The sequence below is a fragment of the Clostridium sp. genome (assembly GCF_032576335.1).
Classification (GTDB): Bacteria; Bacillota; Clostridia; order Oscillospirales; family Acutalibacteraceae; genus Faecalispora.
This window is the reverse complement of record NZ_JAWFXC010000013.1, coordinates 1-57,671: the sequence shown is the minus strand read 5'-3', so window position 1 is coordinate 57,671 and position 57,671 is coordinate 1. Positions and strand designations below refer to the sequence as shown.

Genomic DNA, 57,671 nt, shown 5'->3' with positions numbered 1-57,671 from the left:
TGTTACCGTCTTTTGGCCGCAGAAGGTCTTTTCCTATTTAGAGCAGTCAGCTTCGTCTGTACTAAAGGAGGGGCTAAAGCCCTTTCAAATTCCTTCTGAAATGCTATGGGGCAATACAAGCGGCGCCATTGGCACCACCGCCGTGTTGGTAATTGCCGCTTGTGCAGTCTATTTAATCGTGAAGAGAACCGTAAATTGGAGAATTACCGTTTGCTTTTTGGCAGCCGCAGGGCTAATGTCACTGCTTTTCCCACGCATCATGGTAACGCCCCTTACTTCATTAAAATATGAAATGCTATCCGGTTCGTTACTGTTCTGCGCGGTGTTTTTAATAACGGATCCTGTAACATCACCCCGCACACAGGTGGGCAAGGCAATTTATGGTGCTGTTGCCGGCGTGCTGATTATGCTGATGCGCCGTTATGGCGCCTTTGAGCAGGCGGCATGCTTTGCGGTGCTGCTTATGAACGCGATTTCTCCTGTCATTGACAGCTTTGTGATTGCCATTCTAACGAGAAGGGAGGCAAGGCGTAGTGAGCAGCAATAAAAAGAGGACCAAGGCACAGCCGCAGATTATGGAAAAGGGAAGCCGCAAAAGTGCTTCGCGGGGCTCAAAAAAAACAATGCAGCAGCGGTTGGTGAAAGAAAGCATCGGTATTTTTCTGAATGGTTTCGTGTATCGTAACCCGGTTGCGCTTGGTGCGTTGGGTCTCTTCCCCGTAGTTGGAGCAGGGTATAGCATGGAGAATGCGGCCGTGCTCTCTCTCATGATGTTGGTAATGATGCTGCCAGTCTGCCTGATTAGCGGGTGGCTCAAAATACCGGTGTGGATACGTCCCGCCTTGGTTTTGATTCTTTCTGGTATTCTGTATATTCCTGCAGCTTATCTTACCAAATGGCTATTACCGCAAGCCGTATCTGCTCTGGGGCTATATGCGATTTTGATGATTGGCAACTCCATTGTGCTTTCTCGTGCGAATGACTATGCTCCAACGCATATTTCGTTAGCAGTGTTAATGGATTCTTTCGGCTGTACGGCTGGCTTTTCCGCCGTACTATTTTTGGTTGCCGCATTCCGTGAGATTTGGGATAAACTCGTTGCAAAAACGGGCGGCGTGTACCATGCGGGGGCATACCCGCTGGTTGGGTTCTTACTGCTTGGTATGATTGCGGCTCTGATTCAGCACATGAATGCGAAACGCTTGGCGGCAGAAAGGAAGGCGAAGCAGTAATGGAAATGGCAGCACAGTTATTTCTTTTTGCAGTTTTGGCGATTACCGCGCAGAATGTGATTTTCTGTGGGGGAATTGGCTTTAGCCGCGTACTGCGTGCGGCACGCAGACCTAAAATTTTGCTTTCTTATGCAGGCCTATTGAGCTTGTTTACGCTTCTTTCTGCATGGCTTGGAATCGGAATCAATAAGTTGATTCCCGGAATGAGCCCCATTGCTTTTTACCGCCCAGCTGTTTTTGCAGCGTGTGTTGCGGTTTTGTATTTGCTTGTGGCTCTTATATACCGCGTATTTTTTGCGGCACGTTATAAAAGGTTGGAGCCTGTGTTTTCATCCTCCGCTATTAATTGCCTGGTTTTGTCGATGCCCTTTATTCAAAGAGTATTTCGTATGAATGAATGGCAGATTACCGGTTACGCAATTGGATCAGGTGTGGCGTTCTTTTTGGCGGCGTTGGTTTTATCTCATGCGATGGAGCGGTTGAAAAATCCCGATATGCCAAAAGCGTTTCAAGGTTTGCCATCGGTGTTTTTGTATGTAGGTATTTTATCGCTTGCGATGTTTGGTTTTGCAGGAGGGAAGGAAAGGGTGAAAGTAGGCAAAGGCCTTCCAAAGGGAGAGTATCGATTCTCTCCCTTTGGATTCCCTCTCAACGACCAAAGGCTCTGCCTTTGGAATCCGGGTGAGCTCCCGCTCTGCATCTGTTTTCCGCACAGGAAACAAGCCTGTGCGTTGCAGATTGCACGTAAGGTTTTGCTTTGCCGCTCGTAAATAAAAGAAGTACCTAGCTACCGAACATCTTTCTGCGAGTTAAAGAGAGCGCTCCAAAAATGATTTTCAATTAAATAAAGAATAAGAATAAATTTGGTTTTCAACAGAAAGTTAACAACTTGTTGAAAACTCTCTTAAAATCTTCAAATAAAAAATCCCCACTCTCAAAAAGAGCAGGGGATTTTACGTATTCCTATAAAATAATTAAAGGTTTTCTTCTAAGAAGCGTTTTATATTCCGAGCGCCTAGCTCTAAAACCAGATCCAGCGTTTTGGGCAAGTGAAACAGCCCTGCAATGTGTGGTGTTAAAATCACATTTTTCTCCTGCCACAAAGGGTCGCTTGCCGGCAGAGGTTCGGGGTCACAAACGTCGGTCACAAAACCGCCAAGGTGCCCGCTATGCAAAGCGGCCAGCACATCTTCTTGATTCACGGACTTACCACGACCTCCGTTAATCAGTAACGCACCCGGCTTCATCAGCCCCAGCCGGTGCTTGTCCATAAAATGATGCGTCTCTTTTGTATACGGTAATGCCATTGCCACTGCATCCGCTTTGGGGAGAAGCTGTTCCAGCTCATCAAGTGTGTGCATTTCATCAAAAGCTTCGTCTGGCGAACCGCCGGAGCGCTTCACACCAATGGTATAAGAGCCAAGCGCTTTGCATAATCGGGCATAATGGGTACCAATGTCTCCTGCGCCAATTACCAAAACCTTCATGGAGGAGAGCGATCGCACCTCGCCTTCATCCTTCCACAAGGATTGCTGCTGATTGTCGCGGTAGAGGTGCAGTTTTTTACAAAACGCAAGCGTGAGAGCAAGCATGTGCTCTGAAACGGCAACTCCATAAGCGCCGCTCGCGCTAATCATGTTACAGTTGGGCGGTAGAATGCCATCGGCATCGTATTTATCACTGCCTGCGGTTCTCAATTGCAGCAGGCGCAAATTCGGCAGCTTGGCCAGCTTTTCGGGCGGCGGGTTGCCAAAAATAATCTCAGCCTCATAAAGCTGTTCCTCACTTACCGTCTTAAAGGTGGCATAAGTAATTGCCGTACCGGGAATGCTTTGTTCCAGGCGCTCTTTTTGCGAATCGGATAAACGCGTTAAAACCAAAACCTTTTTCATGTAGACACTCCCTAAAGCAATAATTTAGTAGTGAATCGAATCCAGCATTTTGTCGAGTACCGCTTGGTCAGAGGTAAGGCACTTGCCGTAAATCACGGTATTGTTTACTCGGCTTACCCGGTAATAAAGCTCACCGTTTGTTACCGTATACTTTGCGTATGGGGTGGAGTCTAAATTTGTGGGCTTGTTGCCGCCGGTCTGAATTCCATCTTTTAATGAATTGTACATCCGCAGAGCAACACTGTCGTCTGCAAGAGCGGCGTAATACAGCTCATTACCGCTTTTATCGGTTGCACTCATGTAGCTTTTTGCACCGTTGAGCTGTGCGGTATTGTCAGTTACGGTGTAGCCAGCCCCTTCGGCCATGGTTTTAAAATCGTTTGCGTCTACGGCGGTGCGTGCAGAGCAGCTGGTCATAGCCAATGCCAGCACAAGCACCAGCAATGCAGATGAAAGAAAAAATCTTTGTTTCAACGGGAGTTCCTCCTGTGTATTGGGTAAATTTTTTTCAAGTGCGACGAATTATGTGAAAATTTATTTGCGACGATACACGTCTTTATGGCGTATATTATACACCAAAATGGGGCAAAAGAACAGCGCATTCCTCTGATTCAATTGTTAAAATCCTCCATAGGAATTCCTTGGCGGAATTGGTAACCGCATGAATAACAGAAAAGAGAGTGCGGATAATAATTACAAATCAAAACGCAGGAGGGAGTATTATCTTGAAGGCAACAGGAATTGTCAGAAGAATTGATGATCTGGGTCGTGTCGTAATTCCGAAAGAAATCCGCCGTACTCTGAGAATCCGCGAGGGCGATCCTCTTGAGATTTTTACGGATGCTGAGGGTGGCGTTATTTTTAAGAAGTATTCAGCAGTTGGGGAGATGTCTGCTTTTGCAGCACAGTACGCAGATGTTCTGAGTAAAATAGCAAATCGACCGGCTCTAGTGTGTGACTGTGACCATGTGATCGCAGTAGCGGGTGCATCCCGTAAAGAGTATATGGAACGCCGTGTTTCGCAGGATTTGGAAGAAACCATGCACGCTCGCCACACGTATGTGCGTGACCAGAACAGCCCCCCGTTACAGCCGGTTGAAGGAATTAACCGTGCGGCGTCGGTGGTGTACCCCATCATTGCATCAAGCGACGTTATGGGAGCGGTTGTACTGCTCGCGGGGGATTCCTCCGAACAGCCCGATGCAAGCGATATTAAGCTCACGCAGGCCGCGGCTTCGTTTCTGGCGCGGCAGATTGAAAACTGAAATTAAAGTTGCATTTTAAAAAGTATTATGCTATACTAATTTGAGTAAATAACGGTGAGGATGAAAGAGTGGGGTGACCCGCTCTTTTGTTTGTCTATGAGGTGAAAGCGTTGGCTGCAAAGAAAAAATCAGGGAATACCGTATCTGCTGTTTGGGCTTTGGCAGAGAAGGCCGCAAGCGGCACAGGCGTTACAATTTGGGATGTTCGCTTTGTAAAAGAGGGAGCAGATTGGTTTTTGCGCGTATTTCTCGACAAACCCGAGGGTATTAGTATGGATGACTGCGTAATGGTCAGCCGTGAGCTGAACACCCTGCTGGATGAAGAAGACTTAATTGAGCAAAGCTATTGCCTGGAGGTTTGTTCTCCGGGAATTAACAGAGAATTGACCCGCCCGGAGCATTTTGAGCGTTTTACCGGCTCGCCGGTGCGGGTTAAATTGATTCGCCCGCTGCCGGACGGCCGCCGGGAGCTTAACGGGGAGCTGCTCTCTTTGGCAGATGGAGAAATCCGCCTGCAAGTTGATGAGGAAGAAGTATTGACCATAGCCCAGAAAGACAGCGTCTCGGTGCGCCTGTTGGATGACGATTTTGAAGAGGAGTAAGGTTAGATGAACAGCGAAGTTTTTGAGGCTTTGAATTTGTTGGAAAAGGAACGTGGCATCCCGGTCGATTTTATGCTGGATAAAATCAAGAAAGCGATTTTAACCGCCTGTAAGAACAGCTACGGTAACGAGGATGCGCTCATCAACATGGATGCCGCCCGCGGCAATTTTGAAGTGTTCCTGCGTAAAATCGTTGTAGAGCAGGTGGAAGACCCGGGCAAAGAAATTTCGCTGGCGCAGGCTAGAGAAATCGACCCCTCTGCAGGTATGGAAGATAAGGTCAACGTAGCGCTCAATACCAAGGAGTTTGGCAGAATCGCTGCACAAACTGCTAGAAATATCATTCGCCAGGGCATTCGCGACGGCGAGCGCGGGCAAATGATGCAGGAGTTCCAGAGTAAAAATCAGGAGCTGGTAAGCGCATTGGTTGAGCGTGTAGACCCCCGTTCGGGAGCGGCTACCCTTAAAATTGGCAAGGCGGAAGCCGTGCTGCCCAAAAGTGAGCAGGTTGGCGACGAGCAGCTGCGTGAGGGTGACCATATAAAGGTTTATGTAGTGGATGTAAAAGAGACAGAAAAAGGCCCCCGTGCTATGATTAGCCGTACGCACCCCGACTTGGTGAAACGCCTTTTTGAAACCGAAGTGCCTGAAATTTATGACGGCGTAGTTGAAATTAAAGCCGTTTCCCGCGAAGCAGGTTCCCGCACAAAGCTTGCGGTGCAAAGCCACAACGCAGACGTTGACGCGGTTGGCGCGTGCATTGGTGCCAGAGGCGCCCGTGTTTCGAATATCGTCAATGAGCTTGGCGGCGAGAAAATTGATATTGTGGAGTACAGTGAAGACCCCGCTCAATTTATTGCTTCCGCCCTTTCTCCGGCAGACGTTGTTTCTGTTCAGGTGGCAGAGGATGGCTCTCGCGTATGCCGAGTCACTGTGCCGGATAGCCAGCTTTCGCTTGCCATTGGCAACAAGGGTCAAAACGCCCGCCTTGCCGCAAAGCTAACTGGCTGGAAGATTGACATTAAGCCCGAAAGTGGTTTTTTTGGCGAAGAGCCGGCAGCTGCTGAAAAAGCAGAAGTAATAGAGGAAGAATAACATAAGGCAATCGGCCGGGGAGCCTCCCATCCCATGTAAACAGGGAGAGAAGCCGCGCAACTGCGCGGGAAGGAGTAAGTGTAGTATGATGCAAAAGCGCGTGCCCCTGCGTATGTGCGCAGGCTGCGGAGAAATGAAACCGAAAAAAGAGCTGGTACGAGTGGTTAAAGCCCCGGATGTGAAAGATGATTCTGGGCAGGTCACTGGGCCAGGGGAAATTTCGCTGGATTTAATCGGCCGTAAACCCGGGCGCGGTGCTTATGTATGTAAGGATATAAATTGTCTGAGAGCGGCGCGTAAGTCCAAGCGGTTTGAGCGGGTATTTTCCTGCGCTATACCGCCGGAGGTGTACGACCGCCTGGAGGAGGAGATCGGAAAATGACAAATCGGGTTCTCTCTCTTTTAGGTATCGCCCGGCGCGCGGGCCGGCTCAGTTTGGGTCATGATGCCGTAGACGAAGCCTTGAAGAAGAGAGAAGCAAAACTGATCGTATTAGCGCAGGATGTTTCTGCGCGCACTGCCACCCATGCGCAAAAGGCGGCTCAGCAGGCTGAGGTGCCTTGCCTTGTACTTGCAGATGGCATGGATGAAATCGGTATGGCAATTGGCAAAAAAATCGGTGTGATTGCAGTAAACGATCAGGGATTCGCTAAGAGGTTGACGGAGCTGGCCAATGAGGCGGCAGACAAACGGGAGGGATGAGTTAATGATGATGAAATACAGGGTGCATGAAGTAGCGAAAGATCTTAACGTACCGAATAAGGTTGTATTAGATATTATTCAAAAGTATTGCGATGAAACCAAAAAACATATGACTGCGTTAACCGAGAAAGAGCTAGATATGGTGTTTGAATCCATTACCCAGCAGAAAAGCACAGGCTCTTTGGACGCCTATTTTGCAGATAATGCGCAGAGCGCACCGCAGCAGCCTGCCGCAGAGGCAGTACAGCCCGCAGCGGCGGCACCCGCGCAACCGGTACCGGTAGTGGCACAGCCTGCGCAGCCCGCACAACCGGCTGCACAACCGGCACAGCAGCAGCCGCCCGTGCGCAAGGCCGTAAAGCCGGGTAAAATTACACCGGTAGGCCCCAAACCAACTGCCCCTCAGGGTCAGCAACAGGGTCAAAACCGCCCGCAGCAGAGCCAGCAGCGCCCTGCTCAGCAGCAGAACCAGCAGAATCGTCCCCAGCAGAATCAGCACCACGGCCAGAATGCACAGCCGCATCAAGGCCATGCTCCTGCTTCCTCTTCCGCTGATTCCAATGTGGTAAGAAAGCCCCAGGGTCGTATTGTAGACACTCGTACCTCTAATGTAGAGCTCGACCGCTATAATGAAAAGTATGACCGTATGGCTTCTGAAAAAGTGAAGACAGACAACGTTGTGAAAAAGCAAAAGCTCACACAGCGTAGCTCACAGTACCGCGGCAAGCCCAGAAACGCACGCCGTGAGACCGAGGGCGAGCGTTTGCGCCGTATTGCACAGGAGCGCAAGCAAAAGCAAATGACGATTACCATTCCAGAGGAACTCACCGTCAGCGAGTTTGCACTTCGCCTGAAGGCAACCGCAGCAGAAGTCATCAAAAAACTGATGGCGATGGGTGTGTTCGCTACTGTAAATGATACCATTGATTACGATACCGCCTCTCTTGTTGCGATGGAGTTCCATGCAAAGGTAGAAAAAGAGGTTGTTGTAACCATTGAAGAGCAGATTATTGACGACAGTGAAGATGAGGATGACAACCTGATTGCCCGTGCACCTGTTGTAGTTGTTATGGGTCACGTTGATCACGGTAAAACCTCATTGCTTGACGCCATTCGCAATGCGAAGGTAACTTCTTCCGAAGCAGGCGGCATTACCCAGCACATTGGCGCCTACCGCGTTGAGGTGCAGGATCGCCCCATTACCTTCCTCGATACCCCTGGTCACGCAGCGTTTACCACCATGCGTGCTCGTGGTGCACAGGTAACCGATATTGCAGTTTTGGTTGTTGCTGCCGATGACGGCGTTATGCCCCAGACGGTTGAGGCAATCAACCACGCAAAGGCTGCGGGCGTTTCTATCATCGTAGCGGTTAACAAAATGGATAAGCCCGCTGCAAACCCCGACCATGTGAAGCAACAGCTTACAGAGTATGGCCTTGTTGCGGAAGAATGGGGCGGCGATACGCCGTGCATCCCGGTTTCTGCCAAAACACAGCAGGGCATCGATGATTTGTTAGAGATGATTCAGCTGGTTGCCGACATGAAGGAGCTTCGTGCGAACCCTGAGCGTGCTGCAAAGGGTACGGTTATTGAGGCTCGTTTGGATAAGGGCCGCGGCCCCATCGCAACTGTGCTGGTGCAGAACGGCACCCTGCATGTGGGCGATATTGTTGTGGCTGGCTCCAGCGTTGGCCGTGTACGTGCGATGATGGATGACCGTGGTAACCGTGTGCAGGAAGCGGGACCCTCTATGCCGGTCGAAATCACCGGTCTTGGAGAAGTTCCCTCAGGTGGCGATACACTCAACGCAGTATCGGATGAGCGCTTGGCTCGTGAGCTGGTTGAACAGCGCTACAATGAGCAGAAGGAAGAGCAGTTCCGTGCGCAGACGAAGGTCACGCTCGACAACCTGTTTGACCAAATGCAGCAGGGTGAAATGAAGACTCTTCAAGTCATTGTGAAGGCAGACGTGCAGGGCTCTGTGGAGGCGGTTCGCCAGTCTCTGGAGAAGCTCACGAACGAAGAAGTTCGCGTAGCCGTAATTCATGGTGGTGTTGGTGCCATTAGCGAATCCGACGTAATGCTTGCAAATGCTTCGAACGCCATTATTGTCGGCTTTAACGTTCGCCCCGATCCCATTGCCGAAGAAAACGCAAAGCGTGACGGCGTGGATATGCGACTGTACCGCATTATTTATGACTGCATCGACGAGATTGAATCTGCAATGAAGGGCATGCTTGCTCCGAAATTCCGCGAGATTGCTCTCGGCAAGGCAGAGGCACGTGAGATTTACAAAATTACCAATGTGGGCATCATTATTGGCGCTCATATTACATCCGGCAAACTGATCAGAAACGCCCAGGTTCGCGTGGTGCGTGACGGAATCGTGATTACCGAGGATAAGATAGCCTCTCTGCGCCGCTTTAAAGACGACGTTAAGGAAGTGGCAGAGGGCTACGACTGCGGTATCGGTTTGGATCGCTTCAACGATGTAAAGGAAGGCGACATTCTGGAAGCTTTTGTTATGGAGGAATACCGGGAGGATTAAGGAATGCCGAGCCATAAAATAGAACGTATTACAGAAGATATTCACCGCGAGCTCACGGCAATTTTCCGTGAGCTGAAGGACCCTCGTGTTCAGGGCGGCCTTATTAGCATTGTGCGTGTGGATGTAACGAACGACCTTTCTTACTGCACTGTTTTTATCAGTGCAATGGAAGGAATGGAGAAAGCGAAAATTGCGGTAGAAGGGCTAAAATCGGCTGGCGGCTATATTCGCCGTGAGCTGGGGCTTCGCCTCAAGATTCGCCATGTGCCTGCACTCTTGTTCCGTGCTACGGATTCGATTGAGTATGGCGCAAGTATCAATAAGCTTTTGATGGATTGGAAAGACGGTGCAGCAGAAAACGGGGAGGAGCACGATGATTGATCTTGATCGCGCGGTTTCTCTCCTGCGCGATGCGCAGGACATTGAAATATTAAGCCATCATTTCCCAGATGGAGACACGCTGGGCTGTGCGGCGGCGCTTTGCCATGCACTGCACCTTCTTGGCAAGCGTGCCCGTTGTACCTGTGCTGACCCCGTTTCAGAAAAATACAGTTTCTTATTCGAAGAGATTGAGAAGCAGGAATTTCCCGCCAAATTTGTGGTAAGTGTGGATGTGGCAGATATTAAGCTGCTTGGTGCCGGATCAAGTGATTGCACGGGCGATTTATACCGGAATCACAACGGATACTGGTTGCTTCCGCTATACCAATGTAACGGCTCGCACGCATGAAATTGCCGCTCAAGTCATTCGTACTGGAATCAATGCCGCAGACATTAACCGAGAGATGTTCGAGACCAAAACGCGTGCTCGCCTTGAAATGGAGCGCAGTGTACTGGATTCGATTGAGTTTTATTTTGATTCACGCTGTGCAGTTATGCGCATTAGCCGTGATATGATTGAAACCTCCGGAGCTGATGAAGGCGATTTGGATGGCCTTTCGGCAATTCCTCGCCAAATCGAGGGCGTTTTGGTGGGTGTTACCATGCGGGAGCGCAAAATAGGCGGCTATAAAGTTTCTCTGCGTACATTGCCACAGGTAAATGCGGCAAAAATATGTGCAGAGTTTGGCGGCGGCGGCCATATTGCGGCGGCAGGCTGTACCATTGAAGAAGACTTTGAGCCAGCCCGTGAAAAGATTCTAACTGTAATTGGTAAGGTTCTCGAAACAATGTGAGGTGACCCCGATGGACGGAGTCCTAATAATTGACAAACCCTGCGATTTTACCTCGTTCGACGTGGTTGCGGTGGCGCGCCGCATTTGCAGGGAGAAAAAGATTGGCCATACCGGTACGCTCGACCCAATGGCAACAGGTGTTTTACCCCTGCTTTTGGGAAAAGCAACCCGTGCTGCTTCTTTGCTGGAGGATTCCGATAAGGTGTACTGCGCGGAGTTTCGTTTTGGAGTGGAAACGGATACGCAGGACAATACCGGCAAGGTGCTTCGCCAAAGCGATACACCGGTAAGCCGTGCGCAGTTGGAAGCCGTTCTTCCCCAGTTTCGGGGGGAGATTATGCAAACACCGCCCATGTATTCGGCAGTGCGAAAAGATGGCAAGCATCTTTATGAGCTGGCAAGGCAAGGGATTGAAGTGGAACGTGAGTCCCGCCCGGTAACAATATACCGGCTGGAGCTTTTGGAATACAATGAGCATGAACGGCAGGGCAGCCTGCTGATTGAGTGCTCAAAGGGAACGTATATCCGCACACTTTGTGCAGATTTGGGACAAGCTTTGGGTAGCCTAGGTATTATGATGTCACTGCGTCGTACTCGTGCCTGTGGCTTTTCTCTCGAGCAGGCTTTGCCGCTTGAAGAGGCTCGCTCTTTAGCGGAAGATAACCAGCTTAGCGGCAAAATTTTGTCGGTAGAAAGTTTGTTTCATCATTTACCGCAGGTTTCCGTAACTGCTGCGCAGAGCGTACGCTTTCAAAACGGCGGAGCGCTTGCGCTAGAGCGTTTGCGGCTCAGCAGCCCGTTGGCACCGCAAGCACGCTTAAGAGTGTATTCTCCGGCAGGGGAGTTTTTAGGGCTGGGTCAGGCAAATGAGGAAACGCAGGAGCTTGCCGTGCTGCGACTGTTTTGCAGTAGAGCAGGAGAATAAAAAACCGAATGGCGCCGGTTTCCCATGTAAAAACGGTATGATTGCGCTGGTCAGGAGGTTTTTGTTTGAGATTACAGGTGTTCCATGATTTGAAACAGATAGCACCTTCAGAAAGTGCAGTGGCGATGGGCGCTTTTGACGGAGTTCACCTAGGCCACAGAAGAGTGATTTCGTGCGTCACATTTACAGCTCGTAAGCTTGTGCCAACGGTTTTTACCTTTGACGCCAGCCCGCAGGAGCTGCTAAAAGGGGAGGGCGATTTGCGCCTGACCTCGTGCGAGAGCAAGATGCGTGTGTTAGAGGGCTTAGGCGTTCGCCGGGTGTACATGCCTCGGTTTGAAGAGGTAAGGTTGCTTTCTCCTCACGATTTCGTAGAAAAAATATTGCATCATACCCTGCGCGCAAAAGAGGTAAGCTGTGGCTTTAATTTTCATTTTGGCTGTGGCGGTACAGCTGGCAGTAATGAGCTGCGAGAGATTTGCGCGGAGTTTGGCATAGAAGTTTCGGTTGTGCCTGCACTTACGGTAGACGGTGAGCCAGTTAGCTCAACGCGTATTCGCAAGGCACTGCTTTTAGGGGATGCGACGGAAGCCGCTCGTCTTTTGGGGCGTTTTTATTCCATCGATTTCCCAGTGGCGCATGGGCGCCAGCTTGGCAGGCAGCTTGGAGCACCAACCATCAACCAGCCGTTCCCTCCGGGGTTCCTTGCACCGCGGTTTGGCGTGTATACCTCTGTGGTAACAGTAAATGGAAAGCGGTATGCTGGTGTTACCAATATTGGTATTCGCCCCACAGTTGGCTCAGACGGTGTTTTAGCAGAAACCATGATCGATGGTTTTTCGGGTGATTTATACGGTCGCCGCGTACCCGTAGAGCTGGTTTGTTTTTTGCGTCCAGAGCAGAAGTTTGACAATTTAGACCAGCTTCGCGAAGCGATTCTGCGGGATGCGCAGACCGCCCGCAGCTTGGCTGCTCCCTATTTACAAACACAGGAAGCTATGATATAATCAGTAGGTTAAATTGCCCCTTACCCGGAACAAGGAGTAAGCCCCTTTGGGGAGTTCACCAGCCTTATGCTGGGTTTGAGGGTACAATAGGTGCGTAACTCGCACGGAAGGGTGGAAAAAAACATGTTAAAAGAAGAAAAACAGCAGATTATTGAGCAGTATGCTCTACACGAGGGAGATACCGGCTCCGCCGAGGTTCAAATTGCGATTCTGACTAAGAGAATCAACGATTTGACCGATCACCTCAAGATTCATAAGAAAGACCATCACTCTCGCCGCGGTTTGTTGAAAATGGTCGGCCAGAGAAGAAGTTTGCTGAAGTACCTGACAAAGTCCGATATTGTGCGTTATCGTGTCATTATCGAGAAGTTGGGCATTCGTAAGTAATAGCACGCTGTTTCGGGCAGACGGCTTTTTTAGCCGTCTGCCTTTTAGGCATATTTACGCAAAACCTTAACTAAGAAACGGGAGGTTTCGGGTTTTAGCAGTGAAACGAGTTCCCAACATTTTTTGCGTAGGAATTGGTTTTATTGCTAAGCCTGCTTCCCTCCTGGGCATAATGTAGTTGAAGTGACAAGGAGGATTATTTGATGTTCGAGAATTTCAAGGTATACGAAACCGAATTCGCAGGCCGCCCTCTGGTGGTTGAGACCGGCAAAATGGCACAGCTGGCTAATGGAGCGTGCCTTGTGCGTTACGGCGAAACGGTGGTTCATGTGGCAGTAACGGCTTCTGCCAAGCCCCGCGACGGTATCGACTTTTTCCCGCTTTCTGTTGATTTTGAGGAAAAGCTCTACGCCGTTGGTAAAATCCCCGGTTCTTTCATGAAGCGCGAAGGTCGCCCTTCGGAGAAGGCTGTATTGGCTTCTCGCGTAATTGACCGCCCCATTCGCCCCTTGTTCCCCAAGGATATGCGCAACGACGTTTCTGTTGTATGCACCGTTATGTCGGTAGACCCCGACTGCTCACCTGAAATTGTTGCCATGGTAGGTACCTCCATTGCCATCAGCATTTCAGATATTCCGTGGAGAGGCCCCATCTCTGCTGTTTCGGTTGGTTATGTGGATGGCGAGCTGGTCATCAACCCCACTGCCGAGCAAAGAGAAAACTCCAAGATGGCTGTCACCGTTGCTTCTACTGATTCCCGCATTGCCATGATTGAGGCGGGCGCAGAGCAGGTAAGCGACGAAGTAATGTATAATGGCATTATGGCGGGTCATGCCGCCAACCAGCAGATTATTGAGCTCATCAACAAGATGAAGGCAGAAATCGGCAAAGAGAAGTTCAGCTACCCGAGCAACGAGCCGGATGAGGACATGCTCAATTCCATTAAGGAATTTGCCATTGAAGACATTCGCCTTGCATTGGATACGGATGATAAAACAGTACGCGATGCTCGACTCAAGCCCATCTACGAAAAAGTGCATGAGAAGTTCGCCGAGATTTACCCCGACAGTGCGGCTAAGATTGACGAATGCCTCTACAAAACTCAAAAATATGTGGTTCGCCGTTGGCTGCTCGACGAGCGCAAGCGTGTGGATGGTCGTGGAATGGATGAGATTCGTCCTCTTGCGGCTGAGGTTGGCCTGCTGCCCCGCGTACACGGCTCCGGTATGTTTACACGTGGCCAAACACAGGTGCTCACCATTGTTACCCTTGGCCCGGTTACAGACCGCCAGCTTTTGGACGGCATCGATGAGGAACAGTACAAGCGCTATATGCACCACTACAACTTCCCCTCTTATTCCGTTGGCGAAACAAGACCCAGCCGTGGCCCCGGCCGCCGCGAAATTGGTCATGGTGCTCTGGCAGAGCGCGCCTTGCTGCCGGTGATTCCTCCCGTTGAGGAGTTCCCCTATGCGCTGCGCTTGGTTTCTGAGGTTCTTTCTTCCAATGGCTCCACCTCTCAGGGCTCTGTGTGCGGCAGCACCTTGGCTCTCATGGATGCCGGTGTGCCGATTAAGGCACCGGTTGCTGGTATTTCCTGCGGTTTGATTACCGAGGGAGACCGCTGGATGACCATGGTAGATATTCAGGGCCTCGAAGATTTCTTCGGCGATATGGACTTTAAGGTTGCCGGTACCCATGAGGGTATTACCGCTATTCAGATGGACCTGAAAATCGATGGTCTTACTCCGGAGATGGTAAAGGAAGCTTTGGAGAAAACCCACACTGCTCGCGATTATATCCTCAACGATATCATGCTTCCGCAGATTCCCGCCCCGCGTGAGGAACTCTCGAAGTATGCACCGAAGATGCTGTCTACCGTGATTCCTACGGAGAAAATCCGTGAGGTTATCGGTTCTGGCGGAAAGGTGATCCAGAAAATCTCCGCTGAGTGCGGTGTTAAGATTGACATTGAAGATGATGGCCACGTATTCGTATCCGGCATTGACATTGACAATTGCCGCCGTGCGATGACCATTATCGATACCATCGTAAATGACCCGGAAGCCGGTGCAATTTACAATGGTAAGGTAACTCGCATTATGGACTTTGGCGCATTTGTTGAGATTGCTCCCGGTAAAGAAGGCCTTGTTCATATCTCTCGTCTCGATGTGAAGCGTACCGAAAAAGTGACCGATGTTGTCAATGTTGGCGATGAAGTTATGGTTAAGGTACTTGAGATTGACGATAAGGGTCGCTTGAACCTTTCCCGTCGTGATGCCCTGATTGAAGTTGAGGGTCTTGTACCGGAAAACGAGATTTCAGACGCACCTCGCCGTCCTGCTCCCCGCAGAGATGACCGTCGTGACGACCGCCGCGGCAGCAATGGCTTCCGCCCCAATACCAATAAGCCCCGCGAGTAATCGAGTTATATAGTTAAATGCTTTTATAAAAATCGTGCTCCCCACTTTGTGGGGAGCCGTTTTACTATATCTTATGTTTCAATTATTTTACTAAGGAAAGGGAGCTGACGATGAATCAGGAAGATGGGCCAATCGCAACCTTTGTTTATGTACAAACGGGAGAAATGCGTAAAAAGCATGAAGCTTTCTTAAACGAAGTTGCAAAAAGTGTTAAGCCAAGTGAGCGAACCTTTGAACAAATGCTTGCTTACTTTGTTGAAACGTATCATGCTGTTCCTACGGAATTACCGAAAGCACGAATGAGAGAATTAAAAGCAAATGTGATTGTGAGTTATTTTCCGGAGCTTTTGCAGGAAGATAGAGAAAAAGAGCTTACTCCGGAAGAAAAGCAGCATTACCGCAGAAGAAGCGATTCGTTCATTCGAGCTTTGAAATATCCGGAGGAAAAGCTAGACCTTGAATTCCGCACGTTTCTAATACCCCAAAAGCCGAAAGTAAAGAAAGCGAAAAATCGAAACGCTGCGGCGCAGCTTACAGATATAGATGACCAGTCTATACTGGAAGTAGAGATGAAAACGGAATACATGTCCGCCTGGAACGTAGAGGAATCTATACTCGATGATTTATGTGTCTGGCGTGGGGTAGCTCAAAGCGATATGGATGAAAGATCACCCCGATTTATTGAATATGCAGAGGCGTTGAAGAGGCTAAATAGAATTAAAAAATGAATCAAGCGGCAAAAAAAACTTAAATTGTATGAAACAATCCTTAGAATAATACTAATTTGGATAATTGCAGAACGTATTACTATTACAATCGAGGATAAAAAACTTAGAATCAAATAAGTAAAACTTTGCATTCAAATTAGTTTCGGTAAGAAAAAATTGGAGGTGCAAGCATGAAGAAGAGAAATCGGCTCGTGTACGTCGTACTTGCAATTATTTTGGTCGAGTCTATCGGAGTAGGGATTTATATAAACTACGGCAGGGATTATTTTCGTGTTTTTCGGCTAAATTGGAATATTTCGTTGCCCACAAATGCAAAACAGCTGTATGAAATGCAAAGTGAAGCAAATATTCATGGGGATGGCGAGCGTTACCATGTGTTTCAGTATGACAAGACTCCAGATTTTCCTGCGGAAATGGTACCTGTTACCACGGTTTCCCAGGAAGAGAGGGAAGATGTGTACAAAATATTGTCCAGTGGAATCACCGTGGAGGAGAAATATCTTCCCGACTTTGACGGTGTAACACTCAGAATAAAGGCAGTAAAAAAAGGCAGTACGAGAATGTACTTATACTATGTAGAATCCTCTCAAACCTTGTACATCATAGAACATTTTATATAATCAACGCAGTAAATATAGTGTTATTTCAAAAAACGGCTCTGAAGCAATCAGAGCCGTTTTTTTGCTATTTACTGTGCTTTTTACACGGGGAATTCCCAAAAAGTTTTCACTTTTTTCACGGCTTTATCCCTTGTGAGATATTTTGAGATAAGGTATAATACTACATAAGACCATCGCGATGGACGAATTATGTTAAGTTAGGGAATGGAAGGTATATTAAGTGAGATGAAATCCCCGGGCTGTATTTGGCAGCTAATTTGGCGGGGATCAGAAAGGAACTATTTGATGTTTGAACGAATACAGGCAATCGATATAAAGCTGCTGCGTTTGATTCAAAGAAGAATGCGGTGCAGCCTATTTGATGCGATTATGCCGTATATTTCTTTAGTCGGCAATGTCGGTGCAGTTTGGGCCACAGTGATGGTGTTGTTTTTTATGATGCCGCGTTACCGCGAAGCAGGTGTTGTTATGTTTTTTGTACTAGCCGCCTGCGGTGTTTTAACAAACTTTGTTTTAAAACCTCTGGTGGCTAGGCCAAGGCCGTGCCATACATATACGGATGTAAAATTGCTTTTGAGCTGCCCAACGGATTACTCGTTTCCGTCCGGCCACACCATGTCTTCCTTTGGGGCGGCTTTAATTATCTTCTATGCGAACCATGCGATGGGTATTGCTGCTTTTGTGTTTGCTTTTTTAATCGCATTTTCCCGTCTTTATTTGTTTGTGCACTACCCGTCAGATGTTTTGACTGGTGTTGTTTTGGGTTTATCCGCTGCAAGTGAGCCTCTTGTGTTGGTATTTGCCGCACTGTGCGCTTGTGTGTATTGTGGCAAAACACGTTACCGCAGGGGGCAGGAAGAGACTACTGCAGGCATTGGGGAATCCTCTAAAATTTAGCGCTTTTATGTTTGTTGAGCAGGTTTACCCTGTTTTGCATATGGATAGTAGCAGGAAAAGGAGTGAAAGGAATGTCTGAAATCACACAAGCCAAGCGTATCGTGGTGAAGGTTGGTACTTCTACCTTAACATACGATAATGGCAAGGCGAATTTCCGCACGATGGAAGAACTCTGTAAGGTTTTGAGCGACCTTCAGAATTCTGGTAAAGAAATGATTCTGGTTACCTCCGGTGCGGTAGCGGTCGGCATGAGCAAGCTGGGGTTAAAGGAACGACCGCGTGAGATTGAGAAAAAACAGGCAGTTGCGGCTGTTGGCCAGTGTGAGCTGATGTTCCTTTACGATAAATTCTTTGGGGAGTTTAATCACACGGTGGCGCAGGTTTTGCTGTCAAGCGATGTAATGACCGAGCAGATTAGCAAGAGAAATGTGCAAAACACGTTCCGCGCTCTGCTCGACATGGGTATTATTCCGGTAGTAAATGAAAACGATACCGTGTCAATCGATGAACTGATGGGCGCACATATTGGTGATAACGACACGCTTTCTGCTACGGTGGCAGTTTTGGCGGATGCAGACCTGCTGGTACTGCTGACCGATATTGATGGCCTATACGAGGCCGACCCCAAAAAGGATCCCAATGCAAAGAGAGTTCCACGTGTAAAAAAGATAACCGATGAGATTAAAGTGCTTGGCGGTGGGGAAGGCTCTGCAAGAGGAACCGGGGGAATGCGTACCAAAATCTCTGCGGCAATGGTTTCAACCGCAGCAGGGATCCCATGCGGCATCATTGACGGCGCTGCTCCAAGGGACTTATACCGCCTGTTGGCAGGGGAAGATTTGGGGACGATATTCGAAGCGGAATAAAAACACATCGCGCGCGCACGCCCCATGCCTGTTCGGCATTGGTTTGTCCGGCTTTTTAAAAGCCGGGCAAAGGCAAGCCCCCAAAGGGGCCTGCCGGCGGACGCGCGTTTTTTCCATCTTTGCGATTGGCAAAGAATAGAGAGTCGGAAAACATTTATCTATGAATCTCTCCAACAGAATGGAGTGGTTTCTCATATTGAAAGGGGAAAGCATTATGACAAAGCTGCAAGAGATGGGCCAAAAAGCCAAAGTGGCATCCCGCGTGCTGGCAACAGCCGGTGTAAAAAAAGATGCGGCTCTTTTGAGCATTGCGGATGATTTGGTTGCAAATGTGGACAAAATAATTACAGCAAATAAATTAGACTTAGAACAGGCACGAGCTGGTGGTATGAGTGAATCCATGCTCGATCGCCTCACTTTAAATGAAGCACGAATCAAAGATATGGCGGAGGGTGCTCGGCAGGTGGCGGCACAAACAGACCCCATCGGCCGTATTCTTTCAGGTGAAGTACGCCCCAATGGAATGAAGATTGAAAAGGTCGCCGTTCCCCTTGGTGTAATCGGCATGATTTATGAGGCTCGCCCCAATGTGACGGCAGATGCGGCAGTGCTGTGCCTGAAAGCTGGCAATGCGATTATTTTGCGCGGAGGAAAAGAAGCCATTCACTCCAATACCGCTATTACAGAGGTGATGCGTGATGCTGTGGAGAACGCTGGTCTACCCCGTGACAGTGTACAGCTCATTGAAGACACTACCCGCCAAAGCGCAGTGGAGCTAATGGCTCTTACCGAGTATCTTGATGTACTCGTTCCCCGCGGCGGTGCTGGGTTAATCCGTTCCGTAAAAGAAAACTCCCGTGTGCCTGTCATTGAAACAGGTGTGGGTAACTGCCATGTATATGTAGATGAATCTGCTGATTTGGAGATGGCGGCAAATATTATTTTTAATTCCAAGACCTCCCGTCCCTCCGTTTGTAATGCAGCAGAAACACTGCTGGTTCACAAAGCAGTAGCAGAGCAGTTTTTGCCTGTGGCAAAAAAGATGCTGGATGAGAAAAACGTTCAACTTCGTGCCGACGAACGCGCGTTACAAAGCTTGGGTGCATGCGAAACTGTGATTCCTGCAGTAGATGATGATTGGGCAACTGAGTTTTCAGACTATATTCTGGCGGTTCGCGTGGTAGATTCACTCGATGAAGCAATCGAGCATATCTCCAAGTATTCCTCCGGTCACAGTGAAGCAATCGTTACAAAAGACTACGGCAACGCCCGCGCGTTTACTTCCCGTGTGGATGCTGCTGCCGTGTATGTGAATGTGTCTACCCGGTTTACGGATGGCGGGCAGTTTGGCCTTGGAGCCGAAATCGGTATTTCTACACAGAAACTGCATGCCAGAGGACCCATGGGTGTAAACGAGCTGACGTCTCAGAAGTTTATCATAACCGGTGACGGGCAGATTAGAGTATAAAAAGGAGAGGCCATGAACGCAGAGCAAAATGAAAAGAATCAGGAAAATGCCGCGGAACACGGTGAGCTTCCCGAAGAACTAGTGGAAGAAATCGATTTTGACCGCTTTGCTGAGAGTAAAAAAAGCGAAGAAAACCAGGTTTCGACCGATTATCGATCCGCTTACCAAAAAAAGTCAGATAAAAAGAAGAAGTCCTCCAAACGCAGTCCGGAAGAAAAAAAGGTGCGCGCTGCACTGGAAGCCGCTGAACAGGCTCGCCTGAAGGCTCAAAAAGTTGCGGCCGATTTTGCGCAGGCGGCACAAGCGCCGGACCCCGAGCCAGAGCCGGAGCTAGATGACTTTTTGCCGGAAGGTGAGTCCGCAGAGCACGACGATATTCTGCTAATTAAAAAAGCTACGCTTACTCCGGAGGAACAAGAGCAGGCAGAGGCTGAAAATACAGATGAAACTGCGGTTATAGTAGCGGAGCAAACACCATCCTTGCGCAGGCGTGGTAAATACCGCTATGGGATTGGGGTTGGTGCTTTGGTGATGGTGCTTGCCTTTGTTGGCCTCTCCGTTCTTGTGTGGGGCGTTGGACGCCAAATTTACCGTGCGGCGACCGATGACACACAGCTTCGAGCTTACGACACTTTTCTATCACCCATCGTAATGCAGGATCCCGAACCGTTTGAGAATGAGGAAGAAGCAAATGCGGAAATGGTAATGAAGGCGTCACTCTGGCGTGCCGTTACACAAAACGGGGCGCAGTACAACAGCTACGACGACCAAGGTCGTACGCTTGTTCCTCTGGGCGATGTGGTTGATGCCTGCCATGCTCTGTTTGGTCCCAATTGCAACCTGCAACCGTCAAATCCGAAAGAAGAAACCTTCTTTGAGTACGATTCGCAGCAGAACGTATTCCGTGTGGCACCGTACAGCTCGCAAAGCAGCTTTGCTCCCTATACAATAAGCAGTAAAAAATCGGGAGATACGGTTACACTTCGTGTTGGTTATGTGGTTGGCGATTGGCAGGATGCTACCGAAAGCTCGAGTGCTTCCCCCGAGCCGGTAAAGTATATGCAGTATATCTTAAAGAAAACAGCGGATGGCAAAAGCGAATACGTGGCGGCTGTCCGTGCTGAAAAAGCGTCTTAAAATAGTGAGCCCGGGCCATATGGCCCGGGCTCATCTACAAAGAAATGTATTTTGCTGCCATGTAGTTTCCATATACGGAGTATGTTTTGTGTTAATCAAATAATTAAGTACATTAAAGCAAAAATGAGACCGGTGTCTGCCTTTTCAGAAACAAGAATTAGGATAAGAACCAGTATAAGCGTACGCTCGCCGTCTTGCAGCAGGCTGTCGAATAGGCTGTTAAGAGAACTTGCCTGCGGAAGTGATGATAGATCCGGCAGTAACGAAGGGGGAGCCGGAGCCGAATGGGAAGAGGATGGCTGTGAATGGTTTTGCTGCGAGTGCTGGCTGGCTTCGTGTGCAGGGCGCTCCTGTGGAGCGGTCGACTGGGAACGGTTTAGGCTTTGGTTTGCCCGACTTTGCATCTCACGTACCCTGCGAATGGCATCTTGCTGCATTCGCTGCATGTCGTTTGTTTCGTTGCTTGCCACTTTATAATCCCCCTTCCGTTATAAGATTCCTTGCCCACGCAGAATTGGCAATAGGCGCAGCATGGAAAGGATTTTAATTGCTTCATCCGCTTTTTTCTGCCGTTCTGCCCCAAGTAAAGGCCGTAGGGCGTGCAATAAGCGAGTGTTGTTATCTTCTTGGCGGAATGCGGAGAGCAACGGCAGAATCTTTGTTACGGTTTGCAGTATATCTCCATCCAATCCGCCACCGCCACCGCCGCCGCCTAATAGGCCGGAAAGAGCGCCCAGCCCGCCGCCGTTATTCCCGCCTAATAGCCCCGATAGTGCGCCCAACCCATTTGCCCCTCCAAGGCTTGAGAGTAGAGTGGCGATTTTTGCGGTATCTAGCCCGCCGGCTGCACCGGGGGACTGCGGTATGTTCCCGCCGCCCGGGGGGGTGGCACCGGCGTTTCCCAAAAGACCGGCTAAACTACTTAGGTCCAGCCCTTGCAGGGGGTTGTTATTGGCAGGTGCATTTTGCCCCGGAGGCGTGGGGGTATTAGGCATGGAATTCCCCAGCCCCAGCGAGGCGGCCAAACTGTTCAGTTGCTGCATGGCCTGTGGGTCGCTGAGCACCTCGTTGATTTTGCTGGTGAGATCATCCATTCCCTCACACCCTTTACTTATTTCTTACCGTTTAATCGGCGCATTAAATCTTGTGCCTGTGGTGAGCTAATTAGCTTTTGAATCGCTTGCTGATCATTTAGCACTTTTTGTAGAGCGGCTGCGTCGTTTGGGTTCATATTCTGCATTAAACCGGCTAAATTGCCGCTGGCGGCTTGCTGTTGTATTTCCTCCGGGCTCTTGCCAAGGTGCTGTGCCAGCATGTTTAGCAGGACCTGCTTATCGTTGGATTGATTCGATTGCATTGTTATCACCCCTTTTCCTATCATATGAATCATTGGTTCGGGATATGAAAACGAAAACTGTGTGGACACGTTAAAATCTCTGTTTTTTCTGCAAGTAATATTATTTTATTCTCTCAAAGCAAAGAAGTTACAATCTGTCGAGCGTGGACAAAGCAGAACACATCAATCAAAGGAACAAAATGAAGGGAGTTACCATGAGAATCTTAGTTATGTCAGATACACACGGGGATCAGCACACCTTGCATCGGGTGATTTTGTCACAGCCAAAAGCAGAAGTAATCATCCATTTGGGAGATGGCTGCGATGATATAGAGGACGAACGCTACTTGTACCCCGATAAAATGTTCTTGCAGGTTCGTGGCAATTGCGATTGGTGCTCTGCTCTTCCTCCACTGGGTGAAATTCAGTTAGAGAACCGCAAGATTTTTTATACACATGGTAATTTGCATAGCGTTAAATACTCATTGGATGAAATCAAACTCGCGGCTCGTTTGCAAAAAGCAAACATCTTGCTGTTTGGGCATACGCATGTGCCGTACACGGAGTACGAGAATGGCTTATATATCATGAACCCCGGCTCACTGCGAGGGGCAGATGCGAGCTATGGTATTGTAGACATAACACCGCAGGGAGTTGTAACAAATATAATTCGTGCAAACGGTAAATAAGAGCGGAGTAAAAAGAGGGGAAGTCCTGTTTAGTACCACCTTGTTTCGCATTGACAAAACGGTGTGCCGATGCTACTCTATGGGTATAGAAATTAACGTCTTTAAGTCGGGCGAAAGGAAAGGAACGTACCAGATATGACAGAATATGAGAGATGGCGCAATACCCCTTTGGAAGACCCGAAGCTGACCCAAGAATTGGAAGAAATTGCTGATCAGCCGGAGGAGATTAACGACCGGTTTTACCGCAACTTGGAGTTTGGTACGGCTGGCTTGCGCGGTGTGCTCGGCGCAGGTACCAACCGGATGAATATTTACACGGTTCGCAAGGCAACGCAAGGGCTGGCAAATTACTTAAAAAAGAAAAAGACCGGCGGCTCGGTAGCCATTGCGCATGACAGCCGTATTAATTCTGAGCTGTTTGCAAGGGAAGCAGCAGGAGTTTTAGCGGCTAGCGGCATTACGGCACACCTCTACCCAGAGCTGATGCCCACGCCCGCATTGTCCTTCGCAGTGCGTTATCTGCACTGCGATGCAGGCATTAATATTACAGCCAGCCATAACCCCGCAAAATACAACGGTTATAAAACATACGGCAGTGACGGCTGCCAAATCGCACTGGAAATGGCAGACCGTGTACTGGATGAAATTAATAATCTCGATATTTTTAGTGATGTAAAACATATCTCTTATGAGGAAGGCGTTCAAAACGGCCTGATTCAGATCATCCCCCAAAGGGTAACGGATGCGTACATTGAAGCCGTAAAAGGGCAGAGCCTTCTGCACGATGTGGACGGCGGCCTAAAAGTGGTGTATACGCCTCTAAATGGAGCGGGGCGCATGTGTGTTACACGTGTTTTAAGTGAAATTGGGTTTAACGATGTCACGCTTGTTGCCGAACAAGCAGAGCCGGACGGGAACTTCCCGACCTGCCCTTACCCAAATCCGGAGTTCCGCGAGGCCTTGCAAAAGGGCTTGGAGCTCAGTGAGCGGTTGCAGCCCGATTTGCTTTTGGCAACTGACCCAGACAGTGACCGCGCAGGTGTTGCGGTTCGCCATAATGGGGAGTTTGTGCTCATCAACGGCAACGAGATGGGCGTTCTTCTGCTCGATTTCGTCGCCCGTATGCGCCGTAAAAATGGTACGATGCCGGAACACCCTGCGGCAATAAGTACAATTGTAAGCACCGATTTAAACGAAGCCGTTACCGCCGAATATGGCATTGAGCTTTTCAAGGTTCTTACCGGCTTTAAGTTTATTGGCGAAAAAATTGGGGAGCTGGAAGCCAAAGGACAGGAGCACCGCTTTATTTTTGGTTACGAAGAAAGCTATGGGTATATGTCTGGCAGCTATGTGCGTGATAAGGACGCTGTAAACGCCAGCTTGCTGATATGTGAAATGGCACTTGATTACAAACGCAAGGGAAAAACCCTGGTAGATGCTATGAATGATTTGTACCAAAAGCATGGCTATTATATCAATGACCTGCTTAACTTCGTGTTTGAAGGGCAGGATGGTATGAATAAGATGGCCGCTATGATGGATGCTCTGCGAAAAGAAGCCCCCGGCCAAATTGCAGGCTTTGATGTAGTTGGCCACAGCGATTACGAAACTCGCATTTGCTTCGATGGCGACACACAGACCCCTATTGACCTGCCAAAATCCAATGTACTGGAATACCGTATGGAAAACGGCTGCAAGTTGATGGTGCGTCCCTCTGGTACAGAACCAAAGATTAAAGTATACCTATCCGCTTGTGGTTCGAACCGTGAAGAAGCTCTCGCACTCACAGAGAAGCTGAAAGAAGCGGCTCCCAAGCTGTTAGGAATTTAATTGTTAAAATTTTGTTTATATTGTGTAAAATTCTCGCTAAAGTATTGACATATTAGATAGGCGGAGTTATACTATAAACAAGTTATACAGGACAAGACAAACGGAGTCTGCGCGATATATTCGAATTAGCGCCATGCGAAAGCATACCGAGCCGGCATTCGGCCGGAACGGGCAGGCCTGTATAATGCAATGAAAATGTTGCAGCTAGGAGGAATCCTAGCTGCTTTTTGTTTCATATTTTATAAAACTAAAAATTTGCAATAAAATAAAATTGGTTCTTGTTTATTTGTTAAATACAAGTAAAATTTTAAATAGAGTATTGACAAATAGGATAAGTAGAGTTATACTATAAACAAGTTATACAGGACAAGACAAACGAGGTCTGCGCGATATATTGGAATTAGCGCCTGCAAAAGCATACCAAACCGGCATTCGGTTGGGGCGGTAAGGTCTGTATAATCTACATGCTGATTTAGCAGTTAAGAGAAATCTTAACTGCTTTTTTGTTTTATAAAGAATATCTAGATATTTTGCCCTTAGTTTTGTTTTTCGTTTTTAAACTTAAATGAATGAAGATAAATATAAGAGGAAGCAAACGCGGAGCAGCCCATATTGGCCGTAATAAGGGCTTTCCAGTAGCAGTGGGTTATGCCCGCAAATAAAACCCCACCGATGGCGTTGGTGGGGTTTTATTATGTTCGGGCTTTTTGTTGTTTTCAAAGCAGAGGAAACGTTCCTTTCTATTGCCGAGGCAATGCCACAGGTAGTATAATAACAAGTATAGTAGAAATTGCATTAGAGCTGATTCAAATATAGCGGGCAAGCAAGACCCGCACAGAACGGAGAATAAGGAATGGATGGCTTTCGGAATTGGACGCTTACGGTAAATGGCGAACCCCATGAGGTCGGTATTCGGTTTGGGCTGTTTCGTGCAACCGTACATGTGGATGGTCAACGGCGTGCGGCAAAGAGCAAAAATATGTTTGTACGGGTAATCGATGAAGATGTATCGGTAGATGGAACCGATATTCACATTATCGCTATGGGGAACCGGGTGGATGTAGCGGTGGATGGAATCTATTTAAAATCAGGGAAGCCGTATACCTCCCTTACGCAAATTCCCATTTGGGCTACGGTGATGGTGCCGGTATTAATGGCTGTCGGCCTCTTTTCGTTTGGGGTACTGGGGTTTGCTTTGGGGCTTTTGGCGGGTGTGTTTGCACTCCATCACTCGGTTCCTGTGGCAGGGAAAAGCAGGCTGCCGTTGTGTGCAGTGATTTATGTGGTTACATTCGCTCTTCAAATTGCTGGTGGAATTTACTCTCATACTTGGCTTTAACGACAAAATATTTGAAAACAGAAATCGATTATGTTAGAATAGACTAAGTTAGATGGAATATTTAAATCATCATACAGAAGGGACAACTCTCCATGAAATACGTAGTTTTGTTGTGCGATGGAATGGCGGACTATCCGGTGGAGGAGCTGGGTGGTAAGACCCCCATGCAGGCCGCTCATAAGCCCTATATGGATTCTCTTGCAAAGAAAGCGCAGGTCGGCTTGGTGAAAACGGTGGCGGACCATTTAAAGCCCGGTAGCGATGTTGCAAACCTCTCGGTTTTGGGGTACGACCCCGCCGTGTATTATACTGGCCGTTCTCCTCTGGAGGCAGGAAGTATTGGCATTGATATGAAGCCAACGGATGTATCTTTCCGCTGTAATTTGGTTACCCTTTCGGATGAACCGGAGTACGCCGACAAGACGATTTTGGACTACTGTGCCGATGATATTTCTACCGAAGAGGCCGAGGTGCTTATCGCGTATTTGGCTGAGCATTTCGACAACGAGGAATTTAAGCTGTACAGCGGCGTAAGCTACCGCCACTGCCTGATTTGGAACGGTGGCACGCTGGAGATTGGCACCTTAACCCCCCCGCACGATATTACCGGCAAGCCGATTCGGGAGTACATACCCGCACACCCCAATGCGGCAAAGCTGTATGATATGATGGTGAAATCGTACGACCTGCTCAAAGACCATCCGGTAAATCAGGCACGTGTTGCTCGCGGCCAGCGCCCGGCAAATAGCATGTGGCTGTGGGGTGAGGGCGTTCGTGCGCAGCTTTCTGCATTTGAAGAAAAGTTCGGACTGAAAGGCTCTATGATTTCTGCGGTGGATTTGCTCAAGGGCATTGGTAAATTCTCCGGCATGAACGTGGTGCACGTTGAGGGAGCGACCGGTTATATTGACACCAACTTTGAGGGAAAAGCGCAGGCGGCAATGGATGAGCTGGCAAATGGGCAGGATTTTGTATACATCCATGTAGAGGCTCCAGATGAATGTGGACACCGCCACGAAATTGAGAACAAGGTAAAGTCGATTGAATATATCGATAGCCGTATTTTAAAGGGACTGCTCGAAAATTTAGAGCAATACGAGGATTACAGCATACTGGTGGTGCCGGATCACCCAACACCACTGGCTTTGCGTACGCATACCAATGACCCCGTACCGTTCCTCATTTACCGCAAAGACCAGCCGACAACCGGAGTAGAGTGCTTCTCCGAGGAATCTGCGGCAGCAACCGGCTTGCGTATTGACACAGGCCATTTGCTAATGGAAAAATTTATAAAGGGTTAATTTCGCCTTAGGCGATTTTTCCCGGTAAAAAAGCGCGGAAGGGAAAGTCTCCCTCACGCGCTTTTGTATCATTCTTTGTTAGTCAAGGCAAAATGATTGACCGCTATGGGTAATGACTTCAACCTTGTTAAGGTATTCCTTTGCTTGTGGCTGACGGTTCAGCCAGTCAAATACCTCGTATTGGTCACGAAAATGCATGGGCACAACGTGTTGGGTATGTGTAGAACGCATGAAATAATCCAAGCCTTTCCAGTACGTTGCCTCCAGCCGTCCATCCAGCGGTACAAATGCTAAATCAATGTGCTCACCGGCAATGCAGTCGATTTGCTGCTTGTAATCTTGCTCCATTTGGCGGCGGTATGCAGTGCTTTCGCCTTCCCAATCCCAAAAGTTCAAATCGCCTGCATGGTAAATGGTACCCTCGGGCATGCGAATCAAGAACGCGACCCCTTGGTCGGTAGAGAGAAGGGTGCGAATGGTAAGCCCATTCCACTCATACTGTTTGCCAGCTTGTACGGTTAAAATCTGCTCACTGGTAAAACCCGGCGTAAAGGGCACGTCATCAGAAATTACAAAATGAACGTTTGAAATTTTATTCTTAATTAAAAAAATACTTTTATCAAAATGGTCATAATGTGCGTGGGAAACAAATACCGTTAACGGCAGCCCAAAATCACGGATTTGTTCCAGGTCAAGTTTGCCAGACTCCAGCGAACCAACTTTCGGCTCACCCACATAAGGATAATAATCAAATAAAAAGCATTGTGTTTCTGTCTTTAAAACAAAGGAACTGTTATACAAATACCATCCTTGCAGCTTCATAAATGTCACCTTTTTCCATCTTTTTACTGCAATCGTATGCAGTCTTGTTCACCAATTTATTGAATTGAGGCTATTTTACCATAAAAATGCCTTAGGGGAAACAGAACCTTTATACAAACTACTGTTTTATATTGTTTCCAGTGTAATAACCTTGACTTTAGAAAAATATAAAATTATTATATATTTAATCTCATTAACAATTTTGTTTTCAGTAACATGCAAAATTATGACTATTCTGTAAAATTCTGAAGAATAGAGCCTTTGGATATGAAATCGATTGATTTTATTTCAACATTGGTGTATTATTGTACTAATAAAATAATACAACTTGAGTAGGGTTTCTCATTTTTCCATTGGAGGATTACGCCGTGAAAAAAAAGAAAATACTTATTATTGCGGGAGTCGTAGTGGTTGGAATTGCGGCTGCGTATGCCCTTTTCTCTCCCAAAGGCCCTGTGGCAACACCTGTGCAAACAGAGACCTTGGCACAGCAAACATTGCGCGGTACCGTTGAGGCCAGCGGTAATGTGCAAAGTACAGATTCCGTTTACGTTTACGCTGAGGTTTCAGCGCCAATTAAAAGCGTGCCGGTAAAGGTAGGAGATAAAGTGACAGCCGGCCAACTGTTAGCCAAGCTGGATGAAACAGACCTACATAACAACTTACAGCAAAAGCAGATTGCTCTTCGCACCGGTACCCAAAGCTCGCAGCAGCGAATTCAAATTGCAGAGAAAAGCTACCAGGATGCGAAAAACAATCTGGATCAAGGGCTGAATACTCAGATAAATGCCGCGCAAGACCAGGTGACCAATACTCAGCGCACGCTTAGCAAAGCGATTGATGACCGAGATGTGAATCAGGCTCGTGTCGATCAAGAAATGAAAAACCAGTTGGTGTCTGCAAATGCCGCTCTCGATACGGCAAAGAGTGCCTATGAGCGTGCAAGTAAGGAATACAACGATGCTAAGAAAGAGTTTAAAGACCGCCTTAAAGACCTCAAAGATGATCTGAAAGATTTAAAGAATCGGAAAGAAAGTCAGGAACTGATTGATGCAAAGCAAAAGGAAATTGACGACTTTGAGGAAGAAAACGGAATCACAAATGAGAACACCGGTTTCAAATCTTTAAAAGTACTGCGTCAAGCCCAAGAAGATGCTCAGCTTGCTTACAACAATGCACAAAAATCTCTTAATGCCGCCTCTATCGACGCAAAGAACGCGTCTACAGATAAGATGAAGAATTATGTGAAAGCAGTTGAGGATGCTCAGCTTTCTTACGACAGCGCCGTACGCTCTTTGGAGGCCGCGCAAACTGCTGCCAATCAATCCATTAACAGCGCAAAGGATGCCGTTAACTCTGAAAAGATTGCGGCAAACACCGAATCTCTTCAGGCTGATATTCGCACGCTGAACGATAACCTGAAGAAATGCACAGTAACAGCGCCTACCTCTGGCACCGTTACCGCTGTGTATGCGGAGGAAAATGCAACCGCAAATGGTCTTATGTTTACCATTGAGAATACACAGGGCCTGCAGGTAAAGGTAAAAGTGAAAGAATATGACCTTACTTCCGTGAAAGAGGGAATGAAGGCTATTGTTACCGCAGACGCCACAGGCAGTGTGGAATATGAAGGCATTGTGCAGAAAATCGCCCCTGCGGCGGTTGGCGCTGGCTCATCAAAATCCACTGCAGCGGCCGCAACTACTACAAACAATAACGTAGAATTTGAGGCAGAGGTTCTTATTCAAACCCCCAACACACCTCTGCGAATTGGTATGACTGCCAAGGCGAAGATTATTACGCAGGAGAGATCCAGTGTTCTGGCGGTGCCCTATGATGCACTCACCACGAATGAGAAGGGGCAGACGATTGTATATACCCCGCAAAAACAGTCAGATAATACGTATCAGGCAGTAGCAATTCCGGTAACGACGGGTGTGGAAACTGACTTGGCCATTGAAATTACCGGTGAGGGGCTCACCTCTGGAATGCCGGTTATTACGGACGCGAAATCCATGTCTCCCGGAATGCTTATTACAGTGACGAACGGCGCCTCCGCTTTGGCAGACGCGGTGAGCGGGGCATCCGGGGAGGCGTCGTAATGAGCAGGAATACCATCATTGAAATGCACAACATTGTAAAAACGTATTACCTCGGCACCCCGAATGAGCTGGAGATTCTGCACGGAATTGATTTAACAGTTTACGAAGGCGAGTTTGTTTCGATTGTTGGTGCGTCCGGCTCTGGTAAATCGACACTGATGAACCTGATTGGCGCGCTGGACCGCCCCACTGCCGGAGAGTACGAGCTAGACGGCGTTCCAATACGAGAAATGCCGAGTAACCAGCTTTCCGATATTCGAAATCGAAAAATTGGTTTTGTGTTTCAAACCTTTAACCTCATTCCGCGCTCTACTTCAATTGGTAATGTGGAACTGCCCATGTTGTATGCAGGGGTACCCCATTCCCAGCGGATAAAGCGGGCAAAGGAGCTGTTAGAGCTCGTTGAGATGTCGGAGCGCGGGAAGCATATGCCAAACGAGCTTTCCGGCGGACAAAAACAGCGTGTGGCGATTGCCCGTGCTATGGCAAACGACCCTGCCCTTATTTTGGCGGATGAGCCTACGGGTGCGCTTGATAGTGCTACCGGGCGTTTGGTTATGGATTTGTTCCATACCCTGCATGAAAAACAGAAAAAGACAATCGTGCTTATTACGCATAACCAAGAGCTGGCGGAGGAAACGGATCGCATCATCACCATCCGCGACGGATACATCGTAAGCGATGTGGATAACCGGGATCGTGCTCGCCTCCCAGAAGAGGAGGCGGCAGTATGAATCTAATGGAAAATGTTCGCCTAGCAGTAGCGGGCCTTATCTCAAATAAGATGCGTGCACTGCTTACAATGCTCGGCATTATTATTGGTATTGGTTCGGTTATTGCGATTTCATCTGTTGGTAAGGCAATGACTAGTTCCGTAAGCGAAGCGCTTGAAACCTTCGGAATTACGAATATTCAGGTTTATGTATCTCCCAAAGATAATGCAAGAAGCATGTCTATGGATGAAGAAGACATGATTACCGATGAAATGCTGGACAGATACGTGGAGCGGTACGGCGACCGAATCAACGGAATAGGCCTTACCCGCAGTGTTGGTTCCGGTACGATTAAGTTTCGAGGGGAAACCTATAAGGTAGATGTTTCAGGAGTAAACGCTGGTGCTTCGATTACCAAAAATGTGAAAATCAAAAGCGGCCGGTTTATTACAGACCGCGACGCGAAACGGGGTAATAATCTGGCAGTTATTTCTGAAAAGCTCGCTGTGCTCTTATTTCCCGGGGATCCCAATCCTTTGGGTAAGGAGATAAAGGTATCTCTCGATTCAGGGCGTGAGACCGTAACCATCATTGGAATTTATGAGGACGCAAGCGTTGAAAGCGGCACCATGCAAATGATGATGGGGCAGAGTGATACTACTAATATGTATTTACCATTGGCTGCGGCCACACGGATTGCTAATTCTGACGATGGATACAGCACTTTTATGGTAAGCGCACTGATGGGGTCGAACTACGCGAAGATTACAGCGGACACTATGGATTTTTTTAATAATAATTATTACTCTAAAAATGAAAAAGTTATGATTCGTGCGGTCAGCCTTGATTCTGAGCTTTCTGAAATGAATAATATATTAAGTACCATGTCTCTTGCCATTGCGGTAATTGCAGGTATTTCGCTCTTAGTTGGTGGTATTGGCGTTATGAATATTATGTTAGTATCGGTAACGGAGCGTACACGCGAAATTGGTATTCGCAAGGCATTGGGTGCAAAAGACAGCGCAATTCGCATTCAGTTTATTGTGGAATCGATGATTATTTGCGTGATAGGTGGTATTTTGGGTATTATAACCGGCGGTGCGCTTGGGTATTTGGGTGGTATTTTAATTAAGCACCCGGTTGTGCCCACCATTAGCTCTATTGTAGTGGCGGTTGGGTTCTCAATGGCGATTGGCTTGTTCTTCGGCTATTACCCGGCGAACAAGGCTGCAAAGCTAGACCCCATAGAGGCACTGCGTTACGAATAAAAAAGGAAGCTAAGTTCTTTGAGCGAAAAAACCCTCTTCTAAACGGAAGAGGGTTTTCTTTACAAGCGAGCGGCTGACATGAAGAGGCACTCCAGATATGGTGAAAGACTTATTAGCCAATTAAAAAAATACATATAAATAATATATAAAAATATTTAATTTTTTGAAATAAAAGTATTTACATTGCCTTTTAAATGTGCTTTAATATTATTGGAAGTAATTATGACGATTTGCAAATTACTTCCCCTCCATATGCTCATGGGGTATTTTACTACTGATTTAATGTAATATAAAAAATGCTTTTTACGGAAATCCACAAAACTTAGGGTGCTACCATAACAAGCGATATCAACTATATCGAACACAGCTGATTATCGGAAAGTATTTCTAACATTATAAGCAGGGGAACCATCACTCTCTCTATACAAGGGTATGATGGAGTTATAATGGAATAGTATACTGAGACAAAGGCTATTGTTATGGAAATGTATTCTTCAAAACGAGGATAGGTGTTCATCACCTATCCTCGTTTTGCATTAATGGTAATCTTCTCATGGGTAAGGAGAAGCTTGCAACGCAAAAAAAGCATCATCAGATATGGTGATGCTTTTTTATGGAAGCTGTTATTTGCAAAAATCCTTGATACGATATTTAGCGCGCAGCAAAGCAATCAGCCCCCATGAAATAGAAAGAGTCGGCATACTGGCAATCAGGATGGCCCGAATGGGGGAGATTTCTGTAAAACAGATTGGTCCGAAAAAAATCATGAATGTAATCAGCATAAGCAGAATTAGAACAATTTTTTCCTTTTTAGTGTTTGGTGGAGTCAAAAAGATTTTGACCAAATCCATTTTTACGATTTGCTGTGCTTCTTTTTTCATAATAATGACCTCCCAATCGCTTGTTCGGCGAGTTCAGCCAGTCTTCCGGAATGGATGAATTCTCGCAAATATTCAATGTGAGGATGCAGGAAGATATCTTGATCAATCGTAGGTACATGTTGACTAATTTCAGCCAAAATTTGTGCGGTAACTGGGCTGCGAGCAAGTGATTCATCGATGAACACCTGCGATTCATAAGCAGAGAGAAGCTCAATAGCGAGAATGTATTCCAGCTTTTCTGCAATTAGAATCGATTTTTTTGCAGCATTATAGCCCATCGCCACATAATCCTCTTGATTACCGCAGGTAGGAGTATTATCGATTGTAGCGGGAGTTGAGAGAATTCGCATATCGTTTAAAAGACCAGCCTGCGTGTACTGCGGAATCATCAAACCGGAGTTTAGGCCGGGATTTTTAATGAGAAACCATGGACTACCGGAGAGTGTTTCATCGATCATTCGATTGTTGCGGCGCTCCGACATTTTAGCAAGGCAGGTTGCTGCAATGCAGGCGCTGTCCATTTCCATTCCCACATAGGAGGAATCTGGATTACAAGCGGAAATAACATCTTCTTCTCCTGGTTTGCTCCATATAATGGGGTTATCACAACAGGCGTTGATTTCAATCTCAATGGTTGTGCGGGCATCAAGAAGATTTTTTTTGGAGGAACCGTGAAGCTGTGGGACACAACGAAGAGAAAGTGCATCTTGAATGCGGGCGTTTTTGAAATGTTCAATAACCTCAGAACCTACCAGAAGTTCACGAATATTAGCTGCGGTTTCTTTCTGGTGCGGGTGGGGGCGAACCTGCATGACTCGATCATCAAAAGCTTGAATTAATCCTTTGGAGGCTTCCAATGTGATGGCGGCTATGACATCCGCTGACTTTGCCGCATTGAGCAGGTCGTATAGGGAAAGAGAAGCCAATGCTGTAACAGAGGTTGTTCCCGAAACCAGTGCAAGCCCTTCTTTTGAGCTAAGCTCTATCGGTTCAATCCCCGCTGCAGCTAGCGCTTGAGAACCCTGCAGCAGGCTGCCATTCCAATATGCCTTACCTTCACCAAGTAGTACCAGAGCCATGTGTGCCTCTGGGCACAGGTATCCCACAGAGCCTTCACGGGGAATCCAAGGAATGAGATTGCAGTTAAGGAATTCACGGTATTTTTCTAGTATTAAAAGACGAACCCCGCTGTAACCTTGCCCTAAGTTTTGCAGAACCATCAGCATGGTTGCCCGCGCTTGCTCCGGGGTAAAGGGTTCCCCCACGGAGGTAGAGTGAGAAAGAATGATATTACGTTGTAACTTTGCCGTTTCTTCCTTTGTAATCGCTTTGGTGCATAGAGCCCCAAAGCCAGTGGTAACGCCGTACATAATGCGGTTTTCGTCCACCCATTTTTCCACGAGGGCGCGGGAACGGTTGACCCGTTCCCGATATTCCTCAGAAAATTCCACTTTTGCTCCGTGGCGTGCTACAGCAATAACGTCTTCAAGTGTAAGCGTGCCTCCCAGAATAACCGGTTTATGATAAGTTTTCTGCACAGACTTGCTCCTTTCCGGCCTCTTGGTCAGGTTCTTCCACCATATCTACACTTTCTACAATATCTTCCCGTGTTCTTTTGTCTAGGAAGAATACTTTAAACGTAGAGGCAACCTGAAGAACATAGACAAACAATACGGCAAATCCGCCGCAGGCCGCAAGGTATTTTACACCGTCAACGCCTTGTTCACCGCCTCCAAACGCCACCATAATAGCAGCAATTAGACCGATGGTAACACCCCAAAGGATTTTTAGCCAAGTGGCAGGCTCTTCGTCGTGGCGAGATTCTTTGGTGCAAATGGAAGAAATTGTAGTTGCCATGCCGTTTGCGGTGTTGGCGTACTCCGCAATCAAAGTAATAATTACAATTGGGATAAATATGACGCTTAAGGGTATGTGTTTTAAGAATTCCCACATGCCGGCTACCGCACCGTTCTGCTGAATGATGGATACCATGTCTGCAACACCGGTGGTCTGCCAGTCAAGAGCAGTTGCGCCCCAAATGCTGAACCACACTATACTGAAAACGGAGGGTGCAATCCAGTTTACAACAAGGAACTGCCGAATGGTGCGCCCGTAAGAGATGATTGCAAAGAAAATACCCATAAGAGGCGCGTAGGCAATCCAAATTGCCCAGTCGTACATTGTCCACCAAGTGACCAATGCCTCGCCGCCCATGACGTAGGGGTCAAAACCCCAAGACCAGAAGTGGTCGAGCCAGTAGCCCATACCAACGTTCATCATGTTCAGAATGTAAAGAGTTGGCCCGATTAGAATGAGGGCGGCTACCAAGCCGTAAAAGATTTTTGAAGTTAAGTCAGCCAGCCATTTAATTCCTTTATCAATACCTTGAACTGAAGAGACGGTAAACGCTACGGTAATCACGGTTGCAAGTGCAAACCAGAGGATGGGCCCCTGTGCAATGCCGTAGGCTGATTGTAAGCCGCTGCCTACCAGTGCAAGACCAGCACCCAGGGAAGAGGCCAAGCCAAGAACAATAGCCAGAACGGATAAAGTGTCGATTACATCGCGAGCAAGACCACGAGTTACTTTCGGCCCGAATAGGGGGGTAAGGGAAGCAGATACCGAAAGCTCCTGCTCACGGTTAAAGTACAAATACGCAATGAGCACGCCGGAAAGCGCGTACATGGCGTACGGCACAAATGACCAGTTATAGAACACACGACCCATTGCAAAATAGGCAGCTTCGGGTGAGCCGGGCTTAATTCCTGATGCAGTAAGCTCACCATAGATGTTACCAAAATAAATGAGCGGCTCATTGGCACCATATGTAATGAGTCCCGTTGCAATTCCTGCGGTAAGTATCATTGCAAACCAAGAAGCAAACGAGTACTTGGCTTTGGCCTGTGGGCCGCCAAAACGAATATTACCAATTTTAGAAAAAGTCATAATCGCAATCATAATGAGAGTAAACATTGCAATTAGTTGGTAAAGCCATGCGAAGTTCTTGAGGGACCATTCGAAAACAGTATAAGTTGCACTGGTAAGCCATTCGTTATTAATTAGGCCAAGTAATGCCGCTCCGCCTGTAATAACAAATGAGGGAACAAAAACCCCTAGCCGAAGAGGTTTGCGTATTTTGGTGTCTGTTTCTTTCATGCTATTTTCCTCCTTTGAAGTGACCTGTGTACCCTCCGTCAATACCCGCGCGCGATATTTTTGTGCCAGTACAGGGTCGTTTGTGCTTACACTTTTTATTATAGCAAGATCCATGCCAACTAAAAAATACAATAAATAACAGAAAAAAACAGAAGATAATGGCGGTTTTTATCGGTTTTACGCTAATGTGAGAAAGTGATGATTCTGTAAATTGCGGCCAAACCGCAAAATGATTTGGCACTATGGCAAACTATTTTGCACTCATTGACCGCTATGACGGCTTGTGCTATGATTTGTTCCAATGAGTTCATTCTCTGTAAATCGGGGAGGTGCGGGTTATGAATATGGCCGATGTAGCCATTGTGCTGGATGAAGAAAAGCGGATTCGATCCATTGACTGGATGAATAAGGAGACAAAAAACAGGTGTGTGCAGGTTTGGTCCTCTTTTTTAAATCAGCCGTTTTCCTTATTGTTTTCTCAAGTGGATTATTGCCGAAGCCAAGGGGAACTAAGCTGGAACGAGGAGATTTTTGATTTCATCTGTTGGGATTCGGGCTGTGGTATGGTGTATTACCTGAAAACACACACCGACAGTGATTTCCTTTATCAATCCGCACTGGAGAAGGTAACGGACGGGGTACAGATTTACGACAAAAATGCAGGTCTGGTTTATCTAAATGAAAACAGTAGAAAAATCTCCGAAATTCCCAATGGATTTTTCGTTAGAGGGAAACACCTGCTCGATATGTACAACGTGGAGGAATCGGTGAGCACCGTTCTCACGTGTTTGCGAACAGCCGCTCCCGTGCTCAATCGGTTTGATATCTTTAAGACGACGACTGGCAGTGATGTAGCCACAGTAAATACAGCGTATCCTGTTTTTCAAAATAAGGAGTTGGCTGGCGTGGTGGTTTTTGAGCAGAATCTGGAGGTTGTAAAGGCACAGATTGAGTGGCTGGAGAAAGTTCGTGCAGCACTTTCCGACCAAGAGGAAAAAACAACATATGCCAGATTCTCCGGTTACACCTTTAGCAATATCATCGGTACTTCCCAAAAGCTGGTGGATGCAGTCAATCTTGCCAAACGGGTTGCGGCTCAAAACAGCAATATTCTTCTGGTAGGAGAAACAGGCACCGGCAAAGAGGTATTTGCGCAAAGTATTCATAAGTACAGTTCTCGAAAAGAAAAGAAATTTGTGGCAATCAATTGCGCAGCCATTCCAGACACATTGATTGAAGGGGTCTTTTTCGGCACACAAAAGGGTGCGTTTACCGGCAGTACCAATTCCGTTGGCCTTTTAGAAGAAGCCGATGGAGGCACCTTATTTTTGGATGAGTTGAATTCAATGAGTCTCTCGATGCAGTCGAAGCTTTTACGTGTGATTCAGGAAGGGACATTTCGGCGAATTGGTGGAAGTCAGGATAAAAAGACCGATATTCGTTTTATATCTTCCTGCAATGAACCACCGGCGCAACTGCTCAAAGATAATGCTCTCCGAAAGGATTTGTATTATCGGCTCTCTACGGTAACGATTGATTTACCGCCGCTTCGCGAACATACGGAAGATATTTTGCTGCTAGCGGAGGATTATATCTCTTCCAAGGCTTATAAATATGCAAAGTCCATTCAGAGTATAGGCCCAGAAGTAATGACTTTGTTTTCACAGTACAATTGGCCGGGGAATGTGAGAGAACTACACAATGTATTGGATTATGCGTTCAATGTGGTAGATGGCCCGGTAATCGGTATTGCCCACTTACCACGTTATTTGCAGGATATGGAAAAGCCACGCCGCTCTACGGGAGAGAATACCGAGGAAATCTGGATGCGGCAGGATTTGCAGTATACAATGGATTCCTATGAAAATCAGGTTATAAAAGCGGTTTTGGAGTATTACGGCGGTAATATCACGCGTACGGCAGATTCCTTAGGGCTTCGCCGCCAAAGTTTACAATATCGCATGAAAAAGTACGGAATTATTCAATAAAAAATCCCCACCGAAAAACGGTGGGGATTTTTTATTGATTACTTTGCTTAATTATCGGTCCAATATTTCAATCCAGTATCCATCGGGGTCATTGATAAAGTACAAATCCATCTCGTGGTTTTCATAGCAAATACAGCCCATGCTTTTGTGCAGCTCATAAGCCTCTTTTTTATCTGGAACACGCACGGCAAGGTGAATTTCATTATCCCCCAGATTATAGGGTTCTTTGCGGTCGCGCAGCCATGTCAGTTCCAGTTCAAAACCGGTCGCATCATCGGTTAAGTATACAAGTATAAAGGAACCATCGGAAGCAACTTTACGGCGCTTTTCCGTAAGACCCAGTGCCTTATGATAAAACGCGAGACTTTTTTCCAAATCGAACACATTGTAGTTAAAATGCAGAAAAGTAGATTTCATCGTAGATCCCCTTTCATAAATAGAGCAGGTGCTTTACAAGCTTATAATCTTCTAATACGAATTAACGAGTGAATTAATGGTTTGCCAGATGATAAATTGCTTCCAAATCCTTGCGATTTAGCTTCTGGAAGGTTCCTACCGTCCGCGTTTCGCCAAAGGAACAGCTCCACGCAAGCTCTTCAATTACTTTATCAGATTGAACGCCTATGCCTAGCTCCGTAAAATTGGTAGGCATATCGAGAGAGCGGAAATAACGGTTGGAGGCTTGAATAGCTGCTTTGGAAAGCTCCTCGGTGTCTGTGCCGGTAAGGCCCCACACATTTCTGCCAAATTGCGCAAAACGTTCCGGGTTTATTCGGCGTGTATAGGTAGCCCAAGAGCTCCAAATGGCAGAAAGAGCTGCGCCGTGTGCTGCGTCGAAACGGCCGCTAAGTTCGTGGCTTATCTGGTGAGGTGCGAAATCCTTTTGTCCGCCAAGGCCGGTTAATTCATTGTGAGAAAGGCTCCCTGCCCACATTAGCTCGCTCATCGCGTTATAGTCGTGTGGGTTTTGGAGTGCGATAGGGCCATTGCGGATGATAACACGTAGCAATGCTTCCGACAGCTCGTCTGTAACTTGGTTGGTTACTACCGGATTAAAATAACGATCCATTGTGTGCATCATCATATCTACGGTTCCGCAGGTGATTTGGAACTTAGGAAGGGTCATCGTCAGTTCCGGATTCAATGCCGAGAATGCTGGTCGATTAAACGGGGTGTTCAGGCCACGCTTGGTGTTGGTATCCGCATCGGTCAAAACGGCCGAATCACTGGTTTCACTACCGGCTGCGGAAATAGTAAGTACAACGGCTACTGGCAATGCTTTGGTTACGGTTTGCTTACGCAGCCAAAACTCCCAAATATCTGTTTCGGGGTTTGCTGCACCAATCGCAATTGCCTTAGCGGTGTCAATAACACTGCCGCCGCCCACAGCCAGAATCGAATCTGCACCAAACTCCAGTGCCTGCTGTACGCCATTTCTTGCCAGCTGTAGTCTGGGGTTCGGCTGCACACCACCAAGGGTTTGCACTTTGATTCCCGATTCCTCCAAAGATTTTTCCATTCGGGTAAGCAGCCCGCTTTTCACAACGCTGCCACCGCCATATACCAAAAGAGTACGTTTTACACCGCGGGCCACGGCTTCCGGTGCAATCTGCAGCTCTGCATCTCTACCGAAAATCACTTTGGTTGGTACCTGGTAAACGAAACTTTCCAAAACAAACACCCTTTCTATTTAAATTGCATTCTAAAACTATGCGTTTTCTGCTTTTATTCTATATGTGGGATTAGGTAAAGTCAAGCGAAAGAGCGCATTCTTACCGCACTTTTAAAGCCAAGGGCGGCTTTCTTGAATTCTTAGTATATTAGCCGTAAAAACGATTTTCTAATTTATAAAGACATTCGGAGTCGAATCTTGTATAATCAAGCAGAAACATGCGGCGTTCTCATGTTTTTACAAATTGTTGATAGATTGTGCTGTGGAGTTGTATGATTTTCATAAAACGAACACGAATATGCCGTATGTTTTAAAACTGCTTGCAGACAATAAGAGTGGAGGTGAGAATACGGCGCGAGAGCGGGGTATTTCATTCGATGGCAGGAAAAATTTGGATAAAATAGATAGTGTGTCAAAATCTAATCGGATGTCAGTCGTCAGACGTCACATGACACTTTGTGGTTTTTTAGTGCTATTTTATAAATTTGACTCTTTAAACTAAATATATTTATAAAAAGTCTTGAAATCAGAATTTTGATTTGGTATAATCAAGTCAATGAATTTGTGTTATTGCACAAAAAACCTAGTTTGATGCGGCAGCTTATCCGGGAGGGACAAGCTGTACCGAACAGGGGAAGCCAAGGAGAGTGAACATGAGTCAAATTTTGTTTGGGACCAGAGAACTTCCGCTTGTTATTTCCAAAAAGCTTAAGGAAATGATAGTGGAAAAAAATCTGAAACCCGGCGACCGTCTTCCAAGTGAAGGGGAACTTTCGGTCATGTTTGGCGTAGGGCGTTCCACTGTGCGGGAAGCGGTCAAGCTGTTGATTGCCGATAATGTAGTAGAAATTCACAGGGGGAAAGGCACTTTTATTTCTGAGAGTCTTGGTATGAAGAACGACCCCCTAGGCCTGCACTTTGCAAATCCAAATAAGCTGCTTCACAACCTGCTCGAAAGCAGACTTCTGATAGAACCGCAAATCGCGATGCTGGCGGCGCAAAGAGCCACCAGCGAGAATCTCAACAGGCTCAGCCAGGCAATTGAAGATATGGAAACCGCGGAGCTCATTAATGGGCTTGAATACCCTTCGCGCGACGTGGACTTTCATACCGCTGTGGCAGAGTGCACGCAGAATGACGTTTTAATGCGTATTCTGCCTTTAATCTGTGAATCGATTCGGGAAGGATATCTCGAAACGATGAATGTTCCTGGCACGCATAAGCGCGCAATCGCGGCTCATATCCGCATTTATGAGGCAATTCGAAATAAAAACCCGGATGCCGCAGCGGAAGAGACTCGGAGGCACATTATGCAGGCCTTGGACGATTCTCAGCTCAAATATTAGGAGGAATGAAAGTGAAAAGGAAAAAAGTACTGGCACTTACCCTGGCGCTTGCAATTGCGGCAACCTCGTTTGCCGGCTGCGCCAAACAACCCGCTGCTTCCAGTGCAACAGAGTCTAAAGCGGCAAGCGGCGAACCGGTTACCATTACCCATTGGTACTGGGCAGACAGCTCCGACTACTCTGCTAAAATGAAAGAAATGGTTGAGGATTTCAACAAATCCAACAAGAAAAACATTACCGTAAAAGCAGAAGAATACCCCTGGGACGGCGGCGCATACAGTGAAAACCTGTTTAACGCTGTTATGGGCGGCGGCGGACCCGATACCGCAGCATGGAAGCTGACAGCTACCCCGCTGTTTACTGCTAACAACCTGCTCGCAAATTTGGATGATTACATTGCAAAGTGGGACAAGAAGAGCGACATTGATGATAACATTTACAAGATTATGAAGCAGGCCGGCGGCTCTGACAAAATGTATGTCATGCCCTGGAACATTCAGGTTCTGTACGTTTACTATCGTCCGTCCATCTTCAAGAAGGCTGGCGTAGAAGTGCCTAAGACCTACGAAGAGTTCCTTGAGGCAATCAAGAAGACCACCATGGACACCAACGGCGACGGCAAAACCGATATTTACGGCTTTGGTATGCGCGGTGCAAAGGGCGGCCAAGAACCTTGGGGCAGCTTCATCAACGGCCGTGGCGGCAGCTTTGAGAACATGACCAGCGCTGAGTCCGTTCAGGGCATGCAGGACTTTATTGACCTGTACAAAAAGGGTTATGTACCTCCCACCGCTACACAGGATGGCTTTAACGAAATTATCGCGAACTTTAAATCTGGCAAAACTGCTATGACCATTCACCACACCGGCTCTTCCAAGGGTATGGTTGAAACCTTCGGTGATGACGTTGACGCATTCCCCTTCCCCAGTGGCAAGGGCCAGTGGACCTCTATGGGTGACACGGAGAACGTTATCTTCCAGTCCAGCAAAAATAAGGATGCTGCTTTCGAGTGGATTTCTTACCTGGCGGCAGGCGAAGGACAAGAGAAATGGTGCAAAATTACCGGCAACGTGCCTGTTAGCAAAACCGTTCAGGCTCTGCCTGAGTTCCAGAATAACAAGTTTATGAAGGCTTCCATCGCTGGTCAGTCCTATGCGGGCATTATCCCGATTAAAGACACCACCACCGAATGGATCAGCACCATTTGGCCGAACACAGTTGCTTCTGCCCTTACCGGCAAAGAAACGGCTGCTGACGCCATGAAGACCTTGCAGGAAGGTCTGTACGGCAAGAAATAAACAGTAAGCAATGGGCTCTGTGGGCTGCGGCTGGTCGAGAATTTAGTTCGGCCGCGGCCCCAATCTTTCAAAGAGGTGAATATACAGTGCAGCGTAAAAAGACGAATATTTGGCCGTATTTGCTGATCACGCCTGCGGTGCTAATTATTATCGCAGTTGTATTAATCCCAGCACTTAATGCGATTTTAATGAGCTTTCAAAGCTATGATTTAAGAAGACCAAGCGACATCGGTTTTGTTGGGTTTACCAATTACATTGATGTGCTGCAGGATAAGCTGTTCTGGGCATCCCTTTGGAGGACGATCCTGTGGGTTGTTTTCGGCGTAGGTTTCCAGTTTGTTTTTGGCTTTATTCTGGCGAATCTTTTGAATAAGAGCTTCCGTGGCCGTGGTATTGTGCGCGCGGTGAGCCTGATTCCTTGGGTTACCCCCGGCGTTCTCATTGGTTTGATGTGGCGCTGGATTTACGACGGCAGCTACGGCGTGCTCAATGACCTTTTAATGAAGGTCGGCTTCATTCAGGCACCCATACCGTTCCTGGCACAGGATTCTACGGTTATGCCGTCTGTTATTCTTACGATTATCTGGCAGGGAATTCCGTTCTTTGCTTTAATGCTTCTGGCTGGTTTGCAGGGCGTGCCCGGCGAACTGTATGAGGCGGCCGATATTGATGGCGCCACAAGCTTTCAGAAGCTGTTCCGCATTACCATTCCCGCAATTAAGAACACCATTTTCGTCACCACTTTGCTGCGTATTATTTGGGTGGCAAACTCGGTGGACGTGATTTTCAACATGACGGGTGGCGGTCCTGCTTACGCATCGCAGACGCTGAGCGTTTATGTATTTAACAAGGCGAATGCTTTGAATTTGGGTTATTCGTCTACCATGTCGCTTCTGCTAACATTACTGTTATTGCTGGTTGCGATTCCGTATTTAAAAAATATGTTTGCGAGTCAGGAGGCGTAAAGTTATGCAGCATAAAAGATCACCCATGCAGAATTTATTGTTACTTTACCTTCCTCTGTTTGTAATCTTACTGCTATTGCTTTTCCCATTTTATTGGACGTTTGTTACCTCCATAAAGCCGGAAGCAGAACTTTATGGCAGTGTGGTTACCTACTGGCCTCATAACGTGACTTTTGAATCCTACAGAAAACTTTTTGTAGATTTTAACTTTTTAAAGCCCATGGGCAACAGCTTTGTGGTTGCGATTATTACCACACTGATTACCTTGACCGTTTCAATGCTGGCCTCTTATTCCTTCTCTCGTTTTCGCTTTGCCGGCAGAAAAGCATTTATGGTTTTATTTTTGACCAATAACATGTTCCCTACGGTCTTGCTGTTGATTCCGCTTTATGCTATCATGCGTAGTATGGGTTTATTGTACACCCCCGCATCTCTGGTGCTTTCTTATGCCACGTTCACCATCCCGTTTTCGGTGTGGTTGCTCAATGGCTTTATCAATGACCTGCCCTTGTCTTTGGAGGAAGCCGCCATGGTTGACGGCTGCAACCGCGCGCAGGCCTTTACCCGCATTATTTTCCCCGTGCTGGTGCCCTGTCTTGTTGCTACGGGTGTGTACATCTTCATGACCTCCTGGAATGAATACACTTTCGCCGTGATGTTCACCAACGAGCGGAACCGCACAATTCCTGTGGCTCTAAAAAATCTGATCGGCCAGCTGGGAGTCCAATGGGACCTTCTAACTGCCGGCGGAATAATAACGATCATCCCCGTTTGCATCATGTTCTTCTTCGCGCAGAAGCGTTTGGTGGAAGGCCTGACCGCGGGGGCCGTGAAGGGTTAATTGTAAAGGAGTAATCGAAATGAACAGCGAACTAAACGCAAAAGCCACGCAGATTAGAGCAGATATTTTGAAATCGCTCTATGCCTGCCAGTCGGGCCATCCCGGCGGATCCCTCTCGTGTGTAGAGATTTTAATGGCATTGTACGAAAATGTAATGAAGTACGATCCGAAAAATCCGCACATGGAAAACCGCGACCGTTTCGTAATGAGTAAGGGACACGCTTGCCCCACGCTTTATGCGGTTCTGGCGGAAAAAGGATTCTTCCCCAAGGAAGACCTTGCTCACCTTCGTCAGGCTGATTCTCACCTGCAGGGTCACCCCGATATGACCAAAACTCCGGGTGTTGACTGCAACACCGGTTCTTTGGGTCAGGGTGTTGCAATTGCTGGCGGTATGGCACTGGCAGCAAAATACAAAAAAGCCGATTACCACGTTTACGCACTCATCGGTGACGGTGAAATGCAGGAAGGCCTGGTATGGGAAGCAGCGATGTCTGCCGCTCATTACAAGCTGGATAACTTTACGGTACTTCTCGACTTTAACCACCTTCAGATAGATGGCAGCAACGATCAGGTTATGAGCGTTGGCGACCCCATGGAAAAATTCCGTGCGTTTGGTTTTGAATGCCTCGAAGTAGATGGACACGATATTGACGCGATTACCGAAGCAATCAAGAAGCCGGTAGTTGGCAAGCCGAAATTCATTTGCTGCCATACCCATAAGGGTCACGGTGTCTCCTTCATGGAAGATAACCACGGCTGGCACGGCAAGCCGATGAACAATGACGACTTTGCAGCGGCAATGAAGGAACTGGGGGTTGAGATCAATGGCTGAGAAAAAATCTTTAAGAGTAGCATACGGCGAAGCTCTCGTTGAGCTCGGCGCAAAAAATGATAAGGTTGTAGCAATGGATGCCGACTTGGCACATGCTACCATGAGCAGCATGTTTTTGGATGCATATCCGGAGCGTTTCTTTAACTTTGGTATTGCAGAAGCAAACCTCGTTTGTGCAGCTGCAGGTTTTGCTCATTCCGGCCTGATTCCCTTTGCCAGCACATTTGCTTTGTTTGGCACCGGCCGTGCATACGAGCAAATTCGTAACTCCGTTGCCTATGTAAATGCAAATGTGAAATTTGGTCTTTCTCACTCCGGTCTCTGTGTCGGTGAGGACGGCGGTAGCCATCAGTCCATTGAAGATTTGGCACTGATGCGTGTTGTGCCGAACATGACCATTTTTGTTCCCTGTGACCCGATTGAAACCAAGAAGGCTGTTTTTGCTGCGGCAGAAATCGACGGCCCTGTTTATATTCGTGTTGCCCGCCCGGTTTGCGATGTAATTACCGAAGATGATACCCCCTTCATCCCCGGAAAAGCAAACATCATGAAAGATGGCTCCGACGTTTGCCTCGTTGCCACCGGTCTGATGGTTCCCGAGGCTTTGAAAGCGTCTGAAATGCTGGCTGCAGAGGGAATTAGCGCTGCTGTCGTAAACGTTCATACCATTAAGCCTTTCGATAACGAAACCATTTTGAAAATGGCTGAGAAGTGCGGCGCTATGGTATCCGTAGAAGAGCATTCTATCATCGGCGGCCTCGGCTCTGCAGTTGCAGAAGCTTTGGCAGGCAAATCCAGTGCGAAATTTGACCGCATTGGCGTTATGGATAAATTCGGCAAATCCGGCAAGCCAGCAGACTTGTTCCGCATTTACGGCCTGACACCCGAAAATATTGTAGCCAAAGCAAAGGCACTGCTAAAATAAGAGGGAGACACAACCATGAAAATTCAAAGCTTTGAAATGAACGGCGAAGGCATGCAGAGAGTCTACGAGAACGAAAAGTGGACAGTCGGCATTAAAAACTGGAAGCCCGCAAATGACATTACCGGAACCACCTGCTTAGAGCGCCACAATAAGACCGACGAGCTGTTTGTACTGCTTAGCGGCCGCTGCACTTTGATTAGTGCAGAAGAAGTTGATGGCGAGCTGAAGATGGAAGCGCTGGAGATGGAGCCGTTCAAGGTTTACAATATCCCTCAGTCCCTGTGGCACAATACTGTGACTCAAAAGGACACCAAGATGGTTCTGATTGAGGATGTTTCTACCGGTATGGAGAACAGCGACATCATCGACCTGACTCCCGCTCAGATTGAAACACTGAAATCTTTGGTGAAATAAGCAGAATTGCACAAAAGTATCGCGGTGTATCGCGCTCCTTTGGGGAGCGGTGCACCGCTTTTTTTATTGACTCGGTAGAAGTATCATATTATAATAAAAGGTAATTTAACTTGTTGACTTTTTAATCGGCGGCGTTCCAGTTGCTTCGATACAAAAGGAAAGCCACCGGTTTTTCCTATGTTTGCCAAAGACTGTTTTTTTGCAAATAAAAAGGGAAAAAGAAGTTTGCCCCGTTATGTTACTGCGGGTACACGGAAGTACGATTGAAATCAGATAGAACATAAATTTGATGAGTGGGAAGGTGGAGTACGATGATAAGCGGAGCGGAAATCATGGTGAAATGCCTGGAGGAAGAAGGAGTCGTTCTAGCATTCGGCTATCCGGGCGCGGCAATCTGTCCTTTTTACGACCTGTTGTCTCAGTCCTCCATCCAACATATATTGGTACGGCAGGAACAAAACGCAGCCCACGCAGCAAGCGGCTATGCCCGCTCGAGCAGCAAGCCCGGTGTGTGCATTGCCACCTCCGGCCCCGGCGCAACCAATCTGATTACCGGCATTGCAACCGCGTACATGGATTCCGTGCCGCTCATTGCCATCACCGGGCAGGTTCGTTCGGAGCTTCTTGGCAGAGACGTATTCCAAGAAGCGGATATTACCGGTGCGTGTGAGCCCTTTACCAAACACAGCTATTTAGTAAAGGATACTGCTGACTTGCCCCGTGTTTTTAAGGAAGCGTTTCACATTGCTACCACCGGCCGACCCGGCCCGGTGCTCATAGATGTGCCTGTGGATGTACAGCAAAATGAGATTAAAGAATTCAAATACCCGCAGCATGCGGATATTATTGGATATAAACCCAGAACGCAGGGACATGCCCTGCAAATTAAGCGCGCCATTGAGGTGCTTGCCACGGCACAGCGGCCGCTGATTTGCTGCGGCGGCGGTGTGGTTTTGGCGGGTGCCAGAAAAGAAATGATGGATTTTGTGGAGAAAACGGAAATCCCCGTAGTCTCTACCATGATGGGTATCGGTGTGGTCCCGCTGGACAGCGACTCTTACCTCGGTATGGTTGGTTCTCATGGGAAAAGGAGTGCGAATCAGGCACTGCTCTCTGCCGATGTAGTTATTTTGTGCGGCGCTCGAGTAGGTGACCGAGCCATTATTGCCCCAGAAATGCTGGGTGGCAAGGCGCAGATTATTCATATTGATGTTGACCCGGCGGAAATCGGCAAGAACATTACTGCGCATATCCCAATTGTTGGAGATATTCGCTTGGTGCTCAAGAGCCTTACCGACAAAGTAAGCCGCACGGTTTCGCAGGAATGGCTAAGTAGTGTTCACGAGCTTCGGGAGTCCGAGGTTCCGCATGGTGAGCCTTCGCAGGATTACGTGGAGCCCCGTTCATTTATGAGAACCCTTTCTTCTATGATGCAGGAGGACGCCATTCTCGTAGCGGATGTTGGTCAGAACCAAATTTGGTCTGTCAATAACTTCAATGTAAAAGAAGGGCGCTTTTTAACCTCCGGCGGCCTTGGCACGATGGGGTATTCCATCCCGGCCGCCATTGGCGCAAAGCTGGCTAAGCCCAAAAGGCAGGTTGTTGCCGTTTGCGGCGACGGTTCGTTCCAAATGTCTATGTGTGAGCTTGGTACCATTATGCAGAGTGATGTTGCCGTTAAAATTATTGTAATGGAAAACGGGCACCTCGGCATGGTTCGCGAGATTCAAGATAAAATGTATGGCAAGCGGCATATGGCCACCGTGTTGAACGGGAATCCCGATTTTGTGGCATTGGCGAGAGCTTACGGAATGGAATCCGCACAGGCGGAAAACAACCCCGAAGCAGAAGAGCTGGCGAAAGTTATGCTCGCTTCCAACAAGCCATATCTGCTTGTGTGCAAGGTTGACCCAACCTTGCCGTCTATTTGAAAGGGAGGGCGCCGAAATGAAATATACTCTCTCCGTTTTAGTGGAAAACCAGCCCGGCGTACTGTCTAAAGTATCTGGCTTATTTTCACGCCGTGCATTTAATATTGACAGCCTTGCCGTGGGAGTAACGGAAGACCCGGCAATTTCTCGCATGACGATTGTCGTCAACGGTGACGAATATGTGATGGAGCAGGTGGAAAAGCAGCTTAATAAGCTAATTCCTATCATTAAGGTGAAACGCCTTGACGATACCGGCCCGTTTATTAGCTGTGAGCTTGCGCTTATTAAGGTAAGCTGCACCCCGCAGTACCGCCCAGAAATTATTCAAATCGCAGAGCTATTCCGAGCACGTGTGGTAGATGTTTCTTTAACTTCACTTACCATACAGGCTGCGGATACCGCAGAAAAGATTGAAACGATTCTTACTCTACTTAAGCCCTACGGCATTAAAGAAATTGCCCGTACCGGCACCGTTGCACTGGAGCAAGGGCCCCAGGTTACCAGAAAACAGAGCGTTTAAGCGGACTTGGCAAATGAAACTTGAACTCTGTCTATAAATTTTATACCTGCTGAAGGAGGAACATGTTATGCCAAAGATTTATTATCAAGCCGATTGCGATATTAACGTACTTAAGGGGAAAACCGTAGCGATTATTGGCTATGGCAGCCAGGGTCACGCTCATGCGCTGAACCTGCATGACAGTGGAGTTGATGTTGTAGTAGGCCTTTATGAAGGCAGCAAAAGCGCAGAGCGCGCAAAAAAGGCGGGCCTTAAGGTTCTAAACGTTCCCGAGGCGACGAAAGCTGCTGACATTATCATGATTCTTATCCCCGATGAGCGTCAGGCAGAGATGTACAAGAATGATATTGAGCCGAATCTAACAGAAGGAAAGGCTCTTGCATTTGCTCATGGCTTTAACATTCATTTTGGCCAGATTAAGCCGCCCAAGTTTGTGGACGTGTTCATGATTGCCCCGAAGGGCCCCGGACACACTGTTCGCAGCGAGTTCCAAGAGGGCAAGGGCGTTCCCTGCCTGGTGGCAGTTGAACAGGATTACACCGGACACGCACTCGACTTTGCCCTCGCTTATGGCGCAGGTATTGGTGGTGCACGCGCTGCTGTTATGGAGACAACCTTCCGTGATGAAACTGAAACCGACCTCTTCGGCGAGCAGGCTGTTCTGTGCGGCGGTGTTTGCGCTCTCATGAAGGCAGGTTTTGAGACTTTGGTAGAAGCTGGCTATGCTCCTGAAAACGCTTACTTTGAGTGCATTCATGAGATGAAGCTGATTGTTGACCTGATCTATAAGGGCGGCTTCTCTATGATGAGATACTCCATTTCTGATACAGCGGAATTCGGCGATTACGAGACAGGCAAACGCCTGATTACCGAAGAAACCAAGAAAGAAATGAAGAAGGTTCTCAGTGAGATTCAGGACGGTACTTTTGCCGGCAAGTGGATTGCAGAGAACAAGAACGGCCGCGCTCACTTCAACGCTTGCCGCCGTATTGAAAGCGAGCATCAGTTGGAGTCTGTGGGTAAAGAGCTGCGCAAGATGTATTCTTGGAGCGACGATGATAAGTATGCAGAATAAGCGGAACGCATTGGTTTCGTTCATAGCATAAGTTCGGTAACAAGGGATCAGGCAGGGTCGGATAATCACCGATGAACTGGTCCCTTGTTCTTTTTTATTTGGGTAAGAAGAAATAGCAGTGCACGACACTCAAACAATTGAAATATTTATATAGAAAAATTGTTGCAGAAAAGACGAAAGAACAGGCTATTAGAAACAATATAAAAAATAATAATGTTTGTTTGTAGCATAGTGTGTATAATTTTTGCGAAAAAACCGAATAGGGTAAGGCGATGCGGTGGAATAGTGGCCTTATGTAATTCGTATGATAAATAGGTGAAAGGGGTTCTGTTTATGTGGAGTAGACCAATTTTAAAAAACAACGCCAAAGAAGCCATTCGAGGAAGTAAGTTTTGGGTGGCATATCTTGTTTCAATATTTGTTGTATTTTTCCCGTCGTTGGTAGAGTGGATGACTGGCTATACAGAAGTAAATAAAAGATGGGTAAGAGGTTTGGATGCAGGTGTGTTTTTGGTAGAACCTAGTGTGTTTATGGCATATAACATAGGATATCTTTTATTTAGCGTTTTTATTGTGATGCCGCTTGTCGTAGGTTTACACGGCTTTTTTGTACGCAACCGCTTTAATGCAGGGAAATTTTCAGATGTCTTTATGAGCTTTCGCAACGGGTATGCTAAAGTTGTTTTAACCAGCGTTGTGACAAACCTTTTTATTGTTTTGTGGGCGCTGCTTCTGATTATTCCTGGCATTTACAAATTTTATCAGTATATTCTGGTTCCATTTATATTGTCCGATAATCCTCAAATTTCGGGCAGCAGAGCACGGCAGATTAGCCGCATGATGACGGATGGAGAAAAAGCTTCTATTTTTGTTTTAACGCTTTCTTTCCTTGGTTGGTTCGTGCTGGTTTTCATTGGGATGTTTTTATTGGCAATGGTGAATCTTCCCGATTTTTTAACAAATGTAATCATCTCTCTGGGTGTATGCCTTATTACGCCGTACTTTTATGCGAGCATGGCGGAGCTGTATATCTTCCTGCGTGACCGTGCCATACAAACCGGCATGGTACAACCGGAAGAGTTAAATTTGGCCGTATAATTTCTTGTGATACGAATTTGACAAACAGCATTATTTCTTGTATAATACAAAGGATTTCGTACAGAGAGCACGTTTTGTGCTGATAATAGAGGCGAAAATTATTATTGCAAAATAATAATTTTCGTCTCTTTTTTTATTTTTTGTAAAGGAGTTTATATGGCAAAGCAAAAAAATTTCCACTTAATTCTGGCAGTGATTGCAACCGGGTTGCTATCATTTTCAGGTGTATTAATTGAAACCGCTATGAACGTGACATTCCCCACTTTAATTCATGAGTTTGGTGTAACAACGGCCGCTGTGCAGTGGGTTACCACCATTTGCCTGCTGGCTATTTCGGTTATTGTCCCGCTGTCATCCTATTTGAATCGGAACTTTTCGATCCGTACCCTGTTTGTTTGTGCGAATCTGTTTTTTCTAGCCGGTATGCTGGTTAACTACGTTCTGCCGTCCTTTGCCCTTCTACTATTGGGGCGCTTATTACAGGGCGTGGGAACGGGAATTGCACTGCCGCTGATGTTCCACATCATCTTAACAAAGGCGCCGGAATCAAGCCGCGGTATGATGATGGGAATCGGTACACTAACAACAGCCATTGCCCCTGCCATTGGCCCAACGTACGGAGGGGTTCTGTCCCATTATTTTACTTGGCGCGACATCTTCCTCTTCTTAATTCCATTAATTGTTCTCTCCTTGTTTTTGGGTCTGCGCTCTATCCCCAAAGAACAAAAAGCCGTTAGAGAGCCAATCTCCCTTGGAAGCGCTGTGTTTTTGGCGGCTACGTTTACCTGCATTTTAATGGCTCTTAGCGCAAGCCAGATGATTACTGCGGCTTTGTTTTTTACCGGTAGTATTGTAACAGGCGGGCTGTTTCTGCATTTTAACCGCCAAAAGCCGCTATTGCATTTGAGCGTACTCAAAAACAGGCGGTTTACCGCTATGATGGTTTGCTTCCTTATTTATCAGGCACTGCTGCTTGGAAATTCCTTTGTTTTCCCTAATTATCTGCAAATTGTGACGGGGCTGGATTCCTCTGCAGCCGGAATGTTTATGTTCCCTGGTGCGATGGCTGGGGCATTGTTAGCGCCTATCTCTGGGCGAATTTTAGATAAATCGGGTGCGAAAAAACCAATTATAATAGGCCTTAGTATTGCCTGCGTAGGTGTTTTACTGCTTATGGCACTCTTGCGCACCAATGTAGTTCTTTTGCTCATTGCATCTCACTTGGTGTTTATGGTAGGCCTAGGGCTATCTTACAGCAACCTAATGGCAACCAGCCTGAGTGCTCTGCGTACGGAAGAGCTTTCAGACGGAAACGCCATAATAAATACTTTACAGCAGTTTGTAGGCTCAGTAGCTACCGTGGTAGCGGCGGCAGTTTTATCGTCGTTTCAACACCGCTATGAGTTTGCTTTGGGCACATCGTACGGTTCGGTTTTGCTCTTAGGCTGTTTCTTTCTTTTGCTTGTTGCCAGCCTGATTTGTGCGCTGATTGTATTTTCTGAAAATACTATGATGGAAGGAAATAAGCTCTTTGCGTTTCTGCGTAGAATATGTTGCCGTAATCCGGCAGAAAGACGAAATGTAAGCGATTGCAACCACGAAAGACCGCTCTGATTGCGAAAGAAAAAGCTACTGGCTTTACCAGTAGCTTTTTCTCTTTTAAATGGAGTTATGGATATTAAAAAAAGCATTTATAAATGGTAGTGAGAAAAAGTAATTTGTACCCGAAATAAGTTGTTCTTTATAAATTTTGAAAAGAGGGAAAACCGCCGGCACGGTTTTCCCTCTTAGCCTCTGTACGACAAGGTGAACTATATATAAATAGGAGGAACATGAATTGGAAGAAGGCGTTTGGCTCACCTAATGTATTTTATGACAAGCCCTCCGTTTTGTTTACAGGTCTGTCCCAACTTTGTGGACTTCCTCCAAACAAGCCCTCTATCCTTTGGTAAGAGCGCTTTACGCGGCATGAGCGGAGCGGTTCCCAGTTCTGTCTAACACTTTAACGAGAGTAAGGGTAACCACAGCCGTAATAATCATTTCGGGAAGCATGTAGCTTCCATTATAAATTAAGGAATACAGCCAAACCGGTGTGCCTTCCGGTGCATATTCGCTCCAAATAAAGATACCGGACAGAAAACTGCATATAAAGCGCAGAAAAACAGCAATTGCAACGCCAAAAACAATACGTATGGAACGGTTATGAAATGGCTTGCCCCAAAAAGCGGCGCTACCCAGAACGGTGAAAGCAAGTACATAGTCCAGCAGTACCACCAGTAGAAACGCAGTCAGCGTTTTTGCAGGAGGGGCAGTGAAGTTCAGCAGTATTTGCAGCAGGCTGTGAACAAATGCCGTTCCCAAACCCCATTTCACACCGTGACGATAAGAAACGAGGACGAGGGGAGCCATGCTCGCCAAGGTGATAGACCCGCCCTGCGGCAAATCAACCACCTTGATCATGCTCAGAACAGTGGAGAGCGCAATCATGAGCGCACATTCCACAAGTACGATGGTATTTGTTTTTTTCATAAAAGATCCTTTCTGTGCCATAGCCAACTCTTTTTCATTCGGTTGGTGTTTGACACTTCCGCTGTTCCGGTAACGGATAACCGATGTGTGAACTGCCGATCTTCCTGAAAAATGTGCCGCTAACAAAAAAACGCATAGCGGAAAATACCACAATGCGTTTTGCTGTGCTGCAAATATTTCCTACGCTGGCATTATCCAGATCAGGTCAAAGGGACATAGGCGTCAATCCGCCTCATCTCAGCCGCGTATACGCAGCACCCCATATTCAGTTCTAGTTTCACTATATACCGCAATGAGTCAGTTTGTCAAGAGCATGTGCTCCAGTTCTGAAAAATCTGCGGCAAAGCGAGCCTTTGGGTAATATTCCAGCATTTCTTCACGCGTGCCATAGCCGTGAAGCATCCCGATAAACGCAGTACCCGCCAATTGTGCGCCATCAGCGTCAAACTTGGTGTCGCCAATCATCACAGCGTTTTCCGGCTTTACAGAAAAACGCTCGAGGCACGAGTTGATGAGCTCTAGCTTTGAGCTTTCACGCTCGGAGCTGCCCGCGGGGCCTGCGATAAAATCGACCAGCGGCGCAAGCTTAAAAATTTCTGCCACTCGGTTCGCCTGCGGCAATGGCTTTGAGGTAGCAATGCAAATGTTTGCCCCTGCCTGCCGCAAAGCTGTTAATAGCTCAATGGTGTTTGGGTAAACAGAATTTTTATGAATGCCTTCCGTTTCGTAAAGACCACGGTACATTTTCACGGCTTGGTCACAGATTTCATCAGAAAGGCCACAGGTCTGCGAAAAGCTCTGGAAGAGCGGAGGGCCGATAAAGGTACGCAATACCTCTGGCGGGGGCACAGGAACACCCAAACGCTGCATAATCTCACTCACGCAGCTCAGGATACCTGGGCCGGATTCCGTTAGGGTTCCATCTAAATCAAATAAAACGAGGGGATAAACAGGTTTCATGGGTATTCCTTTCTGCTGTGTATTTATTGCTGTGCGCGCTCCTGTGCTTTTTTAAGAAAGCTTGCCGTTTTAATACTGGCGCGTACATGAGTACCGGTAGCAATCAGGCCTACGTTATCAAATGCCTGAAGAGTAAAGGCAAATTTACGGCCGTCGCATTCAGTTAGCTCTGCAGTGATTTTCACCGTTACGCCCTCCGCGGTGGGAGCCATATGCTTTACGTTAATTTCAGCTCCTACGGTGGTAATTCCATCCTCTAAGTAGCCTTGTGCTAATTCAGCGGCAACGCCCTCCATTAATGCAACAATTTTAGGAGTGGCTAAAACGGTAACGCTTCCGCTGCCAAAAGCGGAGGCTAAATCTGCGGCTGTTACAGTGTAATCGCGGGAAAGCATTTGTCCAATTTTCGGTTCATTCATTGTAATTCTTCCTTTCCTTCGATATAATAAATGATAGAAATTCATCAAATTGCAGTGAAAACATGCACCGGGCAATCCGGGCAAGCTTCACTAAAACTAGTATAACACGGTACGGGCTAGGTTTGAAGCGGTAAATTTGCTTATGTTCCAGTGAAAATCGAGCAATTTTTGTATAGTCGCTTCACAAAAGTGCCAATTTGCGAGAACATATCCTATTCAAATGGCAATGGCAGGAGGAATGATTTTGAGCGAAGAAATACAAGCTCCGGCTGCGGGGCAGAGGCCTCGACTATACTTAATGGACGAGCTGCGTGGTTTTGCGGTGTTCTGCATGGTGTTTTACCACGCATTTTATACATTTGCTTTTTTGTACCAAATCAAGTGGATGATGATACTCTTTCAATTCTTTACCCCGGCAGAGCCTTTTTTTGCAGCATTATTTATCATGATATCGGGAATCTCGTCCCTTTTATCTCGCTCAAACCTGCGAAGAGGGCTGCGCCTGCTTGCCATTGCTTTGGCAGTTACACTGGTTACCGCAATTGTCACGCCAGATTATGCAATATGGTTCGGGATTTTGCACTTTCTTGCTGTGTGTATGATTCTGTATGGCCTTTTGAGCAGGTACCTAAAAAAAATTCCGTTCTCATGGGCAATTGTATTGTTATTGGTATTGCTCTACTTTTTTACCCGCCCCATTCCATCCGGTTATTTGGGCTTTGGCCCGGTGTCGGTGATTCCGTTGCCGGGTGAAATTTATCACATCCCCGGGTTGTTTCCACTCGGATTTTACGATTCTTCCTTCCGGTCATCCGATTATTTTCCGCTGCTGCCTTGGGGCTTTCTCTTCTTAGCGGGTACGATGATTGGTATACCGGTCGCAAAGGGATTGGCACCTCAATGGATGTACCCCAGTCGGATCCCGTTCTTTTCATGGATGGGACGCTGGGCACTGATTATTTACATGGCTCACCAACCGCTTATTTACGCTTTGGCATGGCTGTTGGAGCGACTTGGGCTGATTGGCTGAAATAGCCTTGCGTGAAAAGCAGAAAAAGAATATAATAAGCTGAATGCTTTTGTAAGAGAAAGAGGTTGATGATTGAAATGAAGCTGGGAATCGTCGGGCTGCCCAACGTTGGAAAAAGCACATTGTTCAACGCTATTACCAACGCCGGAGCGCAGTCTGCCAACTATCCATTTTGTACTATAGAGCCCAACGTTGGTGTGGTTGCTGTACCGGACAAACGCTTGGACAAGCTTGCCGAAATGTATCACCCCGAAAAGTACACCCCCGCTACAATCGAGTTTGTAGACATTGCGGGTCTGGTTCGTGGCGCCTCCAAGGGGGAGGGCCTTGGCAACCAGTTCTTAGCGAATATTCGCGAAGTGGATGCCATTGTTCATGTGGTTCGTTGTTTTGAAAATGATGACATTATTCACGTTGATGGCAGTGTGGACCCAGCGCGTGACGTGGAAACCATTAATTTAGAATTGATTCTTTCCGACATGGAGGTTCTTGACCGCCGTTTGGACAAGAGCCGTAAAATGCTCAAGGCAGATAAAAAGTACCAGACCGAATGCGAGTTCTTGGAGCGTGTACGCGAGGAGCTGGATGCCGGGCATACCGCACGCAGCGTGGAATGCACCGAGGAAGAGGCAGAGATTCTCGCAAGCGTATCTTTGCTCACCAATAAGCAGGTGATTTACGCCGCCAATATGAGCGATACCGATTTTAAGGATGGCGTGGAAAATAACCCGTATTATGCAGTGGTTCAGAAGCTGGCAAAGGAAGAAAACTCTGGTGTGCTGCCGATTTGCGCAGAGATAGAGGCCGAAATCTCTGGTATGGAGATGGAAGAGAAGCAGATGTTCCTGGAGGACATGGGGTTAGCGGAATCTGGGCTTGACCGCCTGATTCGCGAGTGCTACTCGTTGCTTGGTCTAATTTCGTACCTGACTGCTGGCCAGCAGGAGGTGCGTGCTTGGACAATTCCGATTGGTACCAAGGCACCGCAGGCGGCTGGTAAAATCCATACAGATTTTGAACGTGGCTTCATCCGTGCGGAAGTGGTTGCGTACCATGATTTAATGGAGTGCGGTTCGATGACGGCTGCCAAAGAAAAAGGGCTGGTTCGTTCTGAGGGCAAGGAATATGTGATGAAGGATGGCGACGTAGTGCTATTCCGCTTTAACGTTTAATTTATTGCTCATTCTAGTTAGATTATTTAAGGCCTATCTGTGGGTTTCCATAGATGGGTCTTTTTTATATTTCTCTCTCTCTTTTACTTTGAGGAGAGATTGATTTGTTCGTAAAAGAAGTGTTGCGCTAAGGCGCAAGGCGTTCTGTTGGCGCAGGGCTTTGCCCCTCATGCCGGGGCGGGCACCTACTTTCACGAAAGGGTGAAAGTAGGCAAAGGCCTTCCAAAGGGAGAGTATCGATTCTCTC

General features: G+C 47.3%; 59 protein-coding genes and 1 riboswitch (1 of these 60 running past the window's edge). Of the genes, 44 read left to right on the top strand and 15 right to left on the bottom strand.

The features are described from left to right. The 3 genes in view from E7L17_RS12700 to E7L17_RS12690 are tightly spaced (each overlapping or abutting the next) and all read left to right on the top strand, a layout consistent with a single transcriptional unit that may run on beyond the window. Window positions 1-547: the 3' portion of an RnfABCDGE type electron transport complex subunit D gene (locus tag E7L17_RS12700; protein WP_316323514.1), read on the top strand. Its footprint begins 422 nt before the window's first position; 547 of the gene's 969 nt are visible here — the last part of the coding sequence; the start codon falls outside the window, past its left edge; the stop codon is at window positions 545-547. Further along, a complete protein-coding gene (locus E7L17_RS12695; protein ID WP_316323513.1) occupies window positions 534-1,232 on the top strand; it encodes an Rnf-Nqr domain containing protein in 699 nt (232 codons plus the stop codon). The genes E7L17_RS12700 and E7L17_RS12695 overlap by 14 nt, the downstream gene beginning before the upstream one ends. Beyond that, complete coding sequence (locus E7L17_RS12690; RefSeq protein ID WP_316323512.1) at window positions 1,232-2,002, top strand: Rnf-Nqr domain containing protein; 771 nt, start codon at window positions 1,232-1,234, stop codon at window positions 2,000-2,002. The genes E7L17_RS12695 and E7L17_RS12690 overlap by 1 nt, the downstream gene beginning before the upstream one ends. A 204-nt stretch (window positions 2,003-2,206) precedes the next feature. Here the strand turns inward: E7L17_RS12690 and E7L17_RS12685 are convergent, their stop codons facing one another. Both E7L17_RS12685 and E7L17_RS12680 read right to left on the bottom strand, forming a co-directional pair. Then, complete coding sequence (locus tag E7L17_RS12685; protein WP_316323511.1) at window positions 2,207-3,124, bottom strand: D-2-hydroxyacid dehydrogenase; 918 nt, start codon at window positions 3,122-3,124, stop codon at window positions 2,207-2,209. A 24-nt stretch (window positions 3,125-3,148) separates the two neighbouring features. Beyond that, a complete protein-coding gene (locus E7L17_RS12680; RefSeq protein ID WP_316323510.1) occupies window positions 3,149-3,598 on the bottom strand; it encodes a hypothetical protein in 450 nt (149 codons plus the stop codon). Window positions 3,599-3,849: 251 nt separating this feature from the next. Between E7L17_RS12680 and E7L17_RS12675 the strand changes: the two genes are divergently transcribed. The 19 genes from E7L17_RS12675 to E7L17_RS12585 all read left to right on the top strand — a co-directional run bounded on the left by E7L17_RS12675 (window position 3,850) and on the right by E7L17_RS12585 (window position 20,969). Next, entirely contained in the window at window positions 3,850-4,389 is a 540-nt protein-coding gene (locus E7L17_RS12675; RefSeq protein ID WP_009061913.1) for a stage V sporulation T C-terminal domain-containing protein, read from the top strand. Window positions 4,390-4,475: 86 nt separating this feature from the next. Next, window positions 4,476-4,991 carry a ribosome maturation factor RimP gene (rimP, locus tag E7L17_RS12670; RefSeq protein WP_316323509.1) on the top strand — a complete coding sequence of 172 codons (516 nt, stop codon included), beginning with the start codon at window positions 4,476-4,478 and terminating at the stop codon, window positions 4,989-4,991. A 6-nt stretch (window positions 4,992-4,997) separates the two neighbouring features. Next, window positions 4,998-6,086, top strand: coding sequence for a transcription termination factor NusA (gene nusA / locus E7L17_RS12665; protein ID WP_316323508.1), 1,089 nt, complete (start codon window positions 4,998-5,000; stop codon window positions 6,084-6,086). Window positions 6,087-6,171: 85 nt separating this feature from the next. After that, the gene (gene rnpM, locus E7L17_RS12660; RefSeq protein WP_316323507.1) at window positions 6,172-6,468 is read left to right on the top strand and encodes an RNase P modulator RnpM; all 297 of its coding nucleotides are present in this window, start codon (window positions 6,172-6,174) and stop codon (window positions 6,466-6,468) included. Then, entirely contained in the window at window positions 6,465-6,788 is a 324-nt protein-coding gene (locus E7L17_RS12655) for a L7Ae/L30e/S12e/Gadd45 family ribosomal protein (protein WP_316323506.1), read from the top strand. Before rnpM ends, E7L17_RS12655 begins: the two co-directional genes overlap by 4 nt. A gap of 4 nt (window positions 6,789-6,792) precedes the next feature. Beyond that, window positions 6,793-9,336, top strand: a complete 2,544-nt coding sequence (gene infB / locus E7L17_RS12650) for a translation initiation factor IF-2 (protein WP_316323536.1) — start codon at window positions 6,793-6,795, stop codon at window positions 9,334-9,336. 3 nt (window positions 9,337-9,339) lie between these two features. After that, entirely contained in the window at window positions 9,340-9,717 is a 378-nt protein-coding gene (gene rbfA, locus E7L17_RS12645; protein WP_316323505.1) for a 30S ribosome-binding factor RbfA, read from the top strand. After that, window positions 9,710-10,066 (top strand): hypothetical protein, encoded by a 357-nt coding sequence (locus E7L17_RS12640; protein ID WP_316323504.1) that lies wholly within the window; start codon window positions 9,710-9,712, stop codon window positions 10,064-10,066. The genes rbfA and E7L17_RS12640 overlap by 8 nt, the downstream gene beginning before the upstream one ends. Continuing rightward, window positions 9,984-10,511 (top strand): DHH family phosphoesterase, encoded by a 528-nt coding sequence (locus E7L17_RS12635; RefSeq protein WP_316323503.1) that lies wholly within the window; start codon window positions 9,984-9,986, stop codon window positions 10,509-10,511. Before E7L17_RS12640 ends, E7L17_RS12635 begins: the two co-directional genes overlap by 83 nt. Before the next feature lie 10 nt (window positions 10,512-10,521). Further along, complete coding sequence (gene truB, locus E7L17_RS12630) at window positions 10,522-11,436, top strand: tRNA pseudouridine(55) synthase TruB (RefSeq protein WP_316323502.1); 915 nt, start codon at window positions 10,522-10,524, stop codon at window positions 11,434-11,436. Between the two features lie 65 nt (window positions 11,437-11,501). Then, window positions 11,502-12,443: a riboflavin biosynthesis protein RibF gene (gene ribF, locus E7L17_RS12625; protein ID WP_316323501.1), complete on the top strand. Its 942-nt coding sequence runs from the start codon at window positions 11,502-11,504 to the stop codon at window positions 12,441-12,443. Window positions 12,444-12,566: 123 nt separating this feature from the next. Beyond that, window positions 12,567-12,830 carry a 30S ribosomal protein S15 gene (rpsO, locus tag E7L17_RS12620; RefSeq protein WP_316323500.1) on the top strand — a complete coding sequence of 88 codons (264 nt, stop codon included), beginning with the start codon at window positions 12,567-12,569 and terminating at the stop codon, window positions 12,828-12,830. Between the two features lie 203 nt (window positions 12,831-13,033). Next, entirely contained in the window at window positions 13,034-15,253 is a 2,220-nt protein-coding gene (locus E7L17_RS12615; RefSeq protein ID WP_316323499.1) for a polyribonucleotide nucleotidyltransferase, read from the top strand. Between the two features lie 110 nt (window positions 15,254-15,363). Continuing rightward, complete coding sequence (locus E7L17_RS12610; RefSeq protein WP_316323498.1) at window positions 15,364-15,981, top strand: hypothetical protein; 618 nt, start codon at window positions 15,364-15,366, stop codon at window positions 15,979-15,981. Window positions 15,982-16,151: 170 nt separating this feature from the next. Next, window positions 16,152-16,601: a hypothetical protein gene (locus E7L17_RS12605; protein ID WP_316323497.1), complete on the top strand. Its 450-nt coding sequence runs from the start codon at window positions 16,152-16,154 to the stop codon at window positions 16,599-16,601. Between the two features lie 285 nt (window positions 16,602-16,886). Continuing rightward, window positions 16,887-17,498 (top strand): phosphatase PAP2 family protein, encoded by a 612-nt coding sequence (locus E7L17_RS12600; RefSeq protein WP_316323496.1) that lies wholly within the window; start codon window positions 16,887-16,889, stop codon window positions 17,496-17,498. Window positions 17,499-17,569: 71 nt separating this feature from the next. Then, entirely contained in the window at window positions 17,570-18,364 is a 795-nt protein-coding gene (proB, locus tag E7L17_RS12595; protein ID WP_316323495.1) for a glutamate 5-kinase, read from the top strand. A 214-nt stretch (window positions 18,365-18,578) separates the two neighbouring features. Then, entirely contained in the window at window positions 18,579-19,832 is a 1,254-nt protein-coding gene (locus tag E7L17_RS12590) for a glutamate-5-semialdehyde dehydrogenase (protein WP_316323494.1), read from the top strand. Between the two features lie 12 nt (window positions 19,833-19,844). Next, window positions 19,845-20,969, top strand: coding sequence for a hypothetical protein (locus E7L17_RS12585; protein ID WP_316323493.1), 1,125 nt, complete (start codon window positions 19,845-19,847; stop codon window positions 20,967-20,969). 95 nt (window positions 20,970-21,064) lie between these two features. Here E7L17_RS12585 and E7L17_RS12580 read toward each other — a convergent pair whose 3' ends face one another. From E7L17_RS12580 to E7L17_RS12570, 3 genes are read right to left on the bottom strand one after another with little or no spacing between them, the layout of a single operon-like run. Next, the gene (locus E7L17_RS12580) at window positions 21,065-21,439 is read right to left on the bottom strand and encodes a hypothetical protein (RefSeq protein ID WP_316323492.1); all 375 of its coding nucleotides are present in this window, start codon (window positions 21,437-21,439) and stop codon (window positions 21,065-21,067) included. Window positions 21,440-21,457: 18 nt separating this feature from the next. Beyond that, window positions 21,458-22,063 carry a hypothetical protein gene (locus E7L17_RS12575; RefSeq protein WP_316323491.1) on the bottom strand — a complete coding sequence of 202 codons (606 nt, stop codon included), beginning with the start codon at window positions 22,061-22,063 and terminating at the stop codon, window positions 21,458-21,460. 17 nt (window positions 22,064-22,080) lie between these two features. After that, window positions 22,081-22,326: a hypothetical protein gene (locus E7L17_RS12570; protein ID WP_242953575.1), complete on the bottom strand. Its 246-nt coding sequence runs from the start codon at window positions 22,324-22,326 to the stop codon at window positions 22,081-22,083. 179 nt (window positions 22,327-22,505) lie between these two features. Between E7L17_RS12570 and E7L17_RS12565 the strand changes: the two genes are divergently transcribed. The 4 genes from E7L17_RS12565 (at window position 22,506) to E7L17_RS12550 (ending at window position 27,464) form a co-directional block, all read left to right on the top strand. Further along, window positions 22,506-22,994, top strand: coding sequence for a metallophosphoesterase (locus E7L17_RS12565; RefSeq protein ID WP_316323490.1), 489 nt, complete (start codon window positions 22,506-22,508; stop codon window positions 22,992-22,994). Between the two features lie 135 nt (window positions 22,995-23,129). After that, entirely contained in the window at window positions 23,130-24,824 is a 1,695-nt protein-coding gene (locus tag E7L17_RS12560; protein ID WP_316323489.1) for a phospho-sugar mutase, read from the top strand. An 853-nt stretch (window positions 24,825-25,677) separates the two neighbouring features. Then, window positions 25,678-26,163: a hypothetical protein gene (locus E7L17_RS12555; RefSeq protein WP_316323488.1), complete on the top strand. Its 486-nt coding sequence runs from the start codon at window positions 25,678-25,680 to the stop codon at window positions 26,161-26,163. Between the two features lie 92 nt (window positions 26,164-26,255). Continuing rightward, the gene (locus E7L17_RS12550) at window positions 26,256-27,464 is read left to right on the top strand and encodes a cofactor-independent phosphoglycerate mutase (RefSeq protein WP_316323487.1); all 1,209 of its coding nucleotides are present in this window, start codon (window positions 26,256-26,258) and stop codon (window positions 27,462-27,464) included. 78 nt (window positions 27,465-27,542) lie between these two features. On the opposite strand, the gene E7L17_RS12545 is transcribed toward E7L17_RS12550, so the two are convergent. Then, window positions 27,543-28,286, bottom strand: coding sequence for an MBL fold metallo-hydrolase (locus tag E7L17_RS12545; protein ID WP_316323486.1), 744 nt, complete (start codon window positions 28,284-28,286; stop codon window positions 27,543-27,545). A gap of 368 nt (window positions 28,287-28,654) precedes the next feature. On the opposite strand from E7L17_RS12545, the gene E7L17_RS12540 reads away from it, so the two are divergent. From E7L17_RS12540 to E7L17_RS12530, 3 genes are read left to right on the top strand one after another with little or no spacing between them, the layout of a single operon-like run. Continuing rightward, a complete protein-coding gene (locus E7L17_RS12540; protein WP_316323485.1) occupies window positions 28,655-30,388 on the top strand; it encodes an HlyD family efflux transporter periplasmic adaptor subunit in 1,734 nt (577 codons plus the stop codon). Beyond that, a complete protein-coding gene (locus tag E7L17_RS12535; protein WP_316323484.1) occupies window positions 30,388-31,122 on the top strand; it encodes an ABC transporter ATP-binding protein in 735 nt (244 codons plus the stop codon). Before E7L17_RS12540 ends, E7L17_RS12535 begins: the two co-directional genes overlap by 1 nt. Then, complete coding sequence (locus E7L17_RS12530; RefSeq protein WP_316323483.1) at window positions 31,119-32,369, top strand: ABC transporter permease; 1,251 nt, start codon at window positions 31,119-31,121, stop codon at window positions 32,367-32,369. Before E7L17_RS12535 ends, E7L17_RS12530 begins: the two co-directional genes overlap by 4 nt. 623 nt (window positions 32,370-32,992) lie before the next feature. Here the strand turns inward: E7L17_RS12530 and E7L17_RS12525 are convergent. From E7L17_RS12525 to E7L17_RS12515, 3 genes are read right to left on the bottom strand one after another with little or no spacing between them, the layout of a single operon-like run. Further along, window positions 32,993-33,250 carry a hypothetical protein gene (locus tag E7L17_RS12525; RefSeq protein ID WP_316323482.1) on the bottom strand — a complete coding sequence of 86 codons (258 nt, stop codon included), beginning with the start codon at window positions 33,248-33,250 and terminating at the stop codon, window positions 32,993-32,995. Beyond that, the gene (locus tag E7L17_RS12520) at window positions 33,247-34,788 is read right to left on the bottom strand and encodes an aromatic amino acid ammonia-lyase (protein ID WP_316323481.1); all 1,542 of its coding nucleotides are present in this window, start codon (window positions 34,786-34,788) and stop codon (window positions 33,247-33,249) included. The genes E7L17_RS12525 and E7L17_RS12520 overlap by 4 nt, the downstream gene beginning before the upstream one ends. Next, window positions 34,769-36,406 (bottom strand): BCCT family transporter, encoded by a 1,638-nt coding sequence (locus E7L17_RS12515; protein WP_316323480.1) that lies wholly within the window; start codon window positions 36,404-36,406, stop codon window positions 34,769-34,771. The genes E7L17_RS12520 and E7L17_RS12515 overlap by 20 nt, the downstream gene beginning before the upstream one ends. A gap of 338 nt (window positions 36,407-36,744) precedes the next feature. Between E7L17_RS12515 and E7L17_RS12510 the strand changes: the two genes are divergently transcribed. Beyond that, a complete protein-coding gene (locus E7L17_RS12510) occupies window positions 36,745-38,394 on the top strand; it encodes a sigma-54 interaction domain-containing protein (RefSeq protein ID WP_316323479.1) in 1,650 nt (549 codons plus the stop codon). A gap of 51 nt (window positions 38,395-38,445) precedes the next feature. On the opposite strand, the gene E7L17_RS12505 is transcribed toward E7L17_RS12510, so the two are convergent. Next, complete coding sequence (locus E7L17_RS12505) at window positions 38,446-38,811, bottom strand: VOC family protein (protein WP_316323478.1); 366 nt, start codon at window positions 38,809-38,811, stop codon at window positions 38,446-38,448. Between the two features lie 73 nt (window positions 38,812-38,884). Beyond that, complete coding sequence (locus E7L17_RS12500) at window positions 38,885-40,066, bottom strand: iron-containing alcohol dehydrogenase (RefSeq protein ID WP_316323477.1); 1,182 nt, start codon at window positions 40,064-40,066, stop codon at window positions 38,885-38,887. Between the two features lie 653 nt (window positions 40,067-40,719). Between E7L17_RS12500 and E7L17_RS12495 the strand changes: the two genes are divergently transcribed. The 12 genes from E7L17_RS12495 (at window position 40,720) to E7L17_RS12440 (ending at window position 52,928) form a co-directional block, all read left to right on the top strand. After that, entirely contained in the window at window positions 40,720-41,412 is a 693-nt protein-coding gene (locus E7L17_RS12495) for a FadR/GntR family transcriptional regulator (RefSeq protein ID WP_316323476.1), read from the top strand. 11 nt (window positions 41,413-41,423) lie between these two features. Beyond that, window positions 41,424-42,710 (top strand): ABC transporter substrate-binding protein, encoded by a 1,287-nt coding sequence (locus E7L17_RS12490; protein ID WP_410470670.1) that lies wholly within the window; start codon window positions 41,424-41,426, stop codon window positions 42,708-42,710. An 86-nt stretch (window positions 42,711-42,796) separates the two neighbouring features. Next, window positions 42,797-43,675, top strand: coding sequence for a sugar ABC transporter permease (locus tag E7L17_RS12485; RefSeq protein WP_316323474.1), 879 nt, complete (start codon window positions 42,797-42,799; stop codon window positions 43,673-43,675). A gap of 4 nt (window positions 43,676-43,679) precedes the next feature. Then, window positions 43,680-44,516 (top strand): carbohydrate ABC transporter permease, encoded by an 837-nt coding sequence (locus tag E7L17_RS12480; protein ID WP_316323473.1) that lies wholly within the window; start codon window positions 43,680-43,682, stop codon window positions 44,514-44,516. Window positions 44,517-44,535: 19 nt separating this feature from the next. Continuing rightward, window positions 44,536-45,351, top strand: a complete 816-nt coding sequence (locus E7L17_RS12475) for a transketolase (protein ID WP_316323472.1) — start codon at window positions 44,536-44,538, stop codon at window positions 45,349-45,351. Then, a complete protein-coding gene (locus tag E7L17_RS12470; protein WP_316323471.1) occupies window positions 45,344-46,276 on the top strand; it encodes a transketolase family protein in 933 nt (310 codons plus the stop codon). The genes E7L17_RS12475 and E7L17_RS12470 overlap by 8 nt, the downstream gene beginning before the upstream one ends. A 15-nt stretch (window positions 46,277-46,291) precedes the next feature. Then, on the top strand, window positions 46,292-46,690 hold the full coding sequence (locus tag E7L17_RS12465; protein WP_316323470.1) for a cupin: 399 nt from the start codon (window positions 46,292-46,294) through the stop codon (window positions 46,688-46,690). A 311-nt stretch (window positions 46,691-47,001) separates the two neighbouring features. Then, a complete protein-coding gene (gene ilvB / locus E7L17_RS12460) occupies window positions 47,002-48,621 on the top strand; it encodes a biosynthetic-type acetolactate synthase large subunit (RefSeq protein WP_316323469.1) in 1,620 nt (539 codons plus the stop codon). A 16-nt stretch (window positions 48,622-48,637) separates the two neighbouring features. Continuing rightward, entirely contained in the window at window positions 48,638-49,141 is a 504-nt protein-coding gene (gene ilvN, locus E7L17_RS12455; protein ID WP_316323468.1) for an acetolactate synthase small subunit, read from the top strand. Between the two features lie 67 nt (window positions 49,142-49,208). After that, complete coding sequence (gene ilvC, locus E7L17_RS12450; protein ID WP_316323467.1) at window positions 49,209-50,216, top strand: ketol-acid reductoisomerase; 1,008 nt, start codon at window positions 49,209-49,211, stop codon at window positions 50,214-50,216. 333 nt (window positions 50,217-50,549) lie between these two features. Then, window positions 50,550-51,314, top strand: a complete 765-nt coding sequence (locus E7L17_RS12445; protein ID WP_316323466.1) for a DUF975 family protein — start codon at window positions 50,550-50,552, stop codon at window positions 51,312-51,314. Window positions 51,315-51,470: 156 nt separating this feature from the next. After that, complete coding sequence (locus tag E7L17_RS12440) at window positions 51,471-52,928, top strand: MFS transporter (protein WP_316323465.1); 1,458 nt, start codon at window positions 51,471-51,473, stop codon at window positions 52,926-52,928. Between the two features lie 345 nt (window positions 52,929-53,273). On the opposite strand, the gene thiT is transcribed toward E7L17_RS12440, so the two are convergent. From thiT to E7L17_RS12425, 3 genes are all read right to left on the bottom strand, one after another. After that, window positions 53,274-53,843: an energy-coupled thiamine transporter ThiT gene (gene thiT / locus E7L17_RS12435; protein ID WP_316323464.1), complete on the bottom strand. Its 570-nt coding sequence runs from the start codon at window positions 53,841-53,843 to the stop codon at window positions 53,274-53,276. Between the two features lie 159 nt (window positions 53,844-54,002). After that, window positions 54,003-54,115, bottom strand: a riboswitch (TPP riboswitch). 25 nt (window positions 54,116-54,140) lie between these two features. Continuing rightward, window positions 54,141-54,803 carry an HAD hydrolase-like protein gene (locus E7L17_RS12430; protein WP_316323463.1) on the bottom strand — a complete coding sequence of 221 codons (663 nt, stop codon included), beginning with the start codon at window positions 54,801-54,803 and terminating at the stop codon, window positions 54,141-54,143. Between the two features lie 23 nt (window positions 54,804-54,826). Then, the gene (locus tag E7L17_RS12425) at window positions 54,827-55,222 is read right to left on the bottom strand and encodes a thioesterase family protein (RefSeq protein WP_316323462.1); all 396 of its coding nucleotides are present in this window, start codon (window positions 55,220-55,222) and stop codon (window positions 54,827-54,829) included. Between the two features lie 244 nt (window positions 55,223-55,466). Between E7L17_RS12425 and E7L17_RS12420 the strand changes: the two genes are divergently transcribed. Together E7L17_RS12420 and ychF are read left to right on the top strand one after the other, a co-directional pair. Then, window positions 55,467-56,252, top strand: coding sequence for a heparan-alpha-glucosaminide N-acetyltransferase (locus E7L17_RS12420; protein ID WP_316323461.1), 786 nt, complete (start codon window positions 55,467-55,469; stop codon window positions 56,250-56,252). Window positions 56,253-56,329: 77 nt separating this feature from the next. Then, a complete protein-coding gene (gene ychF, locus E7L17_RS12415; protein ID WP_316323535.1) occupies window positions 56,330-57,424 on the top strand; it encodes a redox-regulated ATPase YchF in 1,095 nt (364 codons plus the stop codon). Between the two features lie 33 nt (window positions 57,425-57,457). Here ychF and E7L17_RS12410 read toward each other — a convergent pair. Next, on the bottom strand, window positions 57,458-57,671 hold a 214-nt coding region (locus tag E7L17_RS12410), incomplete at its 5' end, for a hypothetical protein (RefSeq protein WP_316323460.1).

Excerpts from the sequence above, each read along its gene's own strand:
- E7L17_RS12690 (WP_316323512.1), top strand. The coding sequence starts at position 1,232 with ATGGAAATGGCAGCACAGTTATTTCTTTTTGCAGTTTTGGCGATTACC.
- E7L17_RS12685 (WP_316323511.1), bottom strand. The coding sequence starts at position 3,124 with ATGAAAAAGGTTTTGGTTTTAACGCGTTTATCCGATTCGCAAAAAGAG.
- nusA (WP_316323508.1), top strand. The coding sequence starts at position 4,998 with ATGAACAGCGAAGTTTTTGAGGCTTTGAATTTGTTGGAAAAGGAACGT.
- rnpM (WP_316323507.1), top strand. The coding sequence starts at position 6,172 with ATGATGCAAAAGCGCGTGCCCCTGCGTATGTGCGCAGGCTGCGGAGAA.
- E7L17_RS12655 (WP_316323506.1), top strand. The coding sequence starts at position 6,465 with ATGACAAATCGGGTTCTCTCTCTTTTAGGTATCGCCCGGCGCGCGGGC.
- infB (WP_316323536.1), top strand. The coding sequence starts at position 6,793 with ATGATGATGAAATACAGGGTGCATGAAGTAGCGAAAGATCTTAACGTA.
- rbfA (WP_316323505.1), top strand. The coding sequence starts at position 9,340 with ATGCCGAGCCATAAAATAGAACGTATTACAGAAGATATTCACCGCGAG.
- E7L17_RS12640 (WP_316323504.1), top strand. The coding sequence starts at position 9,710 with ATGATTGATCTTGATCGCGCGGTTTCTCTCCTGCGCGATGCGCAGGAC.
- truB (WP_316323502.1), top strand. The coding sequence starts at position 10,522 with ATGGACGGAGTCCTAATAATTGACAAACCCTGCGATTTTACCTCGTTC.
- rpsO (WP_316323500.1), top strand. The coding sequence starts at position 12,567 with ATGTTAAAAGAAGAAAAACAGCAGATTATTGAGCAGTATGCTCTACAC.
- E7L17_RS12615 (WP_316323499.1), top strand. The coding sequence starts at position 13,034 with ATGTTCGAGAATTTCAAGGTATACGAAACCGAATTCGCAGGCCGCCCT.
- E7L17_RS12610 (WP_316323498.1), top strand. The coding sequence starts at position 15,364 with ATGAATCAGGAAGATGGGCCAATCGCAACCTTTGTTTATGTACAAACG.
- E7L17_RS12605 (WP_316323497.1), top strand. The coding sequence starts at position 16,152 with ATGAAGAAGAGAAATCGGCTCGTGTACGTCGTACTTGCAATTATTTTG.
- E7L17_RS12600 (WP_316323496.1), top strand. The coding sequence starts at position 16,887 with ATGTTTGAACGAATACAGGCAATCGATATAAAGCTGCTGCGTTTGATT.
- proB (WP_316323495.1), top strand. The coding sequence starts at position 17,570 with ATGTCTGAAATCACACAAGCCAAGCGTATCGTGGTGAAGGTTGGTACT.
- E7L17_RS12590 (WP_316323494.1), top strand. The coding sequence starts at position 18,579 with ATGACAAAGCTGCAAGAGATGGGCCAAAAAGCCAAAGTGGCATCCCGC.
- E7L17_RS12585 (WP_316323493.1), top strand. The coding sequence starts at position 19,845 with ATGAACGCAGAGCAAAATGAAAAGAATCAGGAAAATGCCGCGGAACAC.
- E7L17_RS12575 (WP_316323491.1), bottom strand. The coding sequence starts at position 22,063 with ATGGATGATCTCACCAGCAAAATCAACGAGGTGCTCAGCGACCCACAG.
- E7L17_RS12570 (WP_242953575.1), bottom strand. The coding sequence starts at position 22,326 with ATGCAATCGAATCAATCCAACGATAAGCAGGTCCTGCTAAACATGCTG.
- E7L17_RS12565 (WP_316323490.1), top strand. The coding sequence starts at position 22,506 with ATGAAGGGAGTTACCATGAGAATCTTAGTTATGTCAGATACACACGGG.
- E7L17_RS12560 (WP_316323489.1), top strand. The coding sequence starts at position 23,130 with ATGACAGAATATGAGAGATGGCGCAATACCCCTTTGGAAGACCCGAAG.
- E7L17_RS12555 (WP_316323488.1), top strand. The coding sequence starts at position 25,678 with ATGGATGGCTTTCGGAATTGGACGCTTACGGTAAATGGCGAACCCCAT.
- E7L17_RS12550 (WP_316323487.1), top strand. The coding sequence starts at position 26,256 with ATGAAATACGTAGTTTTGTTGTGCGATGGAATGGCGGACTATCCGGTG.
- E7L17_RS12545 (WP_316323486.1), bottom strand. The coding sequence starts at position 28,286 with ATGAAGCTGCAAGGATGGTATTTGTATAACAGTTCCTTTGTTTTAAAG.
- E7L17_RS12535 (WP_316323484.1), top strand. The coding sequence starts at position 30,388 with ATGAGCAGGAATACCATCATTGAAATGCACAACATTGTAAAAACGTAT.
- E7L17_RS12530 (WP_316323483.1), top strand. The coding sequence starts at position 31,119 with ATGAATCTAATGGAAAATGTTCGCCTAGCAGTAGCGGGCCTTATCTCA.
- E7L17_RS12525 (WP_316323482.1), bottom strand. The coding sequence starts at position 33,250 with ATGAAAAAAGAAGCACAGCAAATCGTAAAAATGGATTTGGTCAAAATC.
- E7L17_RS12515 (WP_316323480.1), bottom strand. The coding sequence starts at position 36,406 with ATGAAAGAAACAGACACCAAAATACGCAAACCTCTTCGGCTAGGGGTT.
- E7L17_RS12510 (WP_316323479.1), top strand. The coding sequence starts at position 36,745 with ATGAATATGGCCGATGTAGCCATTGTGCTGGATGAAGAAAAGCGGATT.
- E7L17_RS12505 (WP_316323478.1), bottom strand. The coding sequence starts at position 38,811 with ATGAAATCTACTTTTCTGCATTTTAACTACAATGTGTTCGATTTGGAA.
- E7L17_RS12495 (WP_316323476.1), top strand. The coding sequence starts at position 40,720 with ATGAGTCAAATTTTGTTTGGGACCAGAGAACTTCCGCTTGTTATTTCC.
- E7L17_RS12480 (WP_316323473.1), top strand. The coding sequence starts at position 43,680 with ATGCAGCATAAAAGATCACCCATGCAGAATTTATTGTTACTTTACCTT.
- E7L17_RS12475 (WP_316323472.1), top strand. The coding sequence starts at position 44,536 with ATGAACAGCGAACTAAACGCAAAAGCCACGCAGATTAGAGCAGATATT.
- E7L17_RS12470 (WP_316323471.1), top strand. The coding sequence starts at position 45,344 with ATGGCTGAGAAAAAATCTTTAAGAGTAGCATACGGCGAAGCTCTCGTT.
- E7L17_RS12465 (WP_316323470.1), top strand. The coding sequence starts at position 46,292 with ATGAAAATTCAAAGCTTTGAAATGAACGGCGAAGGCATGCAGAGAGTC.
- ilvB (WP_316323469.1), top strand. The coding sequence starts at position 47,002 with ATGATAAGCGGAGCGGAAATCATGGTGAAATGCCTGGAGGAAGAAGGA.
- ilvN (WP_316323468.1), top strand. The coding sequence starts at position 48,638 with ATGAAATATACTCTCTCCGTTTTAGTGGAAAACCAGCCCGGCGTACTG.
- ilvC (WP_316323467.1), top strand. The coding sequence starts at position 49,209 with ATGCCAAAGATTTATTATCAAGCCGATTGCGATATTAACGTACTTAAG.
- E7L17_RS12445 (WP_316323466.1), top strand. The coding sequence starts at position 50,550 with ATGTGGAGTAGACCAATTTTAAAAAACAACGCCAAAGAAGCCATTCGA.
- E7L17_RS12440 (WP_316323465.1), top strand. The coding sequence starts at position 51,471 with ATGGCAAAGCAAAAAAATTTCCACTTAATTCTGGCAGTGATTGCAACC.
- thiT (WP_316323464.1), bottom strand. The coding sequence starts at position 53,843 with ATGAAAAAAACAAATACCATCGTACTTGTGGAATGTGCGCTCATGATT.
- E7L17_RS12430 (WP_316323463.1), bottom strand. The coding sequence starts at position 54,803 with ATGAAACCTGTTTATCCCCTCGTTTTATTTGATTTAGATGGAACCCTA.
- E7L17_RS12425 (WP_316323462.1), bottom strand. The coding sequence starts at position 55,222 with ATGAATGAACCGAAAATTGGACAAATGCTTTCCCGCGATTACACTGTA.
- ychF (WP_316323535.1), top strand. The coding sequence starts at position 56,330 with ATGAAGCTGGGAATCGTCGGGCTGCCCAACGTTGGAAAAAGCACATTG.